The sequence below is a fragment of the Acinetobacter sp. SH024 genome (assembly GCF_000163635.1).
Lineage (GTDB): Bacteria > Pseudomonadota > Gammaproteobacteria > Pseudomonadales > Moraxellaceae > Acinetobacter > Acinetobacter pittii.
The window spans coordinates 710,296-754,806 of record NZ_GG753601.1; the positions used below are offsets into that span (position 1 = coordinate 710,296).

At 38.2% G+C, this 44,511-nt stretch carries 38 protein-coding genes and 1 pseudogene; 17 read left to right on the forward strand and 22 right to left on the reverse strand.

Annotated elements, in window-relative coordinates; translation table 11 throughout:
• Window positions 1-14: 14 nt before the first annotated feature.
• On the reverse strand, window positions 15-200 hold the full coding sequence (locus tag HMPREF0013_RS15920) for an NF038105 family protein (RefSeq protein WP_002118730.1): 186 nt from the start codon (window positions 198-200) through the stop codon (window positions 15-17).
• A 185-nt stretch (window positions 201-385) separates the two neighbouring features.
• On the opposite strand from HMPREF0013_RS15920, the gene HMPREF0013_RS15925 reads away from it, so the two are divergent.
• From HMPREF0013_RS15925 to HMPREF0013_RS15945, 5 genes are all read left to right on the forward strand, one after another.
• Window positions 386-1,357, forward strand: coding sequence for a class 1 fructose-bisphosphatase (locus tag HMPREF0013_RS15925; RefSeq protein ID WP_002118934.1), 972 nt, complete (start codon window positions 386-388; stop codon window positions 1,355-1,357).
• Window positions 1,358-1,416: 59 nt separating this feature from the next.
• Window positions 1,417-2,193 carry a TrmH family RNA methyltransferase gene (locus HMPREF0013_RS15930; protein WP_002118372.1) on the forward strand — a complete coding sequence of 259 codons (777 nt, stop codon included), beginning with the start codon at window positions 1,417-1,419 and terminating at the stop codon, window positions 2,191-2,193.
• A gap of 159 nt (window positions 2,194-2,352) precedes the next feature.
• Window positions 2,353-2,967, forward strand: coding sequence for an RNA polymerase sigma factor (locus HMPREF0013_RS15935; RefSeq protein WP_002118814.1), 615 nt, complete (start codon window positions 2,353-2,355; stop codon window positions 2,965-2,967).
• Window positions 2,957-3,277, forward strand: coding sequence for a hypothetical protein (locus HMPREF0013_RS15940; RefSeq protein ID WP_002118556.1), 321 nt, complete (start codon window positions 2,957-2,959; stop codon window positions 3,275-3,277). The genes HMPREF0013_RS15935 and HMPREF0013_RS15940 overlap by 11 nt, the downstream gene beginning before the upstream one ends.
• Window positions 3,267-3,656, forward strand: coding sequence for a DUF3106 domain-containing protein (locus HMPREF0013_RS15945; protein WP_002118619.1), 390 nt, complete (start codon window positions 3,267-3,269; stop codon window positions 3,654-3,656). Before HMPREF0013_RS15940 ends, HMPREF0013_RS15945 begins: the two co-directional genes overlap by 11 nt.
• Window positions 3,657-3,760: 104 nt before the next feature.
• Here the strand turns inward: HMPREF0013_RS15945 and HMPREF0013_RS15950 are convergent, their stop codons facing one another.
• From HMPREF0013_RS15950 to cxpE, 4 genes are all read right to left on the reverse strand, one after another.
• Window positions 3,761-6,178 carry a CSLREA domain-containing protein gene (locus tag HMPREF0013_RS15950; protein WP_002118805.1) on the reverse strand — a complete coding sequence of 806 codons (2,418 nt, stop codon included), beginning with the start codon at window positions 6,176-6,178 and terminating at the stop codon, window positions 3,761-3,763.
• 14 nt (window positions 6,179-6,192) lie between these two features.
• Complete coding sequence (gene rbtA / locus HMPREF0013_RS15955; protein WP_002118838.1) at window positions 6,193-8,043, reverse strand: rhombotarget A; 1,851 nt, start codon at window positions 8,041-8,043, stop codon at window positions 6,193-6,195.
• Window positions 8,044-8,380: 337 nt separating this feature from the next.
• A complete protein-coding gene (hda, locus tag HMPREF0013_RS15960; protein ID WP_002118656.1) occupies window positions 8,381-9,079 on the reverse strand; it encodes a DnaA regulatory inactivator Hda in 699 nt (232 codons plus the stop codon).
• A 20-nt stretch (window positions 9,080-9,099) separates the two neighbouring features.
• On the reverse strand, window positions 9,100-10,293 hold the full coding sequence (cxpE, locus tag HMPREF0013_RS15965; protein ID WP_002118385.1) for a chloramphenicol efflux transporter CxpE: 1,194 nt from the start codon (window positions 10,291-10,293) through the stop codon (window positions 9,100-9,102).
• Between the two features lie 135 nt (window positions 10,294-10,428).
• Between cxpE and purM the strand changes: the two genes are divergently transcribed.
• Window positions 10,429-11,499, forward strand: coding sequence for a phosphoribosylformylglycinamidine cyclo-ligase (gene purM / locus HMPREF0013_RS0105495; RefSeq protein ID WP_002118876.1), 1,071 nt, complete (start codon window positions 10,429-10,431; stop codon window positions 11,497-11,499).
• Entirely contained in the window at window positions 11,496-12,125 is a 630-nt protein-coding gene (gene purN, locus HMPREF0013_RS0105500) for a phosphoribosylglycinamide formyltransferase (RefSeq protein ID WP_002118669.1), read from the forward strand. Before purM ends, purN begins: the two co-directional genes overlap by 4 nt.
• A 77-nt stretch (window positions 12,126-12,202) precedes the next feature.
• On the opposite strand, the gene HMPREF0013_RS15970 is transcribed toward purN, so the two are convergent.
• Together HMPREF0013_RS15970 and sppA are read right to left on the reverse strand one after the other, a co-directional pair.
• The gene (locus HMPREF0013_RS15970; RefSeq protein ID WP_002118584.1) at window positions 12,203-13,003 is read right to left on the reverse strand and encodes an alpha/beta fold hydrolase; all 801 of its coding nucleotides are present in this window, start codon (window positions 13,001-13,003) and stop codon (window positions 12,203-12,205) included.
• Window positions 13,004-13,026: 23 nt separating this feature from the next.
• Window positions 13,027-14,043, reverse strand: coding sequence for a signal peptide peptidase SppA (sppA, locus tag HMPREF0013_RS15975; protein ID WP_005803853.1), 1,017 nt, complete (start codon window positions 14,041-14,043; stop codon window positions 13,027-13,029).
• A gap of 133 nt (window positions 14,044-14,176) precedes the next feature.
• Here sppA and HMPREF0013_RS15980 point away from each other — a divergent pair, with 133 nt between their 5' ends.
• Complete coding sequence (locus HMPREF0013_RS15980; RefSeq protein WP_002118440.1) at window positions 14,177-15,160, forward strand: lysophospholipid acyltransferase family protein; 984 nt, start codon at window positions 14,177-14,179, stop codon at window positions 15,158-15,160.
• Here HMPREF0013_RS15980 and HMPREF0013_RS15985 read toward each other — a convergent pair.
• The 3 genes from HMPREF0013_RS15985 to HMPREF0013_RS15995 all read right to left on the reverse strand — a co-directional run bounded on the left by HMPREF0013_RS15985 (window position 15,113) and on the right by HMPREF0013_RS15995 (window position 19,543).
• Window positions 15,113-17,545 (reverse strand): DNA internalization-related competence protein ComEC/Rec2, encoded by a 2,433-nt coding sequence (locus HMPREF0013_RS15985; RefSeq protein ID WP_002118905.1) that lies wholly within the window; start codon window positions 17,543-17,545, stop codon window positions 15,113-15,115. The two genes, HMPREF0013_RS15980 and HMPREF0013_RS15985, sit on opposite strands and share 48 nt — an antisense overlap.
• Before the next feature lie 83 nt (window positions 17,546-17,628).
• A complete protein-coding gene (gene lolD, locus HMPREF0013_RS15990; RefSeq protein WP_002118798.1) occupies window positions 17,629-18,315 on the reverse strand; it encodes a lipoprotein-releasing ABC transporter ATP-binding protein LolD in 687 nt (228 codons plus the stop codon).
• Window positions 18,308-19,543 carry a lipoprotein-releasing ABC transporter permease subunit gene (locus HMPREF0013_RS15995; RefSeq protein WP_004790618.1) on the reverse strand — a complete coding sequence of 412 codons (1,236 nt, stop codon included), beginning with the start codon at window positions 19,541-19,543 and terminating at the stop codon, window positions 18,308-18,310. Before HMPREF0013_RS15995 ends, lolD begins: the two co-directional genes overlap by 8 nt.
• Window positions 19,544-19,671: 128 nt before the next feature.
• On the opposite strand from HMPREF0013_RS15995, the pseudogene HMPREF0013_RS25340 reads away from it, so the two are divergent.
• Window positions 19,672-19,773, forward strand: a pseudogene (locus HMPREF0013_RS25340) (PilZ domain-containing protein); the annotation flags it as partial.
• Window positions 19,774-19,802: 29 nt separating this feature from the next.
• Here HMPREF0013_RS25340 and HMPREF0013_RS16000 read toward each other — a convergent pair.
• Window positions 19,803-20,711: a DMT family transporter gene (locus HMPREF0013_RS16000; RefSeq protein ID WP_002118971.1), complete on the reverse strand. Its 909-nt coding sequence runs from the start codon at window positions 20,709-20,711 to the stop codon at window positions 19,803-19,805.
• Window positions 20,712-20,718: 7 nt separating this feature from the next.
• A complete protein-coding gene (locus tag HMPREF0013_RS16005) occupies window positions 20,719-21,207 on the reverse strand; it encodes a YaiI/YqxD family protein (RefSeq protein WP_078210287.1) in 489 nt (162 codons plus the stop codon).
• A gap of 246 nt (window positions 21,208-21,453) precedes the next feature.
• On the opposite strand from HMPREF0013_RS16005, the gene HMPREF0013_RS16010 reads away from it, so the two are divergent.
• The gene (locus HMPREF0013_RS16010; RefSeq protein ID WP_002118998.1) at window positions 21,454-22,395 is read left to right on the forward strand and encodes a hypothetical protein; all 942 of its coding nucleotides are present in this window, start codon (window positions 21,454-21,456) and stop codon (window positions 22,393-22,395) included.
• Window positions 22,396-22,633: 238 nt separating this feature from the next.
• Here the strand turns inward: HMPREF0013_RS16010 and serC are convergent, their stop codons facing one another.
• A complete protein-coding gene (gene serC / locus HMPREF0013_RS16015; protein WP_002118825.1) occupies window positions 22,634-23,713 on the reverse strand; it encodes a 3-phosphoserine/phosphohydroxythreonine transaminase in 1,080 nt (359 codons plus the stop codon).
• Between the two features lie 387 nt (window positions 23,714-24,100).
• Here serC and HMPREF0013_RS16020 point away from each other — a divergent pair, with 387 nt between their 5' ends.
• Genes HMPREF0013_RS16020 through HMPREF0013_RS16035 form a run of 4 tightly spaced genes read left to right on the forward strand, consistent with a single transcriptional unit; the run spans window position 24,101 to window position 28,950 of the window.
• Window positions 24,101-25,588 carry a TolC family protein gene (locus tag HMPREF0013_RS16020; RefSeq protein WP_005073068.1) on the forward strand — a complete coding sequence of 496 codons (1,488 nt, stop codon included), beginning with the start codon at window positions 24,101-24,103 and terminating at the stop codon, window positions 25,586-25,588.
• 12 nt (window positions 25,589-25,600) lie between these two features.
• Window positions 25,601-26,722, forward strand: a complete 1,122-nt coding sequence (locus HMPREF0013_RS16025) for an HlyD family secretion protein (protein WP_002118647.1) — start codon at window positions 25,601-25,603, stop codon at window positions 26,720-26,722.
• Between the two features lie 3 nt (window positions 26,723-26,725).
• Entirely contained in the window at window positions 26,726-27,856 is a 1,131-nt protein-coding gene (locus HMPREF0013_RS16030) for an ABC transporter permease (protein ID WP_180752373.1), read from the forward strand.
• Window positions 27,853-28,950, forward strand: coding sequence for an ABC transporter permease (locus HMPREF0013_RS16035; RefSeq protein ID WP_002118881.1), 1,098 nt, complete (start codon window positions 27,853-27,855; stop codon window positions 28,948-28,950). Before HMPREF0013_RS16030 ends, HMPREF0013_RS16035 begins: the two co-directional genes overlap by 4 nt.
• Before the next feature lie 44 nt (window positions 28,951-28,994).
• On the opposite strand, the gene gyrA is transcribed toward HMPREF0013_RS16035, so the two are convergent.
• The 4 genes from gyrA to xerA all read right to left on the reverse strand — a co-directional run bounded on the left by gyrA (window position 28,995) and on the right by xerA (window position 35,124).
• The gene (gene gyrA, locus HMPREF0013_RS16040) at window positions 28,995-31,709 is read right to left on the reverse strand and encodes a DNA gyrase subunit A (RefSeq protein ID WP_002118662.1); all 2,715 of its coding nucleotides are present in this window, start codon (window positions 31,707-31,709) and stop codon (window positions 28,995-28,997) included.
• A gap of 366 nt (window positions 31,710-32,075) precedes the next feature.
• Window positions 32,076-33,008, reverse strand: a complete 933-nt coding sequence (locus tag HMPREF0013_RS16045; protein WP_002118921.1) for an electron transfer flavoprotein subunit alpha/FixB family protein — start codon at window positions 33,006-33,008, stop codon at window positions 32,076-32,078.
• Window positions 33,009-33,025: 17 nt separating this feature from the next.
• Window positions 33,026-33,775, reverse strand: coding sequence for an electron transfer flavoprotein subunit beta/FixA family protein (locus tag HMPREF0013_RS16050; protein WP_002118903.1), 750 nt, complete (start codon window positions 33,773-33,775; stop codon window positions 33,026-33,028).
• Window positions 33,776-34,236: 461 nt separating this feature from the next.
• Complete coding sequence (gene xerA, locus HMPREF0013_RS16055) at window positions 34,237-35,124, reverse strand: site-specific tyrosine recombinase/integron integrase (protein ID WP_078210288.1); 888 nt, start codon at window positions 35,122-35,124, stop codon at window positions 34,237-34,239.
• Between the two features lie 165 nt (window positions 35,125-35,289).
• Between xerA and HMPREF0013_RS16060 the strand changes: the two genes are divergently transcribed.
• A complete protein-coding gene (locus tag HMPREF0013_RS16060; RefSeq protein ID WP_002118658.1) occupies window positions 35,290-35,913 on the forward strand; it encodes a LysE family translocator in 624 nt (207 codons plus the stop codon).
• Window positions 35,914-35,999: 86 nt separating this feature from the next.
• On the opposite strand, the gene dapF is transcribed toward HMPREF0013_RS16060, so the two are convergent.
• The 5 genes from dapF to HMPREF0013_RS16085 all read right to left on the reverse strand — a co-directional run bounded on the left by dapF (window position 36,000) and on the right by HMPREF0013_RS16085 (window position 41,700).
• Complete coding sequence (gene dapF / locus HMPREF0013_RS16065) at window positions 36,000-36,845, reverse strand: diaminopimelate epimerase (RefSeq protein WP_002118553.1); 846 nt, start codon at window positions 36,843-36,845, stop codon at window positions 36,000-36,002.
• A gap of 5 nt (window positions 36,846-36,850) precedes the next feature.
• Window positions 36,851-38,101, reverse strand: coding sequence for a diaminopimelate decarboxylase (gene lysA / locus HMPREF0013_RS16070; protein WP_002118492.1), 1,251 nt, complete (start codon window positions 38,099-38,101; stop codon window positions 36,851-36,853).
• Window positions 38,102-38,123: 22 nt separating this feature from the next.
• Window positions 38,124-38,345: an LPS translocon maturation chaperone LptM gene (gene lptM, locus HMPREF0013_RS16075; protein WP_002118887.1), complete on the reverse strand. Its 222-nt coding sequence runs from the start codon at window positions 38,343-38,345 to the stop codon at window positions 38,124-38,126.
• Window positions 38,346-38,485: 140 nt separating this feature from the next.
• Window positions 38,486-39,892, reverse strand: a complete 1,407-nt coding sequence (locus HMPREF0013_RS16080; RefSeq protein WP_005803866.1) for an amino acid permease — start codon at window positions 39,890-39,892, stop codon at window positions 38,486-38,488.
• A gap of 314 nt (window positions 39,893-40,206) precedes the next feature.
• A complete protein-coding gene (locus HMPREF0013_RS16085) occupies window positions 40,207-41,700 on the reverse strand; it encodes an alanine/glycine:cation symporter family protein (protein ID WP_002118565.1) in 1,494 nt (497 codons plus the stop codon).
• Between the two features lie 343 nt (window positions 41,701-42,043).
• Between HMPREF0013_RS16085 and radA the strand changes: the two genes are divergently transcribed.
• Together radA and HMPREF0013_RS16095 are read left to right on the forward strand one after the other, a co-directional pair.
• Window positions 42,044-43,432 (forward strand): DNA repair protein RadA, encoded by a 1,389-nt coding sequence (gene radA, locus HMPREF0013_RS16090; RefSeq protein ID WP_002118367.1) that lies wholly within the window; start codon window positions 42,044-42,046, stop codon window positions 43,430-43,432.
• A gap of 82 nt (window positions 43,433-43,514) precedes the next feature.
• Window positions 43,515-44,486 carry a Tim44 domain-containing protein gene (locus HMPREF0013_RS16095; RefSeq protein WP_002118912.1) on the forward strand — a complete coding sequence of 324 codons (972 nt, stop codon included), beginning with the start codon at window positions 43,515-43,517 and terminating at the stop codon, window positions 44,484-44,486.
• The last annotated feature ends 25 nt before the right edge of the window (window positions 44,487-44,511 follow it).

Here is a 44,511-nt window from a genome sequence, read left to right on the forward strand (position 1 = left end):
GCGTTTTTTTATTCTTAAGAAGATTTCTTTTCTTCTTCAGGATGTTGCATGGACTCAATCAAATCATGCTTATTAAAATCTTTATATTCAGGTTTTGCCTCATAATCTTTCCAAGCTTCCTGAACATTTTCTTTCGAAATTTCATCTAGATTGATTGGTTCACCTGCCGTGGGGGTCGCATCAAACTTCTTTGTTGTCATTTCGATTCTCCTAAAAATATACAATCCTTTGTAATGCAATCAACATACCATTTTAATTGGGGCTTGTAAGCATAAATCCAACACAAATAAAGTAAGATAATTTTTATTTTGTGACATTCTCATCTAGAATATGCCACGTATTTATCTGACTCATTTTGATGCTTGAAGCACAGGAGCGTTTTTTTATGTCCAACCTCACTCTGTCCCAATTTTTACAACAACAAAAAGGGAATCTAACACCTGAGTTGGCTCAAGTCATCGATACTATTGCCACGACCTGTAAAACAATCGACCAAGCATTACAAAAAGGTGCTCTGGCTGGTATTTTAGGTAGTGCTGGCAATGAAAATGTTCAAGGTGAAACACAGAAAAAACTTGATGTGATTTCGAATGACTACTTAATTGATGCTTTAAAAGTACACCCGCACGTAGGCGGTCTCGCTTCTGAAGAGCTTGATGAGTTCACACCTGCACAAGAAAATGGTAAATACCTCGTTTTATTTGATCCATTAGACGGCTCAAGCAATATTGATATCAATATGTGTGTAGGTACGATTTTCTCTATTTTGCCTGCAAAAAATGCAGTAACACAAGCAAACGATTTCATGCAAGCTGGTACACAGCAAGTTGCTGCTGGTTATGTACTTTATGGCCCATCAACTATGATGGCTTTAACTGTAGGAAATGGCGTAGCATTCTTTACTTTAGATCCAGAAACTCAAACCTTCTTGCTTACTAATGAGAATGTACAAGTTCCAGCAGACACTCAAGAATTCGCTATTAATGCATCTAACCAGCGTCATTGGGAACAACCAGTAAAACAATATATTGATGAATTACTCGCAGGCAAGACATCTGTTCGTGAAAAAGATTTCAATATGCGCTGGGTAGCATGTATGGTGGGTGATATTCACCGTATTTTATGTCGTAGTGGTATTTTCCTTTACCCATACGACTTAAAAGATCCGAAAAAAGCAGGTCGTTTACGTTTAATGTATGAAGCGAACCCAATGAGTATGCTCATTGAACAAGCAGGTGGTGCATCAACTACTGGCCGTGTACGCATTCTAGAGATTGAACCTACAGAACTTCACCAACGTGTACCTGTGATTATCGGTTCTAAAAATGAAGTTGAACGCGTAACAAGCTACCACTAATAATTTTAATTACTTAGGGCATCATAGTATGATGGTGCCCTTTTGTTGGATATTTTCTTATGGCGGTTATTTTTTTAGAATCAAAAGACAATGCAAAAATTAAACATTTGCGTGGATTAATCGAACTCAGTAACGCCCGAAAAAAGCACCAACAAACCGTTCTTGAAGGCACACATCTTTGTTTGGCGTGGTTACAACAGCAAAAGAAGATTTTTTCTTTATTCACGACAGAACAAGCATTAGAACACGAAGATTTAAAGAAAATAACAGAGCTACATCAAGGCCATATTTTTGTTATTAGTGAAGTTTTATATAGAGATTTGAGCACATTAGGTACAAGCTTACCTTGTTTAGCGATTATTGATTTACCTAAAACTGCATCAACTATCGACTACAATGTAGACACCTTAATTCTAGAAAATATTCAAGATCCGGGTAACGTAGGTACACTTCTACGTTCAGCAGCAGCAGCAAATATTAAACAAATCATTTGCACACAAGGCTCTGCATCACTTTGGTCACCACGAGTTTTAAGAGCAGGTATGGGCGCTCATTTTAGCTTACATTGTTTTGAAAACTTCCAGCTGACAGATATCCTTCCAAAATTTCAAATCCCGGTTTTTGTTACTAGCTCTCATCGCTCAACCAGTCTTTACTCAAAAGACCTATCTAAACCGTGTGTGTGGATTTTAGGAAATGAAGGTCAAGGTGCAAGCGATTACGCGTTAGATCACGCACAATCAGTGACTATTCCTCAACCGGGTGGACAAGAGTCATTAAACGTGGCAATTGCAGGATCTATTTGTTTTTTTGAGATGGTTCGCCAACGCCAATAAAACGTTAATTTATTTTACATCGCACATATTTGTGAAAAAAATCAATTACACTAGTAAAAAATAACCGATTGTTGTCAACCTCCCACCTCTTTTCAACGTTATATGAGAGATATATTGAAGATAAGGTGGGTATGTCCAATGACAGGATTTTCCATCTCCATGGATTTAGCACCGAAAAAGTCTCGATCGGAAACATCTAGTGCTCATGCCAGCACGGCTGAGCAACGCCTGAAAGTTTTCATGCAAGATGTTACTGGTCGTGCTTTGGTAATGATGGAGAGTGCTACCCAAGGTCAACAAGGTATTGCGATGGATTTGGTTCAAGAAGCATTTATTGCTTTACACAAATCTTATGCCGATAAAAGTACTGAAGAATGGTATCCCCTGTTCTACACTATTTTGAATAACAAACTTCAAGATTGGCGCCGCAAAGAAGCTCGTAGAGCAAACCCATTTTCATTCTTCAAAAAAGTTAGTCTGGATAATGACGACGACGAAGTTATCGATGTAGTTGATGAAAAAGCTATTAATCCTGCAGATTTTCTCGATCAAGCAGTAACGATAGAGGAAATTCGGGAAGCAATTGAAAAACTACCTGTTCGTCAACAACAGGCATTTATGTTACGTGCGTGGGAAGGGTTTGACACCCATACAACAGCTCAGATCATGAACTGTACCGAAGGTAGTGTGAAAACCCATTATCACCGAGCAATTCAGGGACTTAGAGAATACTTGGCACATTTAAATCCCTTGGGAGGTTCTGATGAATCATGATGATTTCACTAAAAAGGTGACATCCAAACTTGATAGTTTGGCAGATCACCATAAAAATAAAACAGTGGTCATGAATCATGTGCTTGACCATATTCAACAAAAACCAGCCTCTTATTATAGTGTCTGGAAAATGACTGGTTTCGCACTTGCCGCAGCAATTACAGGTTTTGTTATTCTGCCTAACTCAGTCGAGATTGTGGATAAGCCACAAAATCAAGTGATCGTTAATCCTAAATTATCTCCACAAATGGTGGAAGATTTAGAGATGTTAATGGTGTTGGGTGAGGATAAAGTACAACATGGCAGCTAAAAAGTTAGCGCTTATCCTGTGTTCATTAAGTTTCTTGCAGACAAGTTTTGCAGGTTTTGAACGCTTTTGGATTTTTTCTAAAGATGCCAATGCACAAGTGGATGACACATGGGATGCCCTTTCCGAAGAAGAGCAACGTGCAGTCATTAAACGTTACCAGAGTTTAAAAGAGCTACCAGCGAATCAAAGCACCAACTTACAGCAACGTATGGACTGGTTTACTCAACTTCCTGAAGCTGAAAAACAAAAAATGCGTGAAGCATGGCAAAAAATGAGTACGCAAGAGCGAAAAGACTTACGTGAGCGGATGCTTAAAGCGAATGGTGAAGAAAGAACAGCAATTCGTGAAGAATACATGAATAAGTATTTAGAGCACTAATTTATTGTTTAGTGATTAAATAGGTGAAATCTAATCACTCAATTATTTTGATTTCATTTCTTATAAAAAAGCCTCCAATTGGAGGCTTTTTTATTTTATATCGTTTATTTACGGTAGCGTCTATAAGCTGCTAAACCAAGTAACGATGCTAAAGATAAAATTCCCAAGCTGCCACCACCGCCTCCACTATTACCACCTCCAGCAGTAGTATTACTACTCACTAAACTGATAGTACCTGCATTTGAAATTTTATTATCAGCATCATATACGTAATAAGTTAATGTATCATTGAAGTTATTAAAACTATTTTTAGCTTGAATATAAATATTACCACCATAACAAGTATTATCCTTATCTTCACCTGGACAAGGGCCTTCTCTATCTGCCTTAACTACTGTAAAAATTCCATCTTTTGAAGTTTTACTTGGCAAATATATAGGCAAGTCTGCAAACTGAGGTTTATTAGGCTTTGTAATAAGTGTATTAGCTGGACCATCTCCATCATCATTTGCGTATTTAAGTAAATTTAATGGAATTATTTCATTTGCTAAATATTGGAATACAACTTTACTATCACTTGCTACAGGTGCAACATTATCAAATCGTGCTTCTAAAAGACCAGATGATTGAGTAGAACCATCTTTACTACTAATCGTATATTTACAATAGTTGTAGTCACCAGCTTGAGTAGTAATATCATCCGATCGATAGAATATAATTTGCTGTAAAGCACTATTCCACTCACAAAAAAGTTTATCGTCTTTTTCCGTGCTTGCAACTTTGTCATCTATCAATCCTGTTCCAACAGATTCAAGACTAATATTATAGTCCGTACTATTAAAAAACTTTAGAAGATGGCTACTATCTTCATTTGGCAAAGGTAAGCCATTTGCCTTCAAATCAATATAGATCGCTCGGTATTTTGCATTTGCTTTAGTTTGATCAAGAAGATTTTTATAATTTGCCAAATCTATTTTTAAGACATTCCACAAATATGAATAAAGTGGATTAGTGAGATTTTTTTCTGCAGTATCATACTGGGTTTGGTATCCCTCAAGTAAAGTAGTGAGAGAGCTGTTGCCTAAACCTCTTAAATCACCAGCAGTTAATTTCATTAGTTCTACTGAACCTATATCACAGCTATTACGAGCAATGTTATCGGGCTGATAATATAGTTTATTAGTTGGGAGTCGAGCTAAACCACGTTGATCTATATCAGCGCATATAGCTTTACCCTCAGGGTCTACATCTATTAAATCTTCTTTTCCAGCAGCTACCAATGGAAAATAAAGTGGTAAAAAACCAGTTACTGCTTCAGCTTTTTCATGGCGCTCAAGTAAAGAGTTAAATGGAACACCTGAAATATCAATTGTCTTATTAGCTGACGAAAGTACCTCTGTTGGTAAATCACATTTATCAGTATTATTACTTAAATTTAGTGCATTAAAAGATAATCTAAGACCTGAGTTCTTCAAATCAGCTGCTGAGCCTGCTAAATATCGACAAGCATATCCAACTGGATTGTATCCAATTATATTAAAATTCAATTCTTTCCCACCTAAACTGTCATATAGGAAAGTTGTATGTGCGTTATTTTCAACAATAGTGTTATTTTGTAGCTTTAAACTACTTCCACCACTTAAAATAGTTGATGGATTTGTTGTATTACCAGGAATCGCATCTCCTGTAAATTTTAAAATAACCCCATTTAGAGTGCTGGCAATATTTTGAGCAATTGTATTAATTGTAAAAGTAGCTTTCGGCTCGCCACAAAATTCAAATGTACTAGCAGAATTGCTCGAACCATTCTTGATAATACTTGAGGATGTAAGAGTAACCTCTCGTTTGGCATACTCAGTACCATTTTTACAACTCATAGCTAACACGCTACCAGTACTTGCTTGATTGCCTTGCAAGAGGGAATGAGTTATTGATAAATTTACTCCGCTACCACCAAGAAAAACAGCTCCACCTTTTGGAGCTTGAGAGTTTAAAATTTGAGAATTTAATAATGTAACATTACCACCCGCATAAATAGCCCCACCTTGATTTGAAGCTATACCATTTTCTATAATAATATTTTGCAGGAATAGAGCTTTTTGATTTTCCGCTGTGTTAAATATACGCGACTTGCCCGCAGCATTAATACGTGTTTTAAGTTCTGGTAGAGCAGGATAGTCATTTGTTAAAACATTCTTTTCTGACCAAATTTTATCTTCTTCACGTTCACCATAGCCATAAATAGAAATATTAGCATTGGGCACCAATTCTTTATTTAAAGTATAAGTTCCAGCTTTTAACTGAATTACCTGATCAGTATCGAGGCTAAATACAGTACACCCATAAGCGGATTTACGAGTTTCTGCAACTTTAATAGCTTCTCTTAATGAACATGCGTTCGTATTTTCACCATCTTCATCAGCAAAAGTTGTGACCTCAATTCTTTTATTTGTGGTATCAGCAAAAAGTGGCATATTTGCAAGCACAGCTAACGCTAATAATGCCTTCTTATAATTTTTCATAGTCTCATCCCTGATTATGACTTGAAACGGCGTAAAGCAATTAAACCTAATAAACCTAAAATAAAGGCCCCACCAACACTACCTCCACCTCCGGTACTGACAGATTTGTCTTCAATTCCAGATAAAGGATCCTGAACAATTCTTGTCGGGATAGTGATATATTGAAACTCTACGCCTTCATTAAATCGAGACACACTCGTAACAACCTGAATACTAAAAATATCCGCGCCATGCCAGTTCCCATTTGGCGTATAAATTACATTTCCATTTTGATCTAAAGTTATACTGCCTTTAGAAACTGGTGTGTCTGTACTTTGTTTAATTCTAAGGCATCCCGGTTGCCATTCTTTTCCATCAGCTCGCTCGCCAAACAATCGCTTACACGTAGCTGGAGTCACTAAATCTGCTTCACTTAGAGAACCAAGAATATTAAATTTTGCAACTTGGCCATATCTAATATCTTGACCTACTGAGGATATCTCAGTATCTAAAATATATTCAATCGCGCCAAGATCACATAGCTCATCATAACCGCTACGTTTTTTCCCACGTTGATCAACACTTTCACAGCTTGCTAATCCGACTGAAGTGCCGTCACTATATAAACGACCTTTATTAATAATTAAGGAGTCAGCTAAAGTATTATAACTTTCTAAAAGTCGAGGCTTAAAAAAACCTAAAAAACTATCTTTAGGAGTGTTAAAAGGACAAAATAAACCTTCTTTCGCTGTTACATCGCATACTCCCTCATCTGTACTACCTGCTATTAATTTTTCATTAGCAGGATAAAGAATATTAGGGAGCTTAGAGGTCGCATTTCTATTACATTCTGTTGTCACCAAATTACTTTGTATAATTGCTTTATCGGCACTAGTAGCCTGGCAGTTGATCGTATTTCCAACTAAAACACTATTTGAAATAGAAGCATTACCTTGGGGAGCATCTAGAAATAATCCTTTATCATTTTTAATCATCGTAATGTTATTAACAAACATCCCATCTTGAACATTTGCAATAAAACCTACTTTATTATGAAAAAAAGTACTGTTACTCAGACCGGTAGAACGCTGGCTTAAATATCCCCCTGTACTTTCATCATCAAATTTATTTGCACTGAAGAAAAGTGATCCAGCAGCAGAACTAACTTCATTGTCTCGAATCACAGACTGCGTGATCAAATACAAAGGCTGCTCACTATAAATTACTCCACCTTGTGTTGCTTTATTATTTTGAATAAGAGTATTGGTAATTGTGACGAACCCATAGGTCTGGCCACTTTTCGTGACCAATCCTCTATTATAAATTGCTCCCCCTTGAGCTGCGTATCCATCAATTAAACGAGAGTTTTGAATTTTCAATATTTCATGATTATCAATCAAACCACCAGTGACGGCTTTAAATTTTAAACCCGCACCTTGTAAATTAAGATCAGTTAGCGAAACAGAAATTGATGCTTTTTCAATACTTTCATCATCAATTTTAAATAACTGATCAGTACCAATCATTTTTATTGTAGCGTTATGCGAACCTGGTTGATCGGTATCAACTAGCGTAGAATCATTTTTAGCAGTACTAATTGTCAGAGGAGCTGTTATCTTTATTTTTTCATTAAGTGTGTACTCTTTATCTCTTTGCAAAATAATATTATTTGAGTCACCACTAGCACAGCCACGATAACCATCTTTTACAGACGCAACAACCTTAGAATCGCTTGAATTAAGTTTATTTAAAAGTTCGACAGCCTCGCGTAATGAACAGACCGTGTTATCGACGTCTTCATCAGTTGTAGTTGTGACTTGAATATCGGCAGAATAAGCGTGTCCAGCAGCAGCCAATAAAGCAAAAGCAATGCTCCGTTTGAGCATACCCATCTCCTTACATCTTTTTTCATTTTTCTTTGTCAATATTGCAAAATTTCCGCTTTTGCAATCGCATCCTTTGTGCGTACTTTGTCACAGGAAGTAGAATTTCTCAAGACATTTTGGTCGGTCTGTAGAGTCATTTTTGAGCTAGATTACAAAAAGCTTCGTAGACCTAAAAAAGTTTTTTAAATACAAAAAATTGTCGTATTAAAAAATTAAAAAAGAATTTATAAGTTATAAATATAGCTTTTCTGAAATGAAAAAAACTTATGTAGGGAAAGCCATTTTTTAAATTGTATGAGTTTAATTTAAGCAAAACAGCAAATTTAAGCTAGAAACTCTACTGTTGATACTCATCAATCAAAGCATAAATTTGTCTTAAAGTCGCATTAGAAAGTTTTGTTTTTTCACCTTTGAGTAGTTTTTCTAACTGAGCAACAGTTTGCAGTAAAAGAGATGCTTGGTGAGGACCATGTAATAATAAGTAATCAACAATTTGTTGGTCAAAGTGAATACCCCGTCTAGCCATTACAGATGTCACCAAGGCATAGCGGTCTGCATATAGACTTCCACTTGGCACTTTTACACTAACGGCTTGTGTAAGTCGTGATTGTAGGTCTGGTAATTCCAGCTTTAATTCAATCGGTGCTACACGCGACGAAAACACCAGTTGTCCTTCGTGATTATTCATTAAATGAAAAACAGCTTTCTGCCAGTGAGGCACACCACTAATCGATTCAATATCATCCAAAGCAACAAGATCATAATGTTCTAAAGAGGTAATTGCCTCAATAGGTGCATCAAGCAGTTCGAGCAAAGATACTTTAATAGCAGATTTGCCTATTTCTAAATAAGAATCACAAATTGCAGAAAGTAAATGACTCTTCCCCGTCCCCGCTCCACCGTAAATATAGAACCTACTCACCAGACCAGCATGTAGTTGACGCACGGCATCGACTACATGCCCCCAACCCGGTCCCGAAAAATCACTGATTCGGGCATCAAGTTGAGGTTCTATATCCAGTTGGAGTTGACGCATATATTGAATTAACCTTGAAATTATTTCTGGTTAGGAGATTTTAGTTCATCTGTATCTTGCTGTGTTTTAACTTCAAGATCAAGCTTAGTGCTTTCGGTTTGTACATGAATTTGCTCAATATCGCCATGTTGGATCACTAATGTAGATGGTGGAGCGTAAAGTGAGCTTCTTTCGTAATTCTCTCTTAAATGCTTCAACAACACTACAATAACCGCAGCAACAGGCAATGCAATTAACATTCCCAAGAAACCTGCAAGTTGTGCACCTGCCAATACTGCAAAAACAACTGCTACAGGAGATAAGCCAATTTTATCACCCAGTAGGAATGGCTGTAAGATATAGCCTTCTACCGCTTGACCAATCATAAAGACGATACCAACCAGTAATAGATGCATCCAATCCAAGCCAAACTGGAACAGGCTGGCAATAACAGCGGCAATAATACCTACGGCAAAACCTAAATAAGGAATAATACTAGCAAGCCCTGCCACCATACCAATAATCAGGCCAACTTCCAAACCGATGAGCTGTAAACCAACTGCATACACTACGCCAAGCAATAGCATGACAAGAAACTGACCTTTAACAAATGCCCCTAAAACGCTATGGCATTCACCAACGATCTGTAAAGTAGTTGCTTCATATGGACGTGGGATGAGACGGCGTAAGTTTTGTAACATACGTTCCCAATCAAGCAAGAAATAGAAAGCAATGATTGGAATTAAAACCACTGTTCCACCAATCTGAATAAAATTCAAACCAGATTGAGCCAGTTTTAATAACACTGCCTGAATGCTGTCTGCGCTATAGTTTGTTTGGACATATTCCATGACAGCTTTAGACAACTGCTCTGTGTCAATTTCCATTTGCTGGACATTAAATGTCGAAGACACCCAAGGTAAAAAGGTAGCATTAATCCAGTGAATACCTGCTGGAATACTATCTCGGGCATAAACTAATTGTTTCCAAATCAGTGGAACTAAATACCAGAGTGCAATAGTTAAGGTTACACCTATTCCGACGAATACCACGCTAATTGCTAACCAGCGAGGCAATTTCATTTTTACCAGCACATCAACAAGTGGACTGAATAAATAAGCCAGGAAAAAAGCACCGATAAAAGGAATGACTACAGGCTTGAGTAAGTACAACACCCATACCAGCAATACAATACCTGCGAGTAAAAAAATACGGCGCAGTATACGATCTTGCATAAAATCTAGCCTTTTTTGATTTAATCGTTATAAATGAAAAAATATTTTTATTAAAGATAGCATTTTCGAGCATAAATAACATAAGAGTTTCGTATATTCAGGTTATAATCTGCCGCCAATGCGGAGACTTCATTTATGAGCAACTCAACTTCTACCCCAAATACCGGTTTAAGCTACAAAGATGCGGGTGTCGACATTGAAGCGGGCGACGCACTGGTCGATCGTATCAAGTCAGTCGCTAAACGTACAAGTCGTCCTGAAGTAATGGGCGGGCTTGGTGGCTTTGGTGCACTATGCAAAATTCCTAAAGGTTATGAAGAGCCTGTTTTAGTTTCTGGAACCGATGGTGTAGGAACTAAATTACGTTTGGCCCTTAATCTCAATCGTCATGACACAATCGGCCAAGACCTTGTGGCTATGTGCGTAAACGACCTTTTAGTTTGTGGCGCAGAACCATTATTCTTCCTTGATTATTACGCGACTGGTCACTTAAATGTTGACGTTGCTGCAAATGTTGTTACTGGTATTGGTAAAGGTTGTGAGCTTGCAGGTTGCGCACTTGTAGGTGGTGAAACCGCGGAAATGCCAGGCATGTACGAAGGTGAAGATTACGATCTTGCTGGTTTTGCAGTTGGTGTTGTTGAGCAAAGCAAAATTATTGATGGCTCTAAAGTAAAGTCTGGTGACGTACTTATCGGTGTTGCATCAAGTGGTGCTCACTCGAATGGTTACTCATTACTACGTAAAATTTTAGACGTTAAAAACGTTGATTTAACTCAAACGATTGATGGTCGTCCTCTTGCTGATGTAGCAATGGAACCAACTCGTATTTATGTAAAACCGGTTCTTGAACTCTGCAAACAAGTTGATGTTCATGCTATGGCACACATTACTGGTGGTGGTTTACCAGGTAACTTACCTCGTGTATTGCCAAATGGTGCTCAAGCGGTTATTGATGAATCTTCTTGGGAATGGCCTGAATTGTTCCAACTTCTACAACGCGAAGGCAATGTAGAACGCTTTGAAATGTACCGTACATTTAACTGTGGTGTAGGTATGGTTATTGCTGTTGATGCAAATGATGCTGAAAAAACAATTGAACTACTTAATGCTCAAGGCGAAAAAGCTTGGAAAATTGGACATATCCAAGAAAATTCTGAGTCAGTGGAAGGTGCAGACGAAAAAATTCGTGTGATCTTTGCATGATAAAAATTGCTGTTCTAGTCTCTGGGAATGGCAGTAATTTACAGGCCTTGATAGATGCAAATCTATCAGGGCAAATTGTAGGTGTACTGTCTAATAAAGCAAATGCTTATGCCCTAGAGCGTGCTCAAAAAGCCAATATTGCTACGGCGGTTATCTCCCATAAAGACTTTCCAACGCGCGAAGTTTTTGATGAGGCAATGCATCAGCAACTCTTAGCTTGGGAAGTAGATGTAGTTATTTTAGCTGGCTTCATGCGTATCTTAACACCAACCTTTGTCAACAAATGGCAAGGGAAAATGCTGAATATACATCCCTCGCTTCTTCCAGCTTACAAAGGTGTGAATACTCATCAACGTGTTTTAAACACAGGTGATCGTTTACATGGTTGTACCGTACACTTTGTAACTGCTGAACTGGATTCTGGTCAATCTATTGCCCAATCAGCTATATCAGTTAAAGAACATGATACTGCCGCTTCATTAGCAGATCGAGTGCACACACTTGAGCACTTTATCTACCCACAAGTTGCAGAGTGGCTGTGTAACGGTCAACTTACATGGAAAGATGGGCAAGCCTATTTCCGTAATCAAGTTCTAAAAGACCCTATTCGTTTTGCAAGTTGGTAAAGTATTTTACTAACAAACAAAAATAAAAAAAGGACATGCTGGCATGTCCTTTTTTTATAAGCTTTAAATTAATTTAATTAATGATGAATCAATTTCTTTATAGAATTTACTGTATCAATAGGATGCTCTAGAGGGAACATATGGCCCCCTTCAACCACAGTAAATGGGATTCCCATTTTTCGCTTTGCCATTTGAGGAAAGCCTCTTTTTAAGAAATCACTTCCTTTACCCACCACTAAATGCACAGGCATCTTAGGTTTTGGCATAGGCAGCCACCACCAAGAAGGATTTTTACGGAAAATTGCAACTTCATCTTCACGAGAAATCGTTAAAGTTACTCCACCGCGAATCGAATCTTCTTTCAAAGCATAATCAATATAAGCCTGAAAACAATCCTCATCAAAATCTTTATAAAATCCTTTAGGACGAAGTAACTCAGCAGCCTGCTCTCTCGATTCCCAATGTTCACGACGACGTGCAGATAAGCCCGCCGGTGTCATCGCATCAACCAATTTAGGACGAAATAATTTTGCCATATGAAAAGCAAATGAATATCGCCCTAAAATAAGAGGCGGATCTAACATAATGACTTGAGAAAACAGTTCAGGACGTCGAAAAGATGCCATCAATGTTAAAACCGAACCAAGAGAATGGCCTAATCCGATGACTTTACGTCCTTTCGCCTGACGCACAATACTATCAATAACTTGATCAACCAAAGCAGGCCAATGGTTAGTCACAGGATAACGTTTGTCAGGACCAATGAGTGGAACATAAATTACGTCATACTCATCTTTTAATTGATCAAACAATTTTTGATACACCATAGATGGCACACCATTGGCATGTGCAAAGTGTATAACCGGTTTCATTGACATACCGTTATCCTAAAAATACAGATTTATTGTAATTTTGCGCTTTGACTAGTCTGCACCTCTTGAGCAATAGATTCACTTACTCCTTGCCCGATTTGTGCCCCCATACGACCCAAAATGGATTGTAGTGGGTTACGCTCAATTGTGTAGTCAACTTTATTATCAAGGTTTAGTTCGCGCATCAAGCTCGTAATATTACCTGAACGGTCAGCAACACCTAATTGAATTGCTTGTTCACCCGTCCAGAATAAGCCAGAAAAAATAGCTGGATCATTCGATTTCAAACGCTTACCACGGCCTTCTTTCACTGCGGTAATAAAGTGAGTATGAACATTATCAAGAACAGATTGAATATGTTGCTTTTGAACAGGATCAATCGGTTTTGTCATACTTAAAATGTCTTTATTCGTTCCGGCAGTTAAAGTGCGGTCTTCAATACCGAGCTTCTGAGCTAAACCAGTAATGCCATAGTTAGGCATAATTACACCAATTGAGCCCACTAAACTTGATGGGTTGACAATAATCTCATCCGCAGCAGAAGCGATATAGTACGTACCCGATGCCCCCATATCACCAATAACGGCATAAACTTTCTTATCAGGGTGCTGTTTTTTCAAATAACGAATTTCCTGCCAGATTTCATCAGACTGAACTGGAGAACCGCCAGGTGAGTTAATGTTAAGTGCAACAGCCTTACTATTTGAGGCTTCAAAAGCACGTTTAAGCGCTTTATTCGTATCTTCACTATTTACCGCTTGATTACTCGAAGCATCAATCGTTCCAATAATATCCACCACTGCCAAATGAGCACTACTGCTACTTACAGCAGAGCCTTCTTTGCTGGTTGAACAGCCTTTGCCCATGAGTACAATAATGAATAATAGATAAATAAAAGTTAATGTTTTAAAGAAGATACCCCAACGACGACTACGGCGTTGCTCTTCTACTGAAGCAAGTACAGCCTTCTCAAGAATTTGCCATTCTGGTCCATTTTGTTTAGGGATTATAGGTTCATTTTGTGGTTTTGGTGGCCAATCGGACATAAAATTCCAATCCAAATCAATCTAAAATGATGTCATTATATACGTTGATTTGATAAAAACTGTCTAAATTATATGATTTCATTTATAATATTTTTATCTTTTTTTACTTGTTGCCTCCTTTTTACCGCGATAGATGACCAAACTAGATGTAAAAAGCATGAACTATTACTTACTCAAAACTTTTAGCCGTCAACCCATTCAATTTGGACGTTTTATTGCCCGTATGTTGGCAGGGTTAGTCAATACTTTAAAAATTACTAGAACATCAAAAAGTATAGAACTTAACTTACAAATTGCTCTTCCCCACTTAACACCACAGCAACGAATAGATATTACACAACAAGCTATTCGTAACGAGTTAACCTCATACTTCGAGTTTTTAAGTATTTGGGGCTCATCAAATAGTAAGAATATTTCACGTATTCACCATATTGAGGGTGAACATTACTTTCATGAAGCACTAGCAGCAAAAAAAGGTGTGGTTTTGATTGTTCCACATTTTGGTACATGGGAAATCATGAATGCTTGGTGTGCCCAGTTCACTTCTATGACTATTTTATACAAGCCTGTAAAAAATGAAGATGCAGACCGTTTTGTTCGAGAAGCACGTAGCCGTGAACAAGCCAACTTGGTACCTACCGATGAGACTGGTGTTCGACAAATTTTTAAAGCACTCAAACAAGGCGAAACCACTGTAATTTTACCCGACCATACACCTAATGTTGGTGGGGATATGATCAATTATTTTGGTGTACCACTTGCCTCAAGTAATTTAAGTGCCAAGCTCATCCAAAAAACAAAAGCCAAAGCATTATTTCTTTATGCGATTCGTAATGAACACGACGGTTTTACGATGCATATTGAGCCTATGGATGAGAAGATTTACGAAGGTAGTGCCGATGACGGAACCTTTGTTATTCATCAAGCCATTGAACAACTGATCCAACATTATCCAGAACACTATCACTGGAGTTATAAACGTTTTAAAGCAAATCCCGCTTTAGATAATATTTACAATATTGATCCGAATGAAGCACTTCAAATTGTAGATAGACTTAAAGCAGAAGCTTCACAAATTCCTGTGAAGCCAAGTACGCTCGAAACGTCGAGTGTATAAAACCATCTCTTGATTGCGAGATACAAAACTCAATGTTCCTTGCTCAACTGTGCTTTTAAATGGAATATTAAGCTCTTGTATTCTCGCTAAAACCTCTTTGCTTGGATGACCATAACGATTATTAAAGCCAGCAGAAGCAACAACAAGCTTGGGGTTTAACGTCGCTAAGAAGTCGTAAGCTGAACTATGTTTACTTCCATGATGACCTAATACCAAGACATCCACCTTTAAATCAGGATATTCTTTCATGAGTTGATATTCTGCTTCCAACCCTGCATCGCCCATGATTAAATAATTTTGATAGTCATTTATCTGTTTTAAATGAATATAAATCACACAAGAATATTGATTTTGATTTGTAGAAACTAAGTTTAAATCTTTTTCTTTAGGCCAAAGAATTTCAATATCTAATTGTGGATATTGCCATTTTTGCCCTTGATGACAATAAGTAAATGGTTCTGTAATTTGCTCTTTCCATAATTCATTTGATATGACTTGTTTAATAGGAAAAGTCTGAGCAATAGAAGGAAATGCTCCGCTATGATCTTGATCAAGATGAGATAGTACGACGTGATCCAGTTGTTTAATTCCCTTTTGGCGTAAATATGGAATCACCACATTTCGACCAATACTAAAAGCTTTCTCGTCATAAGACCCACCCGTATCGATGAGCCATGTCTGCTGCGGGTGCTGTAAGAATATAGATTGCCCCTGTCCTACATCTATAATATTTAATTGAATTTGCAGGGACGACTTATCTGGAATGATCAAGGGTAAACAGCATATTAGCCCCCAAGATTTGGGTAAAACCCCACGCGGTAAAAATAAGATAATAATAACGAAGCTAAGGCACACTAAATCAAGTGGTGTGAGGCTAAAACCTTGTAATGGTAGAGATAACTTTTCTAAAAGATTAAAACATGACAGTACTATACTAATCAGGACGTCACTAATTTGAAAAAGTAAATTTCCGAATGAGTTAAAAATAAGCCATACACAAGCTGCAAAAATATTTAAAGGAACAATCACTCCTCCGAGTAAAGGAACTGCAATAATATTTGTAAAAGGAGCAACCCATGTAATCTGTTGAAAGAAAATCAACATTAGAGGACATAAGGCAATAAATATTTTGCCTTGAGATTCAATTAAAATTTTACTGAAAAGAATGATTCTAGATAACAGACTAGTTGAAACAAGATTTGGAGCCTGCTCTATAGTTTGATAAATCCGTAATAAAATAAAGCAAGAACCATAAGACAGCCAAAAACCTGCGGATAAAGCACTGAAGGGATCGAAAAGTAAAAGTAGACTTGCGCTATAAACCAAGAGTGAAAATGGTTTAACAGCCACTTTAATCAATACCAAAAAAGCAAATAAAAATACTGAGAGTAAAGTTCTTAAGGCGGGAATTTCAAAACCAACAAATGCCGTATAAATTAAAACACCGAAACATAATGGAATCATGGTCCAAATTTGTTTAGGTTGATGCAAATAAAGCTGCGGATAATAACGTCTTATTAATTGATGTAATACCCAAGACAACATGATAGCAAAAATGAGTACATGAGGCCCTGAAATGGCTAACAGATGAGAGATTCCTAATTCCTTAAATTGATTTTTAATCTCATCATTTAAGAGACTTTCATCCCCTGTTAATAAAGCTAATAACAGTCCTTTATTTTGCAAAGTAGATTGTTTTAACATTAATCTAAACGTTAGGCGCAACTTTTCTACATTTAATTTTTGTCTGTTAAAGAATTTCTGTTGCTCTTTTAAATGATGTTGATAACCCAACTGATAAATTTCATCAGAGCTTAAAGGCTCAATATGCTGAACACTAAAACCAGACATTATATTTCGTTGAATGAACCACTGTTCTTGGTCAAAAACACCAGCCACTGCATAACTATGAGCAGGTTTGGTTTTGCCAGAAATTCGATAATAATGACCTAATTTTAATTTTGGCTCATCTATGGCTGAGTTTACTTTTTGATTTTTTAAATATAATAGCCAATTAACGGGATGTAAGGACTGCCCTAATACCTGAACGGGTTGCTGTGTCTTATCTTCTTTTTCGTCACTTATACGGTCGACATACACAATAATATCTAAAGATTTAGGCTGCATTTGTCGCAGTTCTAATCTTTGATTTAAGGCATGCTGAGCATATTGATGTCCTATAGTAAAGAGACTAATAGCACAGACTAGACAGTAAATGGTTTTTAATATGGGGCGATTTAAGAAAATATTTCTCTTAAAAATATAAAAAATAAAACCCATAACAAGCAAGACTTTACCTAACCACCCATATTGCATTATTAAAGGGATATCTATCCCCATAAATGCAATACCCCCAATCCACCCCATTAAAATAAGTTTTAACATGCAAAGTCATATCATTATCTTTTTAGGGGCAAAATTAAAGCCCAACTAAGTGGGCTTTAACAATGTGATTTAATGACAATTTTTTAAGAACCACTCACCCAGAGTCCATCTTGCATGTGCAAAATAGAATCAGCAGCCTGAGCTAAATGCTCATCATGGGTCACAATTAACATTGCCATGTTGAGTTCTTTCTTAAGATCGGTCAGTAATTCAAAAATACCTAGAGCTGTTTTACGATCTAAATTACCTGTAGGTTCATCAGCCAGAACAACCGCAGGTTTAGTGACTAAAGCACGCGCTAAAGCCACACGTTGGCGCTCACCACCCGAAAGCTCCCCTGGCTTATGATCCATACGATGAGACAACCCAACTCGATCAAGTAAATATTCAGCTTGCGCTTTTACCGATTTAAATTGGCTATCTGCACGAAGCATTAAAGGCATCGCGACATTTTCAAGCGCAGAAAACTCAGGTAATAGATGATGAAATTGATAAACAAAACCGAGGTATTGGTTACGCTGAAAACCACGTTCAGCTTCACCTAAATTATCAAAACGCTGACCATTTAAAAATACTTGCCCTTGAGTTGGCTGCTCTAAACCACCTAGTACATGAAGCAAAGTACTTTTACCTGAACCACTCGCACCGACAATCGAAACAAACTGCCCTGCTTCAACTTGTAAAGAAAGACCTTTAATGACTTCAACTTTAGATTTACCGTCATCAAAATGTTTATATATTTCTTTCGCTTCTAAAACAATTTTACTCATAGCGCAGTGCCTCGGCAGGTTGAACTTTGGCAGCACGAAGTGCCGGATAAATAGTCGCCAAGAAGCTTAAAAGTAAAGAAACAATCACGATAATCGTTACATCTTGCCATCTTAAATAAGAAGGAAGGTAATGTACAAAGTAAGCATCAAATAGATTTAAGCCCAACACATTGTTAAACCATGAAATGATATCACTAATGGTTAAAGCTAAAATTACACCTAAAACCGTACCTGCAACTGTACCAATCACCCCAATCACGGTACCTTGAACCATAAATATTTTAGTGATCATCGATGGCGAAGCGCCTAATGTACGCAAAATTGCGATATCAGATTTTTTATCAGTCACCACCATGACCAATGATGAAACAATATTAAATGCTGCAACCACAATAATAAGGACAAGCAATAAACCGACTAGAGTTTTTTCCATTTGAATGGCATTAAATAAATTACCATGCGTATAGGTCCAGTTCGTCGCGTAGAAATTGCTTGGTAAACTTTTTACTAAGTCGTCAGCAACTTGCGGCGCTGCAAAAATATCATCTAGTTTTAAACGGACACCTTGGGCACCATCTGGTAAGCGTAATAAGGTTGAAGCATCGTATAGGGCGATATAACCCACCATAGAGTCGACTTCAGCGCCTACACTAAAAATACCAACCACTTTAAAACGCTTGAAACGAGGTACAACACCTGCTGGAGATGGCGTTGCTTCTGGTAAAACCAATGTCACGCTGTCATTTAGACGTAAGCCCAATGAATCAGCCATATCTTTACCAAGCACAATACCAAATTCACCCTTTTTAAGTGAATCTAAACTCCCGGCAACAATATGATTTTGAATAATAGAGACATTCTTTTCATATTTTGGGTCAATACCCGTCACCATAATACCAGCGACTTGCCCTTGCGCAGTTAACATACCTTGCAATTGTGTAAAAGGTGCAACCCCTGTTACATGTGGATGATGTTCAACTCGCTTCACGAGTTCAGGCCAATCCGTGAGGATTTGTGTAGATGAAACTGTTGCTTGCGGCACCATTCCTAACACACGGTTTTTCAATTCGCGATCGAAACCGTTCATGACAGAAAGTACTGTAATCAGCACAGCGACACCTAGTGTCAAACCGACCATCGAAACCAATGCAATAAAAGAAATAAAATGATTACTGCGTCTTGCGCGAGTATATCTCAACCCTATATACAGTGAGATTGGTTTAAACATACCTTCTAAATCCAAGGTCATTGATGGAAAATATAAGATGTTGATGGCAAATTGCACCCACATCTACTATTTGGCCATACCGTTAGATGCTGTATTAAGGTTTAAAAATCAGTAAGTTCTGACTTATCCTTAATAATCCTAATATTATATTGCTGCGCTATTTTCTACTAGTTAAGTTGGGAGATCAATTTGATCGTGCATTTCGCTACGAATTAGAACAATTTAATGAATAAGCTCAACAAATTACCCAAATCTTCTCCTATTTAGACTTCATATGTTGAGCAAAATTCCGGTTTGCCTGAATGTCTTTATAGAAATATAAAAAGAGTCCAGACAAGATAATGAAAGCGCCTACAAAAACCATAATTGAAAGTTGCTCATGGTTTAAAGCAGCCCCAATCATCATCGCTAACATAGGTGTAATAACCGTTGTTAAAGATAAAGTTGTTGCCTGAATATTTTGTATAAGTTTGAAATAACAGAACATGGCAACGAGTGATGCCATAAGTACCGTATAAATTAAGGCAAATAAAGATTTGGCTTCTGGCAAATGTGTTGGTGCATATTGCCAAATAAATGGAATAAAACAACTAGCAAAAATAGAAGACACTAAAATAGAGCCTGTTGCCTGAGCCATCGGCTGGATCTGTGCATTAACTTTCTTGACCCAGAAAATTGAAAATGAATAAACAAATACACTGATCAGCATAAGAACAATACCAAACGGGTGTACATGCTGATTCGCACCGCTCAGACAAATAATAGCTAACCCACAGACCGCAATTGCCATACCCAACCATTGCAGCTTATAAAGTTGTTGGCCAAAAGCAAACCGACCAATAAGCCCCGCCATAATCGGTGCTAAGCCAAACATAAGCGCAATCATACCTGAACTTAAATATTGGGTTGCGGCATAAGTGAAAATTTGAGAACCAATTAAGCTAAAAGATCCAGCAATGTAGCTATGAACTGCTTGTCGATGCGTCGGAAAAGGTGTTCTCAAAATTAGTAATATGATGACAGCCAAAGGCAATGCAATAAAAAAGCGTAATAACAATGCCCACATCAGATGTAGATCAGACACACTCCAGACAATTGCCAACGGAGTTGTTGCCCAGATAAACACTAACAAGGCATAGGTTAGAGCCAAATTGGTTTGCGATGGCATGCGATGCTCACTTAGCTGTTTTACGTTTTTGCTTTAAAATCGTTTGATCTAATGAACTTGAAAATTCACGTTTATCTCGTTCGGAAATAGGAGGCGGTCCACCAGTTTGCACACCTGCACCACGGAGCGTATCCATGAAATCACGTAGATGTAAACGCGCTTTAACATTCGCCGTTGTATAGACTTCACCACGGGGATGAATAGCAACTCCACCTTTCTCGATCACCTGAGCTGCCAGTGGAATATCCTGCGTAATGACAATGTCATTTTCAACCATACGATCAACTATTTCTTTATCTGCCTGATCGGCACCACTTAAAACCTGTATTGATTTAATACGAACAGAAGGCGTAATCCCAACATTTTGATTGGCTACAAAAATGACTTCTAATTGATAACGATCTGATGCACGTAAAATCACTTCACGTAAAATTTTCGGTAAGGCGTCTGCGTCTACCCATAGCTTAAATGGCAGCACGTTATTCTCTATTTCCACTAAAAATATTAGTCTAACAGATGCTTTTCTAAGGTGAGTAAAAATAACGATTAAACTGATTTTTAATTTCAACATTTAAATTTTTTATAAGTTAAACGTACTTTTAACTTATAAATAGAAACGTTGCTTCCCCTTAAATGACTAAATACGCGCTTTTACAAGAGAATTTACATATGGTGACTTGAAAAATAGCAAACACCCTCGATTTAATATAACAAGTAATGTGAACCCAACAGCATCGTGCTTATGAAAAATCAAAACAGTCCAGAAGTTATTAAAGTAAATGACCAAAATTTTGGTAGTCATGGAGAACATTGGAATCTATTGACCTCCCATCCCGAAACAGATGTACCAAAATGGTTAGGACTGGCACTTGATGCACCTGTAATGCCAATGGGTTTGTGTGAACATGAAGAAGACATGGATCAATCTTTTTGGCTCATTCAAGGTCCACAAGACCAAAAAGTTACCATCAATCAAATTATTGCTGTTGAAAATCAAAAACCTCGCGCGCTTAAAACAGCCTTCCCAAGTTTTGAAAGTCCATATCAATATAATGCGAAAATTGAACGCATCATTACTTGCGACTCTGCTACACAAGCCGTGTTAAGTTTAAGATTAAATAAAAATACAACTGTTTATGCATTTGATAATTTATTTAGTGTTAACTACTGTCAATATGATAAAAATCAAAACTATCAAGTCCAATTTAATGCATGGGCTTATGAATTAGAACCTGTTCCAGCAGGTGAAAAAATCATTGTTGATGACCCCGCTTCTATTAAACATCACCGTGCATTAAATGCAATTTTAACTGAACATAATGGTGTTGCTCCTGAAAACTTACAGGAACTCATTAATGAATGGCAACCAAAAACTCCAGAAGATCAAGAACCTGTAACCGTTGATTTTTCTAAAATGGTCGCTTATTTATATGGCGAAAATCTTGGTCAAGAAGATGAAGCATGGTTCCAAGGTAATATTGTTGGTAAAACTTCTATGACATTTATGGGGGCAGAATATACCCTTTATGATGTCACTTTGGTTTTAGAAGATGATCTTCCTGCCATATTAGTGCGCATTGCGACCAAAAACGATTTGTATAAAAACTTTAATATTGGTGAATATATTCGCGGTAATATCTGGATTCAGGCGACTATTTGTGCTAAAAAGGGTGAAACTAATTGAATTTCACTAATATTTTAATAATTAGGTTATTGAATGAAGATTATACCCGAACAAACTACCAGCCTCATTCAATCCAGTAGCCTGCGCGTAAAGGTCGATACTGGTGCGTTTTGCTTTTTTGTCTTGGGTATGTTCTTAGCTGCCCTATTCATGCACCAGTTTGGTTTAGTGCCTTTTTAATTTATAACTTATTCAATAAATAAAGCCCTCATTTGAGGGCTTTATTTATTTGATTTGCTTAACCATTACGCTTTGCAAAATCATCCATAAAGTTGATTAAAGCCTGTACGCCTTCTAATGGTACGGCATTATAAATACTTGCACGCATACCGCCGACAGAACGGTGGCCAGCTAAATTTAACAAGTGATTAGCTTCCGCTTCTTTTAAGAATTGCTTTTCTAAAGCTTCGTCTGCCAAGGTAAACGGTACATTCATAATTGAACGGTTTGGAATTGCGATCGGGTTATTGTAGAAATCACTTGAGTCGATATAACCATATAACAACTGAGCTTTTTCAAGGTTCACTTTATGAATAGCCTCTACCCCACCCTGCTCTAGCAACCATTCAAATACCAAACCAGACAAGTACCAAGCGTAAGTCGATGGTGTATTTACCATAGAACCATTTTTGGCTTGGTCACCATATTTTAAAATACTTGGAATTTCTGGTTTAGCTTGATCAAGTAAGTCATCACGAATAATGACAATTGTTAAACCAGCAGGACCAATATTTTTTTGTGCGCCAGCATAGATTAAACCAAACTTGGTGACATCTAATGGAGCAGATAAAATACTTGATGAATAGTCACAAACAAGTGGCGCTTTTACCTCAGGAATTCCTGCGAACTGTAAGCCGCCAATCGTTTCATTATCCGCATAATGTACATATGCTGCATCATCAGATAAGTTCCATTCGCTTTGTTCAGAAATTGCGAACTTGCCATCTACTTTAATGCCAGCTTCTACAACATTAATATCGCCATAACGTTTTGCTTCTTTTAACGCTTTTTCAGACCAGATGCCGGTGTGAATATAATCGGCTTTACTGTTCTTACCTAAAAGGTTTAAAGGAATAGCAGAAAATTGTAATGACGCACCGCCTTGTAAAAACAGTACTTTATAGTTTTCTGGAATGTTCATTAACTTGCGTAAATCTGCTTCAGCTTTTTCAGCCACAGCAACATAGTCAGCACTACGGTGACTCATTTCCATGATGGATAGACCTTTACCCTGCCAATCCAACAATTCTTGTTGAGCTTTTTCTAAAACGGCAGTAGGTAATGCAGCAGGACCAGCACAGAAATTGTACGCGCGCATGATTTTTCCCTTGTATAAAGTCAAACACAATAAAAATGGCATTTAACCACAGATTGCTTAAGCTTGCAGCAGCTTCTCAAGTAAATATTTCAATGCTGTACTGTATTTAGCTTTATTTTTTCAATTATTGTTGTCGTTATTTCTTTAGTTTTAATAATCAGCTTCCTCATTTAAAAAAATTTTTAAGCAAAAAGATCAACTTGACTTGTGATTATAATTTCACATACCTTGATAGCTATTACAAAAAAATATTGGCTTAGTAAATTCAATAATTAAAGGAGCTAAAAACCACTATGTTTTTATACAAATGTATAATAAACAAGATGATAATTGAATTTAATAACAAGAAATTTAAACTATAAGGGATGCCAAAAATTGTTATTTAAAATGCCAACACACCGATATAGACATTCTATTTTTCCATTTTCATTTAAACCAAAACATCTTGCTTTGGCTTTAGGCTTTTTTTTCACTAATCATTTATATGCCGGAAGCTTAAGTTATGCTGAAGCAGAACAACAAGCTTTAAAAAGTTCATACAGTACTCAAGCCAACCAAGCATTACAGCAAGCATCTCAATTAGAAGCTGAAGCAGTAAAGGGCCTCGGATTACCTAGAGTTGATTTGAATGTCAGAGCCTACGCTTTTCATAGTGAAACAGATGTACCTCTTGGGGCTTTTAAACAAAAACTTGAAAATGATTTAAGCCAAGGACTAAATGACAAACTTTCACAGTGGAGCAATGTCATTCCATCAGATGTGCTGGGACAAGTTCAAGAAGGTGCAAACCAAACCATACATGATGGTATAAATCGCTTTCCTGATTATGCGAATCTGACTATCGAAGATCAGGTGGTACGCCCTTCGATTTCAGTCGTAATGCCACTCTATACAGGCGGCTTAACCAGCAGCGCTAAAAAAATAGCTAATATACAAGCACAGCGCTCTGAGCTTTCAAGCCAACAACAGCAGGATATACAGCGATTTGAAGTAGTACAAAGTTACTTTAATGTGCAATTACAGCAGCAGCTGGTCGCAAGTAGCTTATTTAACTTTAATGCGATGCAAAAACATTACAGCAATGCCCTAAAGCTGGAACAACAAGGATTTATTAGTAAAGGGCAACGCATGCAGTTTGAAGTCGCTCGTAATAATGCAGAACGTACTTTACAAAATACTCAAGCTAACTTAAACGCCAGCCGGTTTAGCCTTAATAACCTTTTACATCAACAAAATAATGTAGATTTAAGTACACCTTTATTTGTAAATAACACTCCAAGCCAGTCTCTAGAATCACTTTTAACCAGTTATTCACAAAAATCTAGCCTTGTACAAAAAATGCAGATGGATACTCAACTGGCTAATGTCAATATTCAAGCTCAACAAGCCGCAAAAAAACCAAGTCTATTTGCATTTGGTGAATATGCGCTTGATGAAAATGAAAACTGGATTGTCGGTGTAATGGCAAAATACAACCTATTCTCTGGGATAGATAAAAATAAGAATATTCACGCCGCCGAATTAAAGCGTTACGCTTCAGAGCTCATGACTGAACGAACTAAACAAGAGATTGAAGCACTTTTGAATAAATCATATAACGAGCTTAACTCTGCTCAACAAAGTCATCAGCTTTTACAAAGAAACGTAAATGCTGCTCAAGAAAACCTACGTATTCAAGAACTTTCTTTTCGTGAAGGAATGGGTACAGCAACCCAAGTGATTGATGCACAAAATGCATTAAGTGCGTTAAAAACTGAAATGGCTTTAAATGCTTATAAATATGTCATGTCACTCGCAACTTTACTGCAAAGTCATGGCTCAATTGACCAGTTTAAAGCTTACGTTAATCAACCACATACCGACTATATTCGTTAAGGGGAGTATAAAATGAATCAAGACTCAGCTCATTCAGAACAAGATTCTCCTGTTGCGGATACAGCAGAAACCACCCAAGTTAAAAAAGATGATCAAGTTAGTGACCATCAAGAATCAAGTACAAATAAAAATGACGCCAATCCTCCTAAAAATTCCAAAATTAAACTGTTTATTGGTTTGATCATCATTGCCTTATTAGGTTTAATTATTTTTGGTTTGTGGAAAAGCTATCAACCGAAACCTATTGAACTACAAGGCCGTGTTGAAGCTGAAACTATTCACGTAAGTACAAAAGTCCCGAGTCGTATTGAAGAAATTTATGTACAAGAAGGCCAGAAAATTTCCAAAGGCCAACCCCTTGTTCGTTTGGTTAGTCCGGAAATAGAAGCTAAAAAGCAACAAGCTTTGGCTACCTTACAATCGGCTTTAGCATTTCAATCTACGGTAGATCGAGGTTCTCAACAAGAAAATATCGATACTCTTTATGCCAACTGGCAAAGCACGAAAGCACAAGCAAACCTTGCAAAAACTACTTACCAACGTGGTGAAAATTTATATAGACAAGGTGTCATTTCACGTCAAAGACGAGATGAAATGCTCGCAGCACAGACCTCTGCTCAAGAATTAAGTGAAGCCTCTTATCAACAATATGCTCGTGCAAAACGTGGAAGCACTAGCCAGCAAAAATCTACAGCAGATGCACAGGTTGAAATTGCAAAAGCTGCGGTAGCTGAAGCAAAAGCTTTAGAGGAAGAAACACGCTTACTCTCTCCGATTTCGGGTACAGTTTCAAAAACTTACGGTAAGCCTTCTGAATTAGTCGCTATGGGTGTGCCTGTTGTTAGCATTTTAGAAGATGATGATTTATGGGTAAGTTTAAACGTGGGTGAAAATCAATATGCCTCTGTTTATAAAAATAAAATCCTTGAAGGATTCATTCCAGCACTTAATCAGAATGTGAATTTTAAAATTAAGAATATAGATGCTGAAGGTGAATTTGCCACCATTAAAACGACTCGCCAAACTGGAGGCTATGATATTCGTAGCTTCAAATTACATCTGGTGCCTGAAAGTCCTGTCAAAGATTTAAAGGTTGGTATGAGTGTTCTATTTAAAATTAAAGAAGAAAAATAAAGCATGTTTGCCAGTATATTACGGGAACTAAACTATCTAAAAAGTAATAAATGGGATTTGTGTATGGTGACACTTATCCCTGCTTTTATCATTTTCATGTTTAGCAGCATGTTTTACGCAGGTAAAGCTGAACACTTACCAATTGCGATTATTGATCAAGACCAAAGTGAACTCAGCCGTAATATTGAAAAGTATCTTTCGTTGAATCATACAGTAGACATTAAAACAATTACGGCAAGCTCTGCTGAGGCTGAACAACTACTCAATGAAACTAAAATATGGGGTTATGTTTTTATTCCAGACGGCGCTGAAAAACGCTTTGTGAAAGCACAAGATGCTCAAATCAGCATTGCATTTAACCAGTCTTTTTTTAGTGTCGGAAATACCATTTCTTCCGCAATGTTGGTCAGTACCCTCAATGCTTTAGCAGACTATGCTGGTCAAAGTTATCTTGTAAATAGTATTCCCTATTTAGATGTTCCTACAGCTCATGTCAAAATCTCAACGCTTTATAATCCAAGTATGAGTTATGAGTTTTATTTAGAACCTTTCATGGTTCCTGCTGTATTGCACTTATTGTTATGTTGCTGTGTTGCCTTTGCTATTGGACAAGAGCTTAAACGTGGCACATTAACAGCATGGGTAAACCGAGAAAGTTTTATTCAAGGCTTACTGGCTAAAAATCTGCTTTATAGCCTTATATTTTGTGCATGGACATGGGTATGGATGTTTTGGCTAGTCGAAATCCGTGGCTGGTTCGTAGCAGGTTCTCTTAGTTTATTATTATGTGCACAGTTTTTACTTTATTTTGCTTACGCTTTGATTAGTAGCACCGTCATTCTTGCAACCAAAAATTTAAGTAAAACTTTTGGCTTTATCGCGGTATATGGTGGGTCTTCTTTAAGTTTCGCAGGCGTTACGCTACCTTTAAATAATGCACCTATTTTCACCAAGTTTTGGTCACTCATTATTCCTTATACCCCTTATGCCAAGCTTCAAACCGAACAATGGGTGATCGGCAGTCCAGTTTTCATTTCAATGATTCCTTTTTTAATACTCATCGGTTATTGCCTGATTTACTTCTTTTTAAGTTGTCTATTGCTTAAAAAATTAGTTCGAGGGGCAACACAATGAAAGAATTCTTTAAGGCTTATGGGCAAACATTTAAAGACATTGTAAGTAATAGCTCAGTTTTCACAACTCTGATTTTATCGGTCATTCTTTATAGCTTTTTTTATCCTACCGCCTATAAAGCTGAGCGTGCAGAATCTATTCCAATTGTGATTGTTGATGAAGAACAAAGCCTCTTAACTTCTCAATTGATTGGCCAAAGTGCAAATAGCCCCCATGTTCATATCGTTACCGTTACCAGCAATTTTTTACAAGCTGAACAAATGGTACGTGAGCAAAAAGCCGATGGTATTTTACTTTTACCAAATAACTTAACCCAAAGCTTACGCAGAGGAGAAACAGGTGGAATCGGCTTATACTTAAGCACAACCAACTTTTTAAAAACTAAAGAAATTGGTTTAGGTCTAGCAACCTCGATAGAAGCTACATTAAAAGAATATATTGAAAAATTTGGACAGCGCACTCATTTCCAGCCAGCGCTTTCTATTCATCAAGTGCCGTTATTTAATCCACTTTCAGGATATGGAAGTTATATTTTTCCGGCTGTGGCATCGTTAATTATTCATCAAACGATTGTGCTAGGTTTGGCAATGTTAATAGCTAGCTATAGTGAGCAACGTGAAAAGATTACAGCTGTTCGCCTCGCTGGAGTTTTCGCAAGTATATTTACGATTGGTTGTTTAGGGTGTTTTTATCTTTTTGGTTTTACCTTGTGGTTCAATGACTATCCACACGGTGGAAATTTTATAGGTCTACTCATTGCCGTTCCAATTTTTATTAGTTGTGTGATTGGATTAGGCATGCTGATCGGTTCACTTTTAGATATGCCGGAACGTGCCGGACATATTATTGTGTTTAGCTCAGTACCTTTATTCTTATTAACCGGAGCTGCTTGGCCTCATCAAGCCATGCCTGAATGGTTACAATGGCTTGCGTGGTGTTTACCTTCCACACATGGGGTACAAATGTTTGTGCAACTTAACCAGATGGGTGTTCCATTAGCCACGGTTGTACCAAAGCTGATTTTTCTTGGGACCCTTGGATTAATATTGGTGAGTTTATCTTATTATCGGCTTGTTAAAAAATCTTCTTCATAAAATAAAAAAGGAAGCTTATGCTTCCTTTTTTATTTAAGTTTTACTTACTCTTCAGAAGCATCTTCATTATTTGATACAACTTCTTCGCTATCAGTTTCAGTAGTATCTACTTCGCCTTCGAGAAACTCTTCTTCATCTTCGACAGCTTCAATAGACACAACACCTACTAGAGTTTCTTCTTCGCTTAAGCGAATTAGGCGTACACCTTGTGCATTACGACCAGTCATCGCAACTTCTGCTGCACGGGTACGAACTAATGTACCGCCATCAGAAATAAGTAACAATTCTTTGGTTTCGTCAATAGACACTGCACCAACAAGCTCACCGTTACGTTCGCTTGTCTTAATCGCAATGACACCCTTACCGCCACGTTTCTTAGTCGGGAAGTCATTTACTGGAGTACGTTTACCGTAACCGTTAGCACTTGCACACAGTACTTCACCTGTTTCAGGTACAACTACAAGCGATACGATACGGCTTACTAAATTTGAATCTGCTGAATCGTCATTGTCATCTGATTCATCATTTTCAACTTCTGCATCTTCTTCACTTAAAGTACTGCTTGCAAAGCTCACGCGCATACCACGAACACCTTTCGCAGTACGGCCCATTGCACGTACGTCAGTCTCAGCAAAACGAATTGCCTTACCTTCGTTCGAGAACAACATGATTTGCTGATTACCATCAGTAATCGCAACACCAATTAAGGTATCTTCTTCATTGAGTTCAATTGCGCGTAAACCATTTGAACGGATATTAGCGAATTGCTCTAAATCAACACGTTTAACCGTACCTGATGCTGTCGCCATAAATACGTAATGGTTTTCTGGGAACTCATTCAACGGCAAGATAGCTGTTACTGTTTCATTCGCATCTAAAGGTAACAAGTTCACAATCGGACGACCTTTGGCACCACGTGATGCTTGAGGCACTTCAAACACACGAAGACGATATACTTTACCTACGTTGGTAAAGCACAGCACAGTCGCATGGTTTGAAGCTACAATGAGATGTTGAATAAAGTCATCATCTTTCATTGAAGTTGCAGACTTACCACGTCCACCACGGCGCTGAGCCTGATAGTCTGAAAGTGGTTGAGTTTTTGCGTAACCTGTTTGTGAAACTGTTAATACAACTTGCTCTTCAGGAATTAAATCTTCACGGCTAAAATCAATACGTGATTCAATAATTTCAGTGCGACGTCCATCACCATACTGTTGTAGTACCAGTGCTAATTCTTCGCGAATTACAGCCATCAATAAATTAAAATCATTCAAAATTGCAGTAAGTTCAGCGATTTGACCTAAGATTTCAGTATATTCTGCATGTAATTTGTCTTGTTCAAGACCTGTTAAACGGTGTAAACGTAATTCTAAAATTGCGCCTACTTGTGTTGGTGATAAACGGTAAATTGAATCGGTTAGACCAAATGGACGATTTGGATCTTCACCTTCGATTTCATCTGGACGAACAGAAATTGCGCCAGCTTTTTCAAGCAATGAAACGACACCACCACCTGCCCACTCACCTGCAAGTAAACGCTCACGCGCTTCAGCAGGGTTAGCAGAAGTTTTAATCGTCTCGATAATTTCATCGATATTGGCTAAAGCAACTGTTAAGCCTTCTAAGATATGACCACGTTCACGTGCTTTACGCAGCTCGAACATAGTACGGCGTGTCACAACTTCTTGGCGGTGACGGATAAATGCCGCAATAATATCTTTCAGATTCATCAATTTTGGTTGTCCATTATCAAGACAAACCATGTTGATGCTGAATGAGTTCTCAAGCTGGGTATTTAAGAATAAGTTATTTACAACGACTTCGGCGTTTTCACCGCGTTTTAAGTCAATTGCAATACGCATACCTTCTTTGTCAGACTCATCGCGAAGTTCTGAAATACCTTCAAGTTTTTTCTCTTTCACTAACTCGGCAATACGCTCAATAACTCTTGCTTTGTTTACTTGATATGGAATTTCAGTAAAGACGATGGTTGTACGGCCTGTCTTTTCATCTTCTTCGAAATGGTACTTACCACGAATATGTAAGCGGCCTTTACCTGTACGGTAGGCATCAACAATACCTGATTTACCGTAAATAATACCGCCTGTAGGGAAGTCAGGACCCGTAATGTATTCCATCAATCCTTCAATCGAGATGTTCGGATTGTCAGCATAGGCTAAGCACGCATTCACCACTTCTGTCATGTTATGCGGTGCCATGTTGGTTGCCATACCTACGGCAATACCAGCAGCGCCATTAATTAACAAGTTAGGAACACGTGTCGGAAGTACTTCAGGAATACGCTCAGATCCGTCGTAGTTATCTTCCCAGTCAACCGTGTCTTTTTCTAGATCTGCAAGAAGCTCGTGTGCAAGCTTGGTCATACGGACTTCGGTATAACGCATCGCAGCTGCGCTATCACCATCAATCGAACCGAAGTTACCCTGACCATCTACCAATAAATAACGTAAGCTAAAGTCCTGAGCCATACGTACAATGGTTTCATAAACAGCTGAGTCACCATGAGGGTGATATTTACCGATTACGTCCCCAACAACACGCGCAGATTTCTTGTAGGCTTTGTTATAGTCATTGCCCAATTCGTGCATGGCATAAAGCACACGACGGTGAACAGGTTTCAGACCGTCTCTCACATCCGGCAATGCACGAGATACGATTACACTCATCGCGTAATCTAAATATGAATGCTTGAGTTCGTCCTCAATGGCAATCGGTCGGATTTCCGATACGCTCATGCATACTCCTTCTTACAGATAGAAATTTCCATCTGCTTATATGTCTTGATCTTGCAAAAAATTTAGTTCCGGAAACTGAACTAAAATCGAAAAAAATATAGCTGTATACTATAGCATAAAAGCACTTTGTAATGTGCGGAATCTACACTGCTAATCTGGTGATATTTGTATAATTTAATTGCATATTATTCTTATCATATCGCTATAACGAGCATGTTCTATTCTTAATAAAACTATGTGATTTTTATTCTATAAAAATCAAACCTCAAATGAAATAAAAGTCTCAGTTATACATTTCAGGACACTATCCATAATAAAAAAACCCCTAGTAAAAACTAAGGGTTTTTTAGCTGTAATCAGTAAAGATTAAAGTTTAGATACCAATTCTGGTACTACAGTGTTCAAATCACCAACTAACCAGTAGTCAGCAACACTGTTGATTGGCGCTTCTTCGTCTTTGTTGATTGCAACAATAACTTTAGAATCTTTCATACCAGCTAAATGCTGGATCGCACCAGAAATACCTACAGCAACATAAAGCTCAGGCGCAACGATTTTACCAGTTTGACCAACTTGGAAATCGTTAGGTACAAAGCCCGCATCAACTGCTGCACGTGAAGCACCTTGTGCTGCACCAAGCTTGTCAGCTAATGGATCAAGTACTTTATGGTAGTTCTCACCAGAACCTACCCCACGACCACCAGAAACTACGATGCGAGCCGCAGTTAATTCTGGACGATCAAGCTTAACGATTTCTTCAGATACGAAGTGAGAAATACCCGCATCTTTTACTTCGCCAACTGTTTCAACAGCAGCTGAACCGCCTTCCGCAGCAACTGGATCAAATGCTGTACCACGAACAGTACCAACAATGATTGCTTCGTCAGATTGAACAGTTGCAATCGCGTTACCTGCATAGATAGGACGCTTGAATGTGTTCGCAGATTCAACAGAAATGATATCTGTGATCATGCTTACATCAAGAAGAGCAGCAACACGTGGAAGAATGTTCTTACCAGTCGTTGTAGAAGCAGCTAAAACGTATTTGTAACCTTTAGCCAAGTCAGCAACTAAGCCAGCTACGTTTTCAGCTAATTGGTTTGCATAAGCAGCGTTGTCAGCAAGTAAAACTTTGCTTACACCAGCAACTTTAGCAGCAGCATCAGCAACTGCTTGAGCACCAGAACCAGCAACTAATACAGTAATATCACCACCGATTTTTTGTGCTGCAGCAACAACGTTTAAAGTAGCACCGTTAAGTACTTGGTTGTTGTGGTCAGCGATAACTAAAATACTCATGATTTTATCCTTCCGTATTAGATTACTTTCGCTTCATTTTTCAATTTTTCAACAAGCTCATCTACAGATTTCACTTGTACGCCAGCTTTACGTTCTGCTGGAGCTTCAACTTTAACAGTTTTAAGCTTAGTACCAGCTGTAACGCCATAATCCGCAGGAGATTTAGTATCAAGTGGCTTCTTACGAGCTTTCATGATGTTAGGCAATGCTGCATAACGTGGCTCGTTCAAACGCAAGTCAGTCGTGATGATTGCAGGAAGTGTAAGTTCAACAGTTTGTAAACCACCGTCAACTTCACGAGTCACTTGTACTTTACCGCCATCAACTTTCACTTCAGAAGCGAATGTACCTTGACCAGCACCTAATAATGCACCAAGCATTTGACCTACTTGGTTAGAGTCATCATCAATTGCTTGTTTACCAAGAAGGATAAGTTCTGGTTTTTCAGCTTCAACAACACCTTTTAAAATTTTAGCAACTTCTAAAGCGCCAATTTCATCAGTAGTTTCAACCAAAATACCACGGTCTGCGCCTAGAGCCATTGCAGAACGGATTTGTTCTTGAGCTTCTTTAGGACCAACAGAAACAACAACGATTTCTGATACTGTTCCTTTTTCTTTTAAGCGAACCGCTTCTTCCACTGCGATTTCACAAAATGGGTTAATTGACATTTTTACGTTGGTAAGGTCAACCCCACTATTGTCCGGCTTAACACGAACTTTAACGTTGGCATCAACCACGCGTTTTACAGCAACAAGAGCCTTCATGTAATCCTCGGCTGTTCTAGCAAAAGTAAATGTTGAGAAAAGTATATTAACTCTTCAATTAAAATTTTTTAGGTACCCTATCTTGCAATGTGTTTGGCATTTCGGTCAAGTCACAATTTTCTGGAACAGCACAAAAAAAATGAAATCATCAGTTCATAAAAAAATTTTAGACTGCTATGAAGGCCTATTTTATTCTTTTTAAACTCTATTTTATACATTGATTTTTATTATCTTTTTATCTTATTTAGCATATTAGCTAGAAACATAAGATTACTTTTAAAAACCATAAATCCGACGTTTTTTAGACCCAGTCGTCCACAAAATACTCAAAGATCAAAATTGTCAATTGGGTAGTTTCCCTTATTTCTCTTAAACAAATTTGTAAAAAAATACAAATGATCTCTACATTCACCTAAAACTTATCAATTTAATTATCTATTTATTGAGTCTATTTTTAAATTTTAGTTTTTATGTGCCCTTGGATGAGCTTGATCATACACTTGTGCCAAATGATCGAAATCAATATGGGTATAAATTTGTGTGGTAGATAAATTACTGTGACCTAACATTTCTTGTACTGATCGCAAATCACCACTACTTGATAACATATGGCTAGCAAAACAATGACGTAATAAATGCGGATGTAAATCGACATTTACACCTGCTCTTTGTGCCTGAAGCTTCACTCGTTTTTCAATTTGCCTTGGAGTGAGCGCTCCTCCTCGCAAGGAAATAAAAACAGAATCATTTTGATCAAAATGTCCTTTCCAAATTTTATAAACTTTCAACCAGTTCAATAGGCTTTCTTTTGCTTTTTTCCCAAACGGTACAATACGGGTTTTATTTCCTTTACCAGTAATACGAACAAGTTGGCGATTAAAATCTACATCTTTAACAGTTAATCCCTGCAATTCAGCCAAACGTAAACCACTTGAGTAAAGTAACTCGAGCATCGCTTTATCTCTTAACCACAGTTGCTGATCAACTGGTTTTTCTGGCATAGGTTGATCCAAAATTTGATTAACCGTTTCTATGTCGATCATGCCGGGCAAAGGTCTAGGTTGGCGTTTTAACTTAAAATCGTCGGTAGGATTAATTTCTAGATATTTACCTTGTTCAGCCCACTTCATAAATTGACGAATTGAGGTGAGATGACGTTGCATGCTACTTGAACTTAACTGGTCCTGTTCGACACGCTGCGCTAAGTACTCTCTTAAATCTGAAGCTTCAATATTTCTCAAATCTAGTTGTTTGTGCTCGCAGAACTCAAGAAAGCTTTTAACATCTCTTTCATAAGCATTAATCGTGTGCTCAGATTGATTCTGTATTTTTCTTTCTTTTAACCACATTGAGAGCAGTTGTAATGCAAAATCCAAATTGCTCTCCATTTATTTGCTCATTTTTTTGAGTGTACCAAAAACTATGTGATCATGAAAATTTGATATCGCACAACCTAATGCTGATCTAATTTATATATTACAATTTAAACCAAGTATTCATTGGACCATGCCGCCATGACCACCATACTCATCCCTTATTTAATTGCGATTACCTTACTTACACTGACCCCGGGTCTGGATACGACTTTAATTATTCGTACAGCAACACTTGAAGGTAAATCGAAAGCGTTTCAAACAGCGGTCGGCATTAGCCTTGGCTGTATTGTATGGGGAATTGTGGTTGCCTGTGGTCTAGGTGCTTTGCTCATGGCATCTGATCTCGCTTTTAATATTCTAAAATGGATGGGAGCAGCTTATCTAGCATGGTTAGGTTTAAATATGATTTTAAAACCACGTAGCCAGCTTGCAAACATGCAAGAAAGCAACTCAAATGTCCCCTCTTCACAGAATTGGTTTATTAAGGGTTTTTTGGGTAATTTACTTAATCCCAAAGTTGGTATTTTTTATATTTCATTTCTTCCACAGTTTATTCCACCACAAGCATCGGCAGTTACTTGGGTGATGGGACTGGTAATGATTCATGTGGTGATTGGAATGCTATGGTCAACTTTATTAATTTTGGCTATGCAGCCACTGTCACGTTATCTTAAGCAACCTAAATTTGTGAAATATATGGACCGAATTACTGGCAGTATTTTTGTGTTGTTTGCTTTGAAATTAGCTTTGAGTAAAAGATAATTAAATCAAATATTATTGTACATATAAAAGAAAGCCTCTTTTATCACTTTAGCTGATGAAAAGAGGCTTCTATTTAGGTAATGCTATTAACCTTGAAAATAACGTAAATCCAAACGCCCATCATATACATGAGTTGTTGGACCAGTCATCCAAACCACATCGCCTTCTTGCCATTCAATTTGTAACTTACCGCCAGCAAGTTCAACTTCAACTGAGTTCGCAAGTAAGCCACGGCGCATACCACTTACCGCAGCAGCACAAGCACCTGTACCACATGCAAGTGTTTCACCAACACCACGCTCAAATACACGTAAGCGAACATGTTTTTCATCAATTACTTGCATAAAGCCAGCATTAACACGTTCAGGGAAACGTTTATGTGACTCAACTTGTGGACCAATGCCAGCAACATCTGCAGTTAATACATCTGGAACAATAGTGACAGCGTGAGGATTGCCCATATTGACCACATCAATATTAATGTTCTGGTCGTTAGCTAACTCAAGTGTATATAAAGCTTCTGGTTGTTCTGCAATGAATGGAATTTCATTCGGCAAAAATTTCGGGTAGCCCATATTGACGCGAACCCAACCATTTTGTCCCAATTCAGGTTTTACAATACCTGCTTTGGTTTGGACAGTAATACTTGTTTTGGTTGTTAAATGGCGCTCATGTACAAAACGAGCAAAACAGCGTACACCATTACCACATTGTTCAACTTCAGAACCATCTGCATTAAAAATACGATATTTAAAATCTGCTTCCGGTAAATCTGGCGGTTCAACAATTAAAAGCTGATCAAAACCAATGCCAAAATGACGATCGGCTAAGCGTTGAATTGTTTCTGTATCCAAATAGGCACGTTGGCTGATTAGATCAACCACCATAAAGTCATTGCCTAGGCCATGCATTTTAGTAAATTCTAACAACATTTCATTTACTCCTCAGGCAATAAGCGTTCATTTTCCCAAAGGGATTCAACCGTTTCACGCTCACGAATCAAATGGGCTTTATCGCCTGATACCATCACTTCTGCAGCACGGCCACGTGTATTGTAATTTGAACTCATTACAAAACCATAAGCGCCAGCGCCAAGAACAGCTAACAAGTCATTTTCTTTTAAAGCCAATGAACGATCTTTACCAATGAAGTCACCTGTTTCACAGATTGCTCCAACGAGATCCCAAGTTTTTTCTTCAGTATCTGAACTTGGCACTACAGGTTGGATATCCATCCAAGCTTCATATAAAGCAGGGCGAATTAAATCATTCATTGCTGCATCAATAATGGCAAAGTTACGGTGGCTCGTTGGCTTGAGCAAATCAACTTTAGTTAAAAGCACACCTGCATTTGCACTAATACTACGACCTGGTTCCATATAAACCTTGAGACCTAATTTTTCTAAAGCAGGTTTCATTGAGTTGGCATATTCTTCAACACTTGGTGGTGTTTCATCTTTATAACAAACACCCAAACCACCACCAATATCGATGTGTTTAAGAGTAATACCAAGTTTTTTCAATTCTTCGATCATTAACATGACACGATCTAAAGCGTCAACAAACGGTTTAGTCTCGGTCAATTGCGAACCAATGTGGCAGTCAATTCCAATGATTTCAAGGTTTGGCAAAGATGCAGCATATTGATAAGTTTCATAAACGGTATCACTTGGAATACCAAATTTATTTTCTTTTAAACCTGTTGAAATATAAGGATGAGTTTTTGCATCTACGTCTGGATTTACACGTAAAGAAATTGGCGCTTTTTTGCCTATACGAGCTGCAACCTTTTGAAGACGGTCTAGTTCTGCATAAGACTCAACGTTAAAGCAAGCAATGCCTACATTTAACGATGTTTCGATATCGGCTTCGGTTTTACCCAAACCAGAAAAAACAACTTTAGATGCATCTCCCCCCGCTTTTAAAACGCGTGCAAGTTCACCACCTGATACGATATCAAAACCAGCACCAAGTTTTGCCAACACATTAAGAACAGCTATATTTGAGTTAGATTTCACCGCAAAACAGATTTGATGATCAATAAAATCAAAAGCACGGTCCATATCTAAGTAATGTTTTTCAAAAGCTGCTTTTGAATAAACATACAAAGGGGTGCCAAATTGCTGCGCAAGCTGCTCCATAGAACATTGCTCTGCATGCAATACTCCATTAATGCGAGTGAAACTCATGAATGTGTCCTTATTTCAAAGCTTAAGGTGAAGTTGTTTGGGTTGGGGCTGATGATTCAACTGGCTGTTCAGCCTGCTCATCCTGTTGAACAACTTGTTTCTGTTCTTTATTACGATAGAGCAAGTATTTCGCACGTTTGTCATAATTCGGATCAGAAGGTAGCTGTAATGCTCCTGACTGACCACAAGCGCTAAGCAAAATACTGCTGCTCAATAAACTGATGAGGCAAATGACACGACGCATCTGAGCACCTGATTTAAACAATTCGATGCAGTATACCGTGATCATGCAGGCGGCTAAAGAGTAAACTTAAAGAGAAAAACAATATGCATAAAAAACGCCAGCTTTTCAGCCGGCGTTTGATCATAACCAAATAAATTTAATTACTTTTTATGACGTGGTTTATAGAAGAAGAAATAACCAATGATCAAGATAACAAACCAAATTGGGCTGACTTTCAGCGCTTTGAACGTATCTGGTTCTAAAGACAGCACATAAATCATGCCAATAAAGAAAATAATCGTGATCCAACATGTAAATAAGCCACCTGGCAATTTAAATGTTGATTTTGCATGTAGCTCAGGACGCGTAGTGTAGTAACGGATATAACTCCAGATAATGAGTAACCACACGCAAATGAACAGAATCGTTGAAAGCGTTGTTGCAAGTGTAAATGCCTCAACTGTATTTGGTACAAAATACTGTAATGCCGCACCTAACAATAAACATGCCGCAGAGAAATACAATGCATTTGCCGGTACCGCACGTCTGTTCAATTTACCAAAAGCTTTTGGACCCTGATCTTCACGAGATAAACCAAATAACATACGGCTTGTTGAGAAGACACCACTGTTCATTGATGACATCACTGATGACAATACCACCAAGTTCATCAAAATCGCTGCTGCTGCCACACCTGCTTGACTAAACAAGTTTACAAATGGACTGATCGCTGGATCAATTTTATTCCAAGGTGTTACAGACATCACAATCAACAATGCCAATACGTAGAAAATAATGATACGGATTGGAATTGAGTTAATTGCTTTTGGTAAGTTACGTGCTGGATCTTTCGTTTCCGCAGCCGTTGTTCCCACAAGTTCCACACCAACAAAAGCAAAGATTGCAATCTGGAAGCCTGCCAAGAAACCATGTACACCTGTTGGGAAGAAGCCACCGTTAGCCCAAAGATGAGTAAATGATGCAACTTCACCTGTACTTGAGGTAAAGCCTGTAAAGATCATCCATAGACCCACAGCGATTAAAATAATAATCGCAAGAATCTTAATGAGCGCAAACCAGAACTCTAACTCACCAAATAGACGTACGGTTAATAGGTTTAAACCCATAATAAATACAATCGCGGCAACACTGATCATCGCCCCTTCGACAGGCGAGAAAGGTAAACCATTATTGAAGAACTGTAAGTAGTAGATAATTGCAGAGAGGTCAGCGATACCAATCGTGATCCAACATAACCAGTACGTCCACCCTACAAAATAACCTGCCCATGGACCGATTAAATCTGTTGTGAAGTCAATAAATGATTTATAGGCAAGGTTTGAAAGAAGTAATTCGCCAAGCGCACGCATGACAAAAAACACCATCACACCAATAATCAAATAAATGAATAAGATCGACGGACCAGCAAGGCTAATTGTTTTGCCTGATCCCATAAATAATCCGGTCCCAATTGCACCACCAATCGCGATCAGCTGTAAATGCCGATTGGAGAGGCTTCGATGGAGCTCACCTTGTTCATGAGGCTCGCTCAGATTTTGATCCGACATTTGATAAATACACTCCAGTAATTTTTTTAGTCCGTTAGCTAAATTCAAATCAAAAAGACGATATCGCACCATTTGCAGGTATCTTTTAAATGTATATTTTTTGACAACTTTTCAGCTAACCAATTTTGTCTGTATTGCTGATGATTCCAAGCTACATACAATTAGGGCCGATAATACGCACAAGCCCCCTGCAATACAACGGACTCTCAAGTCAACTTTTGTCGTACTTGCTTAACTTTCGCATATATAAAAAGGCTACCAGTGAGGTAGCCTTTTCAATTAAGGATCAAGAAATAAATTTATCTTTTGAAAATTTACTTTTGCTTATTCTTCAGTTTTTCTTCCCAGAATGTCGCATTTTTAATTCCTAATTTAACAGGATCAAATGTGTACTCTTTTACTCCAGCTTTTTGCTGCTCCTCGTAATCTCTTAGCGCTTTAATTGTTGGCTTCCATACAAAATAAGTCACAATAATTCCGACAATATTAATCCATGCCATTAAACCAACACCAATATCACCAATACCCCATATATAACCGGTTGCACTTAAAACCCCATAAGATACGGATAGGATAATAAAGCACTTGGTTACAAATAATAATGATGGAGATTTAGTAATATAGCTTAGATAAGTAATGTTAGTTTCAGCAATATAGTAATACGCAACAATCGTTGTAAAAGCGAAGAAGAACACAGCCAACGCCACAAAGATTTGGCCAAAATTACCAAACATTGTGCTCACTGCCATTTGTGTAAATGCAGGAGAACCTATTTCTACCGTAGCTCCAACATGTTGCACAATGAATTGACCAGCTTCTAATGTTCCTTGTACGTTATACATACCTGTAATTAAAATCATGAATGCTGTTGCAGAGCAGACGAATAAGGTATCAACATAAACGGAGAAAGCTTGCACAAAACCTTGCTGAGCAGGGTGTTGAACTTCAGCCGCAGCCGCCGCATGAGGACCAGTTCCTTGTCCCGCCTCATTTGAATACACACCGCGTTTTACCCCCCAACCGATTGCAGCACCAAGACCCGCCATAGGAGAAAAAGCATCTTCAAAAATTAATTTGATTACACCAGGTAATTCGTGAATATTCGCAATAACAATAACAACAGCCATTAGAATATAACCAGCTGCCATAAAAGGAACAACGAATTCAGCAAAGCGTGCAATCCGTTTAATCCCACCAAAAATAATGATAGCGAGTAAACCAACAATCACCACAAGTGCTACAAGTTTAAATAAACCGATATCGCCAAATATAATTGCGCCTTCACCTGTAATCTGGGTAAATGCCTTACCCACAGCATTTGCTTGAATTCCCGGTAAGAACAAACCACAAGAAATAATTGCTGCTATAGCAAACACAACTCCTAACCAACGCTGACCTAAACCTTTATCAAAATAAAAAGCAGGACCACCACGATATTGCCCTTGATATTCAACTTTATAGATTTGTCCTAGAGTTGACTCTACATATGCAGTACCTGCCCCTAAAAAGGCAACTAACCACATCCAAAAGACAGCACCGGGCCCACCAAAGCCAATTGCTGCCGCTACACCCGCAATATTACCTACACCTACTCGTCCCGATAATGAAACAGCTAAGGCTTGAAATGATGAAATCCCCTGTTCTGAAGAAGTACCTTTTATTAATAGTCTGGCCATTTCCTTCATTTGACGTACTTGAACAAATCTTGTCAAAATAGAAAAAAATAAACCCGCGCCTAAGCAGAGGTAAATAAGTGCCTTACTCCAAATAATGCCATTAATCCAATCAACAATTTCTGCTGCACTCATAGATATCAACCTTTTGTATTTTTAAAATACAATACTCATATTATTTTGTTCGTTTTCACTTCAGCAATATCCATGCCATATCTATAATAAACAGCTAGATACATACTCCAGTAAAAACACCGTCCTTGGGGAATAGATTAGATTTTTTATATCCACTGAAAACAAACTTTATCTGACTTGTAAAAATCCAATATCGTGTTATTTTTGGTGTCTTTCCCTTACTAGTTCCTTAGAAGATCCCTTCAAATTTCCTCAATATCTTTTATGATAATTTTTGGAAACAAGAACGAAGAACTTCCTAAGAACTATATTTATATAATATTGAGCAAAATTTCAATTTTTTATGAGCAAAGTCAAAACTGTTTACCGTTGCGAGCAATGTGGTGCCGATCATCTTAAATGGGCTGGTCAATGCTCAGAGTGTGGTGAATGGAATTCTCTGACTGAAGTTAAACTTGAGCCAACCACTGCTCACCGCGCACGTCCAAAAATTGGGGGCTATGCGGGTCAAGTTGCTAACATTACAACACTAAATAAAGTTTCCGTTTCTCATGAAACCCGCTTACCTACAGGCATTAGCGAATTTGACCGAGTGCTTGGCGGCGGTTTGGTGACAGGTTCTGTTGTATTAATTGGTGGTGACCCCGGTATTGGTAAATCAACCATTCTTTTGCAAACTGCAACGCACATGGCAAGCGCAAAAAGCTCTGCACTTTATATTACGGGTGAGGAATCTTTATCGCAGGTAGCTCTTCGTGCGCAACGTCTTGACCTGCCAACCGACCAATTAAAAGTCATGGCTGAAACCTGTGTAGAACGCATTTGTGAAGTTTTAGAACAAGAAAAACCTGTAGTCGCTATTCTAGATTCGATTCAAACACTTTATACAGAAACCCTCCAATCTGCTCCGGGTGGGGTTTCACAAATTCGTGAATCTGCTGCTTTATTAACCCGTTATGCAAAAAATAGTGGCACGGCACTATTCATTGTTGGTCACGTGACCAAAGAAGGTGCACTGGCAGGTCCGCGTGTTTTAGAGCATATGGTGGACTGCGTACTTTACTTTGAAGGTCAATCAGACTCTCGCTATCGCATGATTCGTGCTGTTAAAAACCGTTTTGGTGCAGTGAATGAGCTTGGCGTATTTGGCATGACTGATAAAGGCTTACGTGAAGTGGCCAATCCTTCTGCTATTTTCTTAAGTCGTTATGATGAAGCGATTCCTGGTTCAATTGTCATGATTAGCCGTGAAGGAACTCGCCCTCTTTTGGTCGAAGTGCAAGCTTTAGTTGATGATGCTCAAGGACAACCACGACGTGTTGCACTTGGTCTTGAACAAAACCGTTTGAACATGTTGCTTGCTGTAATGCATCGTCATGGCGGCGTGCAAACCACTGGACAAGATGTATACGTCAACATTGTAGGTGGCTTAAAAATTACCGAAACAGGTTCTGATTTGGCTGTTTTACTTGCATGTGCTTCAAGTTTACGTACCAAAGCCTTGCCCCAACAGCTTGCAGTTTTTGGTGAAGTTGGTCTTTCTGGTGAAATTCGCCCTGTTCCTAACGGTCAGGAACGCTTAAAAGAAGCAGCAAAACATGGCTTTAAATATGTCATTTTACCAAGAGGAAACGCCCCACAAAAGTCAATTCCGGGCGTACAAGTTATTGCTGTTGCGCGCTTGCATGAAGCATTGACAGAAGCTATGCAACTCAGTGATGAATTGACATAAAAAAACATACTTTTATAGTTGAAATTTAGAGTAAAAGCCTGCATAAATACTATTACAAATTAACTCTAAACAGGAATTTCCTATGGAAGTACACCAGCGTGGCTTGATTACCGGTATTTTAATGGCTGCTTTAGCAATTTCTCCTCTTGCTGAAGCTAAACGTGCAGGTGGTGGTAAAAGCCACGGTATGGCACGTTCGACTACTTCAAGCCAGTCTTATCAACAACCTCGTCAAGTGACTCCAGTTCAACAAACCACTACCGCGCCTCAGAAATCTGGTCCAGGCGTTGGTTCAATGGTTGCAGCTGGTGTGGCTGGTGCTGCCGTAGGTGCTGTTGCAGCAAATGCTTTAGCTGATGACAAACCGACATCAACTGAACAGCAAGCCACTCAGGCTCAAGCTCAAGAAGAGAAAAAAGGTGGAATCCCAGGTTGGATTTGGGTATTGCTTGCCGCAGCTCTTGCTTTCTTTGTATTCCGTAAATTGGGATCAAAAAAAAAATTAGCGGGTAACAACCCTTACGCACCAAATAGCAACGGTCAAAACCCATTTGGCCGTTCTGCTGCACCACAAGCAGCTCCACGTAATGCTGGCGATAATACAAATATCTTTGGTCAATCTGTGGGTGGCGGTGCAGCAACGCAAGCGCCTTTTGGTGGTGTAACCACGAGCAATGGCAATCAACTTCCAGATGGTAGTGAACCAGCTGCATTCTTACGTATTGCACGTCAACGTTTTAATCATATCCAATCGATGAATACTGCAAGTAACATTGAAGAAATTCGCCGTTACTTAACACCAGAACTTTATAGTTCTATGTATAACGACATCATGGAAAACCAAGATCAGGACGTTGCTGAATTTAGCAACTTGAATGCGATGGTTGTAGACAGTGCAACTGAAAATGGTCAATACGTAGTAAGCGTACGTTTCACTGGTACAGTAAGTGAAGATCTAAACAGCTTGCCACAACCGTTTACCGAAATCTGGCACTTTGTTAAGCCTGCTGGCTCTCAGCAAGACTGGGTTGTTGCAGGTATTCAACAAGCTTAAGCTAAATAAATCCTAAATAAAAAGC

What these genes read in the sequence shown, in the direction of transcription:
- HMPREF0013_RS15920 (WP_002118730.1), bottom strand. Translation starts at nt 200, where the DNA reads ATGACAACAAAGAAGTTTGATGCGACCCCCACGGCAGGTGAACCAATC.
- HMPREF0013_RS15925 (WP_002118934.1), top strand. Translation starts at nt 386, where the DNA reads ATGTCCAACCTCACTCTGTCCCAATTTTTACAACAACAAAAAGGGAAT.
- HMPREF0013_RS15930 (WP_002118372.1), top strand. Translation starts at nt 1,417, where the DNA reads ATGGCGGTTATTTTTTTAGAATCAAAAGACAATGCAAAAATTAAACAT.
- HMPREF0013_RS15935 (WP_002118814.1), top strand. Translation starts at nt 2,353, where the DNA reads ATGGATTTAGCACCGAAAAAGTCTCGATCGGAAACATCTAGTGCTCAT.
- HMPREF0013_RS15940 (WP_002118556.1), top strand. Translation starts at nt 2,957, where the DNA reads ATGAATCATGATGATTTCACTAAAAAGGTGACATCCAAACTTGATAGT.
- HMPREF0013_RS15945 (WP_002118619.1), top strand. Translation starts at nt 3,267, where the DNA reads ATGGCAGCTAAAAAGTTAGCGCTTATCCTGTGTTCATTAAGTTTCTTG.
- HMPREF0013_RS15950 (WP_002118805.1), bottom strand. Translation starts at nt 6,178, where the DNA reads ATGAAAAATTATAAGAAGGCATTATTAGCGTTAGCTGTGCTTGCAAAT.
- rbtA (WP_002118838.1), bottom strand. Translation starts at nt 8,043, where the DNA reads ATGCTCAAACGGAGCATTGCTTTTGCTTTATTGGCTGCTGCTGGACAC.
- hda (WP_002118656.1), bottom strand. Translation starts at nt 9,079, where the DNA reads ATGCGTCAACTCCAACTGGATATAGAACCTCAACTTGATGCCCGAATC.
- cxpE (WP_002118385.1), bottom strand. Translation starts at nt 10,293, where the DNA reads ATGCAAGATCGTATACTGCGCCGTATTTTTTTACTCGCAGGTATTGTA.
- purM (WP_002118876.1), top strand. Translation starts at nt 10,429, where the DNA reads ATGAGCAACTCAACTTCTACCCCAAATACCGGTTTAAGCTACAAAGAT.
- purN (WP_002118669.1), top strand. Translation starts at nt 11,496, where the DNA reads ATGATAAAAATTGCTGTTCTAGTCTCTGGGAATGGCAGTAATTTACAG.
- HMPREF0013_RS15970 (WP_002118584.1), bottom strand. Translation starts at nt 13,003, where the DNA reads ATGTCAATGAAACCGGTTATACACTTTGCACATGCCAATGGTGTGCCA.
- sppA (WP_005803853.1), bottom strand. Translation starts at nt 14,043, where the DNA reads ATGTCCGATTGGCCACCAAAACCACAAAATGAACCTATAATCCCTAAA.
- HMPREF0013_RS15980 (WP_002118440.1), top strand. Translation starts at nt 14,177, where the DNA reads ATGACCAAACTAGATGTAAAAAGCATGAACTATTACTTACTCAAAACT.
- HMPREF0013_RS15985 (WP_002118905.1), bottom strand. Translation starts at nt 17,545, where the DNA reads ATGTTAAAACTTATTTTAATGGGGTGGATTGGGGGTATTGCATTTATG.
- lolD (WP_002118798.1), bottom strand. Translation starts at nt 18,315, where the DNA reads ATGAGTAAAATTGTTTTAGAAGCGAAAGAAATATATAAACATTTTGAT.
- HMPREF0013_RS15995 (WP_004790618.1), bottom strand. Translation starts at nt 19,543, where the DNA reads ATGTTTAAACCAATCTCACTGTATATAGGGTTGAGATATACTCGCGCA.
- HMPREF0013_RS16000 (WP_002118971.1), bottom strand. Translation starts at nt 20,711, where the DNA reads ATGCCATCGCAAACCAATTTGGCTCTAACCTATGCCTTGTTAGTGTTT.
- HMPREF0013_RS16010 (WP_002118998.1), top strand. Translation starts at nt 21,454, where the DNA reads ATGAAAAATCAAAACAGTCCAGAAGTTATTAAAGTAAATGACCAAAAT.
- serC (WP_002118825.1), bottom strand. Translation starts at nt 23,713, where the DNA reads ATGCGCGCGTACAATTTCTGTGCTGGTCCTGCTGCATTACCTACTGCC.
- HMPREF0013_RS16020 (WP_005073068.1), top strand. Translation starts at nt 24,101, where the DNA reads ATGCCAACACACCGATATAGACATTCTATTTTTCCATTTTCATTTAAA.
- HMPREF0013_RS16025 (WP_002118647.1), top strand. Translation starts at nt 25,601, where the DNA reads ATGAATCAAGACTCAGCTCATTCAGAACAAGATTCTCCTGTTGCGGAT.
- HMPREF0013_RS16030 (WP_180752373.1), top strand. Translation starts at nt 26,726, where the DNA reads ATGTTTGCCAGTATATTACGGGAACTAAACTATCTAAAAAGTAATAAA.
- HMPREF0013_RS16035 (WP_002118881.1), top strand. Translation starts at nt 27,853, where the DNA reads ATGAAAGAATTCTTTAAGGCTTATGGGCAAACATTTAAAGACATTGTA.
- gyrA (WP_002118662.1), bottom strand. Translation starts at nt 31,709, where the DNA reads ATGAGCGTATCGGAAATCCGACCGATTGCCATTGAGGACGAACTCAAG.
- HMPREF0013_RS16045 (WP_002118921.1), bottom strand. Translation starts at nt 33,008, where the DNA reads ATGAGTATTTTAGTTATCGCTGACCACAACAACCAAGTACTTAACGGT.
- HMPREF0013_RS16050 (WP_002118903.1), bottom strand. Translation starts at nt 33,775, where the DNA reads ATGAAGGCTCTTGTTGCTGTAAAACGCGTGGTTGATGCCAACGTTAAA.
- xerA (WP_078210288.1), bottom strand. Translation starts at nt 35,124, where the DNA reads ATGTGGTTAAAAGAAAGAAAAATACAGAATCAATCTGAGCACACGATT.
- HMPREF0013_RS16060 (WP_002118658.1), top strand. Translation starts at nt 35,290, where the DNA reads ATGACCACCATACTCATCCCTTATTTAATTGCGATTACCTTACTTACA.
- dapF (WP_002118553.1), bottom strand. Translation starts at nt 36,845, where the DNA reads ATGTTGTTAGAATTTACTAAAATGCATGGCCTAGGCAATGACTTTATG.
- lysA (WP_002118492.1), bottom strand. Translation starts at nt 38,101, where the DNA reads ATGAGTTTCACTCGCATTAATGGAGTATTGCATGCAGAGCAATGTTCT.
- lptM (WP_002118887.1), bottom strand. Translation starts at nt 38,345, where the DNA reads ATGCGTCGTGTCATTTGCCTCATCAGTTTATTGAGCAGCAGTATTTTG.
- HMPREF0013_RS16080 (WP_005803866.1), bottom strand. Translation starts at nt 39,892, where the DNA reads ATGTCGGATCAAAATCTGAGCGAGCCTCATGAACAAGGTGAGCTCCAT.
- HMPREF0013_RS16085 (WP_002118565.1), bottom strand. Translation starts at nt 41,700, where the DNA reads ATGAGTGCAGCAGAAATTGTTGATTGGATTAATGGCATTATTTGGAGT.
- radA (WP_002118367.1), top strand. Translation starts at nt 42,044, where the DNA reads ATGAGCAAAGTCAAAACTGTTTACCGTTGCGAGCAATGTGGTGCCGAT.
- HMPREF0013_RS16095 (WP_002118912.1), top strand. Translation starts at nt 43,515, where the DNA reads ATGGAAGTACACCAGCGTGGCTTGATTACCGGTATTTTAATGGCTGCT.